61 protein-coding genes (2 of these 61 cut by a window edge) are annotated in these 56,395 nt (G+C 62.5%); 31 read left to right on the forward strand and 30 right to left on the reverse strand.

Annotated features, from left to right (window positions below; genetic code table 11):
• Both GGC64_RS17740 and glgB read left to right on the forward strand, forming a co-directional pair.
• Positions 1-617, forward strand: partial view of an alpha-1,4-glucan--maltose-1-phosphate maltosyltransferase gene (locus GGC64_RS17740; protein WP_192723777.1) — the 3' portion only. Its footprint begins 1,471 nt before the window's first position; the window shows 617 of its 2,088 coding nt (coding positions 1,472-2,088); the start codon falls outside the window, past its left edge; its stop codon occupies positions 615-617.
• Positions 618-620: 3 nt separating this feature from the next.
• A complete protein-coding gene (glgB, locus tag GGC64_RS17745; RefSeq protein WP_192723778.1) occupies positions 621-2,828 on the forward strand; it encodes a 1,4-alpha-glucan branching protein GlgB in 2,208 nt (735 codons plus the stop codon).
• A gap of 10 nt (positions 2,829-2,838) precedes the next feature.
• Here the strand turns inward: glgB and GGC64_RS17750 are convergent, their stop codons facing one another.
• Genes GGC64_RS17750 through GGC64_RS17760 form a run of 3 tightly spaced genes read right to left on the reverse strand, consistent with a single transcriptional unit; the run spans position 2,839 to position 5,328 of the window.
• On the reverse strand, positions 2,839-3,729 hold the full coding sequence (locus GGC64_RS17750) for a tetratricopeptide repeat protein (RefSeq protein WP_192723779.1): 891 nt from the start codon (positions 3,727-3,729) through the stop codon (positions 2,839-2,841).
• Between the two features lie 13 nt (positions 3,730-3,742).
• Entirely contained in the window at positions 3,743-4,126 is a 384-nt protein-coding gene (locus tag GGC64_RS17755) for a DUF3817 domain-containing protein (RefSeq protein WP_192723780.1), read from the reverse strand.
• A gap of 20 nt (positions 4,127-4,146) precedes the next feature.
• A complete protein-coding gene (locus GGC64_RS17760) occupies positions 4,147-5,328 on the reverse strand; it encodes an acetyl-CoA C-acetyltransferase (RefSeq protein ID WP_192723781.1) in 1,182 nt (393 codons plus the stop codon).
• 83 nt (positions 5,329-5,411) lie between these two features.
• Here GGC64_RS17760 and mce point away from each other — a divergent pair, with 83 nt between their 5' ends.
• Complete coding sequence (gene mce / locus GGC64_RS17765; RefSeq protein WP_192723782.1) at positions 5,412-5,882, forward strand: methylmalonyl-CoA epimerase; 471 nt, start codon at positions 5,412-5,414, stop codon at positions 5,880-5,882.
• Here mce and GGC64_RS17770 read toward each other — a convergent pair.
• Both GGC64_RS17770 and nucS read right to left on the reverse strand, forming a co-directional pair.
• Positions 5,879-6,169 carry a hypothetical protein gene (locus GGC64_RS17770; RefSeq protein ID WP_192723783.1) on the reverse strand — a complete coding sequence of 97 codons (291 nt, stop codon included), beginning with the start codon at positions 6,167-6,169 and terminating at the stop codon, positions 5,879-5,881. The two genes, mce and GGC64_RS17770, sit on opposite strands and share 4 nt — an antisense overlap.
• Positions 6,170-6,181: 12 nt before the next feature.
• Positions 6,182-6,853, reverse strand: coding sequence for an endonuclease NucS (nucS, locus tag GGC64_RS17775; RefSeq protein ID WP_192723784.1), 672 nt, complete (start codon positions 6,851-6,853; stop codon positions 6,182-6,184).
• Between the two features lie 45 nt (positions 6,854-6,898).
• On the opposite strand from nucS, the gene GGC64_RS17780 reads away from it, so the two are divergent.
• Positions 6,899-8,488, forward strand: a complete 1,590-nt coding sequence (locus GGC64_RS17780; protein ID WP_192723785.1) for an adenylate/guanylate cyclase domain-containing protein — start codon at positions 6,899-6,901, stop codon at positions 8,486-8,488.
• 123 nt (positions 8,489-8,611) lie between these two features.
• Complete coding sequence (locus tag GGC64_RS17785) at positions 8,612-8,920, forward strand: hypothetical protein (protein WP_192723786.1); 309 nt, start codon at positions 8,612-8,614, stop codon at positions 8,918-8,920.
• A 62-nt stretch (positions 8,921-8,982) separates the two neighbouring features.
• Here GGC64_RS17785 and GGC64_RS17790 read toward each other — a convergent pair whose 3' ends face one another.
• Complete coding sequence (locus tag GGC64_RS17790; RefSeq protein ID WP_192723787.1) at positions 8,983-9,765, reverse strand: extracellular solute-binding protein; 783 nt, start codon at positions 9,763-9,765, stop codon at positions 8,983-8,985.
• A gap of 136 nt (positions 9,766-9,901) precedes the next feature.
• Here GGC64_RS17790 and GGC64_RS17795 point away from each other — a divergent pair, with 136 nt between their 5' ends.
• Positions 9,902-10,414 carry a hypothetical protein gene (locus GGC64_RS17795; protein WP_192723788.1) on the forward strand — a complete coding sequence of 171 codons (513 nt, stop codon included), beginning with the start codon at positions 9,902-9,904 and terminating at the stop codon, positions 10,412-10,414.
• 255 nt (positions 10,415-10,669) lie between these two features.
• Here GGC64_RS17795 and GGC64_RS17800 read toward each other — a convergent pair whose 3' ends face one another.
• Genes GGC64_RS17800 through GGC64_RS17820 form a run of 5 tightly spaced genes read right to left on the reverse strand, consistent with a single transcriptional unit; the run spans position 10,670 to position 15,397 of the window.
• Positions 10,670-11,593, reverse strand: a complete 924-nt coding sequence (locus GGC64_RS17800; RefSeq protein WP_192723789.1) for an SDR family NAD(P)-dependent oxidoreductase — start codon at positions 11,591-11,593, stop codon at positions 10,670-10,672.
• Positions 11,594-11,598: 5 nt separating this feature from the next.
• A complete protein-coding gene (locus GGC64_RS17805) occupies positions 11,599-12,411 on the reverse strand; it encodes a crotonase/enoyl-CoA hydratase family protein (protein WP_370582154.1) in 813 nt (270 codons plus the stop codon).
• Positions 12,398-13,213, reverse strand: coding sequence for an SDR family NAD(P)-dependent oxidoreductase (locus GGC64_RS17810; RefSeq protein ID WP_192723790.1), 816 nt, complete (start codon positions 13,211-13,213; stop codon positions 12,398-12,400). The genes GGC64_RS17805 and GGC64_RS17810 overlap by 14 nt, the downstream gene beginning before the upstream one ends.
• Complete coding sequence (locus GGC64_RS17815; RefSeq protein WP_192723791.1) at positions 13,206-14,753, reverse strand: class I adenylate-forming enzyme family protein; 1,548 nt, start codon at positions 14,751-14,753, stop codon at positions 13,206-13,208. The genes GGC64_RS17810 and GGC64_RS17815 overlap by 8 nt, the downstream gene beginning before the upstream one ends.
• Complete coding sequence (locus GGC64_RS17820; protein ID WP_192723792.1) at positions 14,750-15,397, reverse strand: TetR/AcrR family transcriptional regulator; 648 nt, start codon at positions 15,395-15,397, stop codon at positions 14,750-14,752. The genes GGC64_RS17815 and GGC64_RS17820 overlap by 4 nt, the downstream gene beginning before the upstream one ends.
• Before the next feature lie 52 nt (positions 15,398-15,449).
• Here GGC64_RS17820 and GGC64_RS35320 point away from each other — a divergent pair, with 52 nt between their 5' ends.
• The gene (locus tag GGC64_RS35320) at positions 15,450-15,875 is read left to right on the forward strand and encodes a Zn-ribbon domain-containing OB-fold protein (RefSeq protein WP_370582155.1); all 426 of its coding nucleotides are present in this window, start codon (positions 15,450-15,452) and stop codon (positions 15,873-15,875) included.
• On the forward strand, positions 15,872-17,017 hold the full coding sequence (locus GGC64_RS17830; protein WP_192723793.1) for a thiolase family protein: 1,146 nt from the start codon (positions 15,872-15,874) through the stop codon (positions 17,015-17,017). Before GGC64_RS35320 ends, GGC64_RS17830 begins: the two co-directional genes overlap by 4 nt.
• Before the next feature lie 56 nt (positions 17,018-17,073).
• On the opposite strand, the gene GGC64_RS17835 is transcribed toward GGC64_RS17830, so the two are convergent.
• Complete coding sequence (locus GGC64_RS17835) at positions 17,074-17,235, reverse strand: NAD(P)H-dependent oxidoreductase (protein ID WP_192723794.1); 162 nt, start codon at positions 17,233-17,235, stop codon at positions 17,074-17,076.
• 172 nt (positions 17,236-17,407) lie between these two features.
• On the opposite strand from GGC64_RS17835, the gene GGC64_RS17840 reads away from it, so the two are divergent.
• The 14 genes from GGC64_RS17840 to GGC64_RS17905 all read left to right on the forward strand — a co-directional run bounded on the left by GGC64_RS17840 (position 17,408) and on the right by GGC64_RS17905 (position 29,995).
• Positions 17,408-18,037, forward strand: coding sequence for a TetR/AcrR family transcriptional regulator (locus tag GGC64_RS17840; RefSeq protein WP_192723795.1), 630 nt, complete (start codon positions 17,408-17,410; stop codon positions 18,035-18,037).
• Positions 18,024-18,611, forward strand: a complete 588-nt coding sequence (locus GGC64_RS17845) for a pyridoxamine 5'-phosphate oxidase family protein (protein WP_192723796.1) — start codon at positions 18,024-18,026, stop codon at positions 18,609-18,611. Before GGC64_RS17840 ends, GGC64_RS17845 begins: the two co-directional genes overlap by 14 nt.
• 101 nt (positions 18,612-18,712) lie before the next feature.
• On the forward strand, positions 18,713-19,057 hold the full coding sequence (locus tag GGC64_RS17850; RefSeq protein WP_192723797.1) for a DUF1772 domain-containing protein: 345 nt from the start codon (positions 18,713-18,715) through the stop codon (positions 19,055-19,057).
• A gap of 129 nt (positions 19,058-19,186) precedes the next feature.
• Positions 19,187-20,107, forward strand: a complete 921-nt coding sequence (locus tag GGC64_RS17855; protein ID WP_192723798.1) for an ABC transporter permease — start codon at positions 19,187-19,189, stop codon at positions 20,105-20,107.
• Entirely contained in the window at positions 20,107-20,955 is an 849-nt protein-coding gene (locus tag GGC64_RS17860) for an ABC transporter permease (protein ID WP_192723799.1), read from the forward strand. The genes GGC64_RS17855 and GGC64_RS17860 overlap by 1 nt, the downstream gene beginning before the upstream one ends.
• Before the next feature lie 7 nt (positions 20,956-20,962).
• Positions 20,963-21,985, forward strand: a complete 1,023-nt coding sequence (locus GGC64_RS17865) for a Mammalian cell entry related domain protein (RefSeq protein WP_192723800.1) — start codon at positions 20,963-20,965, stop codon at positions 21,983-21,985.
• Complete coding sequence (locus tag GGC64_RS17870) at positions 21,982-22,983, forward strand: MlaD family protein (RefSeq protein WP_192723801.1); 1,002 nt, start codon at positions 21,982-21,984, stop codon at positions 22,981-22,983. The genes GGC64_RS17865 and GGC64_RS17870 overlap by 4 nt, the downstream gene beginning before the upstream one ends.
• Positions 22,980-23,939 carry an MlaD family protein gene (locus GGC64_RS17875; protein ID WP_192723802.1) on the forward strand — a complete coding sequence of 320 codons (960 nt, stop codon included), beginning with the start codon at positions 22,980-22,982 and terminating at the stop codon, positions 23,937-23,939. The genes GGC64_RS17870 and GGC64_RS17875 overlap by 4 nt, the downstream gene beginning before the upstream one ends.
• Before the next feature lie 14 nt (positions 23,940-23,953).
• Positions 23,954-25,030, forward strand: a complete 1,077-nt coding sequence (locus GGC64_RS17880; RefSeq protein WP_192723803.1) for an MlaD family protein — start codon at positions 23,954-23,956, stop codon at positions 25,028-25,030.
• 41 nt (positions 25,031-25,071) lie between these two features.
• On the forward strand, positions 25,072-26,019 hold the full coding sequence (locus GGC64_RS17885; RefSeq protein ID WP_192723804.1) for an MlaD family protein: 948 nt from the start codon (positions 25,072-25,074) through the stop codon (positions 26,017-26,019).
• Positions 26,016-27,005, forward strand: a complete 990-nt coding sequence (locus GGC64_RS17890) for an MlaD family protein (RefSeq protein ID WP_370582156.1) — start codon at positions 26,016-26,018, stop codon at positions 27,003-27,005. Before GGC64_RS17885 ends, GGC64_RS17890 begins: the two co-directional genes overlap by 4 nt.
• Before the next feature lie 160 nt (positions 27,006-27,165).
• Positions 27,166-27,798 (forward strand): hypothetical protein, encoded by a 633-nt coding sequence (locus tag GGC64_RS17895; RefSeq protein ID WP_192723805.1) that lies wholly within the window; start codon positions 27,166-27,168, stop codon positions 27,796-27,798.
• Between the two features lie 72 nt (positions 27,799-27,870).
• Positions 27,871-28,473 carry a hypothetical protein gene (locus GGC64_RS17900; protein ID WP_370582157.1) on the forward strand — a complete coding sequence of 201 codons (603 nt, stop codon included), beginning with the start codon at positions 27,871-27,873 and terminating at the stop codon, positions 28,471-28,473.
• A 991-nt stretch (positions 28,474-29,464) separates the two neighbouring features.
• On the forward strand, positions 29,465-29,995 hold the full coding sequence (locus GGC64_RS17905; RefSeq protein ID WP_192723806.1) for a hypothetical protein: 531 nt from the start codon (positions 29,465-29,467) through the stop codon (positions 29,993-29,995).
• Positions 29,996-30,234: 239 nt separating this feature from the next.
• Here GGC64_RS17905 and GGC64_RS17910 read toward each other — a convergent pair whose 3' ends face one another.
• From GGC64_RS17910 to GGC64_RS17995, 18 genes are all read right to left on the reverse strand, one after another.
• Positions 30,235-31,152 carry a fumarylacetoacetate hydrolase family protein gene (locus tag GGC64_RS17910; protein WP_225951771.1) on the reverse strand — a complete coding sequence of 306 codons (918 nt, stop codon included), beginning with the start codon at positions 31,150-31,152 and terminating at the stop codon, positions 30,235-30,237.
• Between the two features lie 264 nt (positions 31,153-31,416).
• Complete coding sequence (locus GGC64_RS17915; protein ID WP_192723807.1) at positions 31,417-32,871, reverse strand: MCE family protein; 1,455 nt, start codon at positions 32,869-32,871, stop codon at positions 31,417-31,419.
• Position 32,872: 1 nt separating this feature from the next.
• The gene (locus GGC64_RS17920) at positions 32,873-34,012 is read right to left on the reverse strand and encodes an MCE family protein (protein WP_370582158.1); all 1,140 of its coding nucleotides are present in this window, start codon (positions 34,010-34,012) and stop codon (positions 32,873-32,875) included.
• 2 nt (positions 34,013-34,014) lie between these two features.
• The gene (locus GGC64_RS17925; protein WP_192723808.1) at positions 34,015-35,313 is read right to left on the reverse strand and encodes a virulence factor Mce family protein; all 1,299 of its coding nucleotides are present in this window, start codon (positions 35,311-35,313) and stop codon (positions 34,015-34,017) included.
• The gene (locus GGC64_RS17930; protein WP_192723809.1) at positions 35,310-36,557 is read right to left on the reverse strand and encodes an MCE family protein; all 1,248 of its coding nucleotides are present in this window, start codon (positions 36,555-36,557) and stop codon (positions 35,310-35,312) included. Before GGC64_RS17930 ends, GGC64_RS17925 begins: the two co-directional genes overlap by 4 nt.
• Positions 36,554-37,582 carry a virulence factor Mce family protein gene (locus GGC64_RS17935; protein ID WP_192723810.1) on the reverse strand — a complete coding sequence of 343 codons (1,029 nt, stop codon included), beginning with the start codon at positions 37,580-37,582 and terminating at the stop codon, positions 36,554-36,556. Before GGC64_RS17935 ends, GGC64_RS17930 begins: the two co-directional genes overlap by 4 nt.
• Positions 37,583-37,627: 45 nt before the next feature.
• On the reverse strand, positions 37,628-38,959 hold the full coding sequence (locus tag GGC64_RS17940; RefSeq protein ID WP_192723811.1) for an MCE family protein: 1,332 nt from the start codon (positions 38,957-38,959) through the stop codon (positions 37,628-37,630).
• A 5-nt stretch (positions 38,960-38,964) separates the two neighbouring features.
• Positions 38,965-39,813 (reverse strand): ABC transporter permease, encoded by an 849-nt coding sequence (locus tag GGC64_RS17945; protein ID WP_192723812.1) that lies wholly within the window; start codon positions 39,811-39,813, stop codon positions 38,965-38,967.
• Complete coding sequence (locus GGC64_RS17950) at positions 39,810-40,583, reverse strand: MlaE family ABC transporter permease (protein ID WP_370582159.1); 774 nt, start codon at positions 40,581-40,583, stop codon at positions 39,810-39,812. Before GGC64_RS17950 ends, GGC64_RS17945 begins: the two co-directional genes overlap by 4 nt.
• A 67-nt stretch (positions 40,584-40,650) precedes the next feature.
• Positions 40,651-41,301, reverse strand: a complete 651-nt coding sequence (locus GGC64_RS17955; protein WP_192723814.1) for an MBL fold metallo-hydrolase — start codon at positions 41,299-41,301, stop codon at positions 40,651-40,653.
• Positions 41,302-41,334: 33 nt separating this feature from the next.
• Positions 41,335-42,042 carry a maleylpyruvate isomerase family mycothiol-dependent enzyme gene (locus tag GGC64_RS17960; protein WP_192723815.1) on the reverse strand — a complete coding sequence of 236 codons (708 nt, stop codon included), beginning with the start codon at positions 42,040-42,042 and terminating at the stop codon, positions 41,335-41,337.
• Positions 42,032-42,868, reverse strand: a complete 837-nt coding sequence (locus tag GGC64_RS17965) for a fumarylacetoacetate hydrolase family protein (protein WP_192723816.1) — start codon at positions 42,866-42,868, stop codon at positions 42,032-42,034. The genes GGC64_RS17960 and GGC64_RS17965 overlap by 11 nt, the downstream gene beginning before the upstream one ends.
• Entirely contained in the window at positions 42,865-43,923 is a 1,059-nt protein-coding gene (locus GGC64_RS17970) for a cupin domain-containing protein (protein WP_192723817.1), read from the reverse strand. The genes GGC64_RS17965 and GGC64_RS17970 overlap by 4 nt, the downstream gene beginning before the upstream one ends.
• The gene (locus tag GGC64_RS17975; RefSeq protein WP_370582161.1) at positions 43,920-44,612 is read right to left on the reverse strand and encodes a class II aldolase/adducin family protein; all 693 of its coding nucleotides are present in this window, start codon (positions 44,610-44,612) and stop codon (positions 43,920-43,922) included. The genes GGC64_RS17970 and GGC64_RS17975 overlap by 4 nt, the downstream gene beginning before the upstream one ends.
• 2 nt (positions 44,613-44,614) lie before the next feature.
• Positions 44,615-45,793: an FAD-dependent monooxygenase gene (locus GGC64_RS17980; RefSeq protein ID WP_192723818.1), complete on the reverse strand. Its 1,179-nt coding sequence runs from the start codon at positions 45,791-45,793 to the stop codon at positions 44,615-44,617.
• Positions 45,794-46,132: a ferredoxin family protein gene (locus GGC64_RS17985; protein ID WP_192723819.1), complete on the reverse strand. Its 339-nt coding sequence runs from the start codon at positions 46,130-46,132 to the stop codon at positions 45,794-45,796.
• Positions 46,133-46,144: 12 nt separating this feature from the next.
• Positions 46,145-47,167 carry a TAXI family TRAP transporter solute-binding subunit gene (locus GGC64_RS35325; RefSeq protein ID WP_192723820.1) on the reverse strand — a complete coding sequence of 341 codons (1,023 nt, stop codon included), beginning with the start codon at positions 47,165-47,167 and terminating at the stop codon, positions 46,145-46,147.
• Entirely contained in the window at positions 47,164-47,433 is a 270-nt protein-coding gene (locus tag GGC64_RS17995; RefSeq protein WP_192723821.1) for a nickel-binding protein, read from the reverse strand. Before GGC64_RS17995 ends, GGC64_RS35325 begins: the two co-directional genes overlap by 4 nt.
• 174 nt (positions 47,434-47,607) lie before the next feature.
• Between GGC64_RS17995 and GGC64_RS18000 the strand changes: the two genes are divergently transcribed.
• From GGC64_RS18000 to GGC64_RS18040, 9 genes are all read left to right on the forward strand, one after another.
• Complete coding sequence (locus GGC64_RS18000) at positions 47,608-48,384, forward strand: IclR family transcriptional regulator (RefSeq protein ID WP_192723822.1); 777 nt, start codon at positions 47,608-47,610, stop codon at positions 48,382-48,384.
• 190 nt (positions 48,385-48,574) lie between these two features.
• Positions 48,575-49,312: a hypothetical protein gene (locus GGC64_RS18005; protein WP_192723823.1), complete on the forward strand. Its 738-nt coding sequence runs from the start codon at positions 48,575-48,577 to the stop codon at positions 49,310-49,312.
• Positions 49,309-49,860 carry a hypothetical protein gene (locus GGC64_RS18010; RefSeq protein ID WP_192723824.1) on the forward strand — a complete coding sequence of 184 codons (552 nt, stop codon included), beginning with the start codon at positions 49,309-49,311 and terminating at the stop codon, positions 49,858-49,860. The genes GGC64_RS18005 and GGC64_RS18010 overlap by 4 nt, the downstream gene beginning before the upstream one ends.
• Positions 49,861-50,066: 206 nt before the next feature.
• Positions 50,067-51,674: a bifunctional 3-(3-hydroxy-phenyl)propionate/3-hydroxycinnamic acid hydroxylase gene (locus tag GGC64_RS18015; protein ID WP_192723825.1), complete on the forward strand. Its 1,608-nt coding sequence runs from the start codon at positions 50,067-50,069 to the stop codon at positions 51,672-51,674.
• A gap of 26 nt (positions 51,675-51,700) precedes the next feature.
• A complete protein-coding gene (locus tag GGC64_RS18020) occupies positions 51,701-52,576 on the forward strand; it encodes a fumarylacetoacetate hydrolase family protein (protein ID WP_192723826.1) in 876 nt (291 codons plus the stop codon).
• A gap of 10 nt (positions 52,577-52,586) precedes the next feature.
• Positions 52,587-53,516 carry a VOC family protein gene (locus tag GGC64_RS18025; protein WP_192723827.1) on the forward strand — a complete coding sequence of 310 codons (930 nt, stop codon included), beginning with the start codon at positions 52,587-52,589 and terminating at the stop codon, positions 53,514-53,516.
• Positions 53,517-53,544: 28 nt separating this feature from the next.
• Positions 53,545-53,841, forward strand: a complete 297-nt coding sequence (locus GGC64_RS18030) for a Dabb family protein (RefSeq protein WP_192723828.1) — start codon at positions 53,545-53,547, stop codon at positions 53,839-53,841.
• A gap of 719 nt (positions 53,842-54,560) precedes the next feature.
• Complete coding sequence (locus GGC64_RS18035; RefSeq protein ID WP_192723829.1) at positions 54,561-56,036, forward strand: DNA-3-methyladenine glycosylase 2 family protein; 1,476 nt, start codon at positions 54,561-54,563, stop codon at positions 56,034-56,036.
• Positions 56,036-56,395, forward strand: partial view of a methylated-DNA--[protein]-cysteine S-methyltransferase gene (locus GGC64_RS18040; protein WP_192723830.1) — the 5' portion only. 135 nt of this gene lie beyond the right edge of the window; only the first 360 of its 495 coding nucleotides appear in the window; the start codon lies at positions 56,036-56,038; its stop codon lies off the right edge, out of view. The genes GGC64_RS18035 and GGC64_RS18040 overlap by 1 nt, the downstream gene beginning before the upstream one ends.

The raw sequence follows: 56,395 nt of genomic DNA on the forward strand, positions 1-56,395 counted from the left end.
TGTTCGTCAACACGCCCGACATCCTGCACGAGAGCCTGCAGCACGGCGGTCCCGGCATGTTCGCGATCCGGGCCGTGCTGGCGTCGACGATGAGTTCGGTGTGGGGGGTGTACTCGGGCTACGAACTCTACGAGCACCGACCGGTGCGGGAAGGCAGCGAGGAGTACCTGAACTCCGAGAAGTACGAACTGCGGCCACGTGATTTCGACGCCGCACTGGCCGACGGCGAATCACTGGAGCCATTCCTGACTCGGCTCAACGAGATTCGTCGTGTCCATCCGGCGTTGCACGAGTTGCGCACCATCAAGTTCCACCACCCCGACAACGACGCGGTGCTGGCCTACAGCAAGTTCGACCCGGTGACCGGCGATCAGGTGCTGGTGGTGGTGACGCTCAACCCGTTCGGGCCCGAAGAGGCAACGCTGTGGCTCGATATGGGAGCGCTCGGTATGGAGCCCTATGACCGCTTCTGGGTGCGCGACGAGATCACCGGCGATGAATATCAGTGGGGGCAAGCGAATTACGTCCGTCTCGATCCGGCACGAGCGGTGGCCCACGTGCTGAACATGCCCCAAGTTCCGGCCGACCAACGACTCAAGCTACTGCGCAGGGAGTGACTGATGACGCAGACCAACCAACGCACCAGCCCGCACTTGCGGCCGCACACGGCAGACCTCAACCGGCTGCTGATCGGCGAGCATCACGACCCGCATTCGATTCTGGGCGCCCACGAATACACCGATCACACGGTGATTCGCGCCTATCGACCGCACGCAGTCGAGGTGGCCGCGCTCATCGGCGGTGAACGCTACGTGTTCACCCATATCGAGGCGGGATTGTTCGCCGTCGCAGTGCCGTTCACCGATCTGGTGGATTACCGGCTCGAGGTGACGTATGACTCGGGCGGCGACGAGCCGCATGTTCACACCGTGGCCGATGCGTATCGCTTCCTGCCCACCCTCGGTGAGATCGATCTGCACCTGTTCGCCGAGGGACGGCATGAGCGGCTGTGGGAGATCTTGGGCGCTCACCCGCGACGCTTCACCACCCCCGACGGTGTCGTGGAAGGCGTGTCGTTCGCGGTATGGGCGCCAAATGCCAAGGGTGTCAGCCTGATCGGTGATTTCAACCATTGGGACGGCAACGAGGCCCAGCTGCGCGTGCTTGGCTCGACCGGCGTGTGGGAGTTGTTCTGGCCGGGCTTTGAGATCGGCGGAATGTACAAGTTCCGCGTACACGGCGCCGACGGGGCAGTGACCGAACGGGCCGACCCCATGGCTTTTGCCACGGAGGTGCCGCCGCAGACCGCGTCGAAGGTGACCAAGAGCGAGTACACCTGGGACGACGCCGACTGGATGGCGAACCGGGCGGCGCAAAACCCGGTGTTCGAACCGATGAGCACCTACGAGGTGCACCTGATGTCATGGCGGCCGGGACTGAGTTACCGACAGCTGGCCGACGAGCTGACGGAATATGTGGTGGCCCAGGGCTTCACGCATGTGGAGCTGATGCCCGTCGCCGAGCACCCGTTCGGCGGGTCATGGGGCTATCAGGTCACGTCGTACTACGCGCCGACGTCGCGACTGGGCAGCCCCGACGATTTCCGTTACCTCGTCGACAAGCTGCATCAGGCCGGAATCGGCGTGATCATGGACTGGGTGCCCGCACACTTCCCGAAGGACGCCTGGGCGCTGGGCCGCTTCGACGGCACCGCACTCTACGAGCACTCCGATCCGCGCCGTGGTGAGCAGTTGGATTGGGGCACTTATGTGTTCGACTTCGGCCGAGCCGAGGTGCGCAACTTCCTGGTCGCCAACGCGCTGTACTGGCTGCAGGAGTTCCACATCGACGGGCTGCGTGTCGACGCCGTCGCCTCGATGCTCTATCTCGACTACTCACGCCCAGAGGGCGGCTGGACGCCGAATATCTACGGCGGCCGCGAGAACCTCGAGGCCGTGCAGTTCCTGCAGGAGATGAACGCCACGGTGCACAAGCTCGCGCCAGGCATCGTCACCGTCGCTGAGGAGTCGACGTCGTGGCCTGGCGTCACGCGGGCGACCAACCTTGGCGGCCTTGGCTTCTCGATGAAGTGGAACATGGGCTGGATGAACGACACGCTGGAGTTCATCAAGCGCGACCCGATTCACCGCAGTTTCCACCACCACGAGATCACGTTCTCGATGCTGTATGCGTACAGCGAGAACTTCGTGTTGCCGATCAGCCATGACGAGGTGGTGCACGGCAAGGGCACGCTGTGGGGCCGGATGCCCGGCAATGACCATGTGAAGGCCGCGGGGATGCGTGGGCTGCTGGCCTATCAGTGGGCACACCCCGGCAAGCAGTTGCTGTTCATGGGGCAGGAGTTCGGTCAGCGCGCGGAGTGGTCCGAGGAGCGCGGCGTCGACTGGTACCAGCTCGATGAGAACAGCTTCTCCAACGGTATTCAGCGGCTGATGCAGGACATGAACGGCATCTACCGCGGCCGTCGGGCGCTGTGGTCGCAGGACACCAGGCCAGAGGGCTATTCGTGGATCGACGCGAACGATTCGGCCAACAATGTGTTGAGCTTCATGCGTTTCGGTGACGACGGCTCGATGCTGGCGTGCGTGTTCAACTTCTCGGGCGCCGAACACACGCGCTACCGACTGGGCTTGCCGCACGCGGGCACCTGGCGCGAGGTGCTCAACACCGATGCCGACATCTACAACGGCACCGGCATCGGCAACTTCGGCGCGGTGGAGGCCACCGACGAACCGTGGCACGGACGTCCGGCGTCAGCGGTCATGGTGCTGCCGCCGCTGGCCGCGCTGTGGTTCGAGCCGGCCTGATCTACGGCGGCTAGTACAGCGCGTTGGCCAGGTTGCGCCGGCCCGCGATGACCTCGGGGTCGGCGGGGTCGAACAGCTCGAACAATTCGATCAGCCGGGTGCGCACCTTGGTGCGGTCGTCGCCTGCGGTCCGTTTGATCAATGCGATCAGCCGGTTGAACGCCGACGCGACGTCCTGCTGAAGGATCTCGACATCGGCTGCGGCAAACGCCAACTCGATGTCGTCGGGCTTGGCGTCGGCTGCGACGACGGCACCAGGTGCGCGGGAGGTCGCGCGCTGCAGGAAGCCGATCTGACGCACCGCGCCCTTCGCTTCTTCGTGGTTCGGGTTCGCGGTGAGCAGCCCTTGGTACGCCTGCAGCGCCGCATCGAAATCGCCGGCGTCCAAATGCGCTCGAGCTTGGGCCAGTTGAGGATCGACCTGCTCGGGCTCCTCGCCCTCGCCGTTGCCTGCGAGCTTGCCCGCCGTCGCGTTCAGCACTTGGTCGATGACCCCGCGAAGCTGCTCTGGAGGTGGCGCTCCCTCGAACTTGGTCAACAGCGTTCCGCCGGCAACCACCACGACAGTGGGGATCGCCTGTACCCGCAGCGCCTGTGCGACCTGTGGAGCCGTGTCGACGTTCACCGTCGCCAACGACCACTTACCGCCATCGGCGTCCGCGAGAGCGCTCAGGTCCTGGCCCAGTCGTACGCTGGCTTCGCTGCGAGGCGACCACAGCAGCACGAAAACCGGCGCCTCGTTCGACCGGACCAGCACCTCGGCTTCGAAGTTGGCCTCGGTGATCTCGACGCCGCTCGGCGGGGCCGCGCTTTCGCCCGCAGGTGCCGATCGTTGTTTGAGGGCTGACAGGTCAACCGCACCGGCCATGGAGGCCGCGATGGGAGGACGGGGACGACTCACGCCCCCAAGTCTGTCACGTCGTTTCCGGTGCGCGCCGCCCTGGTTGGGAGGCGGCCGAGACGGTCTCCGCAGGCCCGATACGACCCGTCCTATCGGCCCATATGAGGAAGATCACACTGGCCAGCGGCACAATGCTCGCCAGCAACGCCAGCAACCACGTACGAGCCGCCCAGTGGTACGCGATTCCGACCAGTAGACCGGTCACGACAAAGGCGATGAAAACAAGGCCGTGGGCCATGCCGAACACCTTGACGCCGATTTCGGTGCGCGGCGTGCCCAGGTACTTGAAGTACATGCCGACCAGCAGACCGACCCAGCTGACGGCTTCCGCCAGCGCGATCAGCCGGAACCAGCCGGGGGCGCTACGCAGATCAAACGCGCTAGTCATAGCGCACATACTACAGAGCGTCGTAGTAGCTACCCGGCGCGAAGCATCAGGGCGTCACCCTGGCCGCCCGCACCGCACAGCGCGGCCACGGCGTAGCCGGAACCGCGTCGGGCCAGCTCAAGGGCGGCGTGCAGGGTGATGCGCGCCCCGGACATGCCGATCGGATGACCGATGGCGATGGCACCGCCGTTGACGTTGACCTTCTCCGGGTCGACGCCGAGTTCCTTCGTCGACGCCAGCGCGACCGCCGCGAACGCCTCGTTGATCTCGATGACGTCGAGCTGGTCCACCGAAATGCCTTCGCGGGCAATCGCCTTCTTGATGGCGTTGGCGGGCTGTGACTGCAATGTGGAGTCCGGGCCCGCGACGACGCCGTGGGCGCCGATCTCGCACAGCCACGTCAGGCCGAGCTCCTGCGCCTTGGCCTTTTTCATCACCACGACGGCCGCCGCGCCGTCGGAGATCTGGGAGGCGGACCCGGCGGTGATCGTGCCGTCCTTGCGGAACGCGGGCTTCAGACCTGCCAACGACTCGGCCGTGGTGTTGGCACGGATGCCCTCATCCTCGGTGAACTCGATCGGATCTCCCTTGCGCTGAGGGATCTTGACCGGCACCACCTCGTCGGCAAAGACGCCGTCTTTCCATGCGGCAGCGGCCTTTTGGTGCGAGGCCGCGGCGACCTCGTCCTGCTCGGCGCGGGTGAACCGGTCGACGTCGTTGCGCTGCTCGGTGAGCGCACCCATCGGCTGGTCGGTGAAGACGTCGTGCAGACCGTCGTAAGCCATGTGGTCGAGCACCGTGACGTCGCCGTACTTGTAGCCGGAACGGCTGTCCATCAGCAGGTGCGGCGCCTTGGTCATCGACTCCTGGCCGCCTGCGACGACGACGTCGAACTCGCCTGCACGAATGAGCTGATCGGCGAGAGCGATCGCGTCGATGCCCGACAGGCACATCTTGTTGATGGTCAGCGAAGGCACATCCCAGCCGATTCCGGCGCCGACGGCGGCCTGACGGGCGGGCATTTGGCCCGCGCCGGCGGTCAGTACCTGACCCATGATCACGTACTCGACCAGCGACGCCGGAACTCCTGCCTTCTCCAGCGCGCCCGCAATGGCGATGGCGCCGAGATCGCTGCCGGAGAAGTCCTTCAGCGAACCCATGAGCTTGCCTACGGGAGTGCGGGCTCCAGCAACAATCACCGACGTCGTCATTTGTTCCCTCCAAGGAATGGGTATTCGGAGATGTGGCCCATGACACATTCCGCAAACATCTGTCTCAAGGTTACCGTTACGTTATGAGCACCGAGCACGTAGAGGCACGTCCAGCGCTTGCGAGTGCTCTCGTAACGGCGATCGACCACGTCGGCATCGCTGTCCCCGATCTCGATGCTGCGATCAAGTGGTACCACGACCACCTCGGCATGATCGTGCTGCACGAGGAGATCAACGAAGAGCAGGGTGTCCGCGAGGCCATGCTGTCGGTGCGTGGCGCTCCGAAGGGCAGCGCCGAGATCCAGCTGATGGCACCGCTCGACGAGACGTCGACCATCGCCAAGTTCCTCGACAAGCGCGGCCCCGGCCTGCAGCAGTTGGCCTACCGCACGAGCGACATCGACCTGCTGAGCGAGAGGCTGCGCGCCGAGGGTGTCCGGCTTCTGTACGACGCGCCCCGACGTGGCACGGCGAATTCACGGATCAACTTCATTCATCCCAAGGATGCAGGCGGCGTGCTCATCGAGCTCGTCGAGCCGGCCGAAGAGCATTAAGACCACTTCCGCGTAGGACTGCGCCGCTGCACCCAACACGGCGTGTGCCAATGCCGTCTGTCCTCAGCGGCGTGTTCACCGCCGTCGGCGGGCCATACCACCAAATGCGCTGTGCCCGAGCGGATCTCGTGATCACATCCCGGGCAGCGGTAGACCTTGGTGGCGCGCGCCGCCGTGATGGCCCTCACCTCGTAGTCGTATCCGTCGGGCCCGGTCTCGATGCGCCGACTCTCCGGCAACGGCGCTAGCGGGCGTTGCCTGCGAGGTGGCGTTCGACGCCGCGGCATTTACCCAGTCTGTCAGAACAGCCGGAACTCGTCGCTGTCCATGCCGCGCATTGCGTCGTAGTCCAAAGTCACACAACGGATCCCGCGATCGGTGGCCAGCGTTCGGGCCTGCGGCTTGATCTGCTGGGCGGCGAACACGCCGGCAACCGGGGCGAGCACGGTGTCGCGGTTGAGCAACTCGAGATAGCGGGTCAGCTGCTCGACGCCGTCGATCTCGCCGCGTCGCTTGATCTCGACGGCCACCGACCGACCCTGTTCGTCGCGGCACAGCAGGTCGACCGGTCCGATCGCGGTCATGTACTCCCGTCGCACCAGGGTGTACCCGGCACCGAGCAGCTCCACGTGCTCGGCAAGCAGCGCCTGCAGGTGCGCCTCGACGCCGTCCTTGACCAGGCCGGGGTCGACGCCAAGCTCATGGCTGGAGTCGTGCTCGATGTCCTCCACCGTGATGCGCAACTGCTCGCCGGCCTTGTTCTGCACCACCCAGACGGGCGCAGGCCCTTCGAGCTCCTCGGAGAGCCAGCAGGGCGGGCTCATCCAGTTCAACGGCTTGTAGGCCCGGTCATCGGCATGGACGCTGACCGATCCGTCGGCCTTGAACAGCAGCAGCCTGCGGGCAGAGGGCAGGTGGGCGGTGAGCCGCCCCACGTAGTCGACAGTGCACTGGGCGATCACGAGACGCACCCGAACACCTTATGCGGCGCGACCGCCAAATTAGGCTGAGCCACGATGAGCGTTGCGCAGAGGCTGGGCCGTGTCCTGGAGAAGGTGACCAGGCAGAGCGGTCGGCTGCCCGATACGCCCGATTACGGGTCGTGGCTGCTTGGCAAGTCCACCGAAAGTCAGGCGCGCCGACGGGTCCGTATCCAGGTGATCCTGACCGTGTTCATCTTGGTCGCCAACGTCATCGGCATCGGCGCCGCGCTGCTCCTGGTGACCGTGGCTTTTCCAGTGCCGAGTGTTTTCAGCGACGCGCCGTTCTGGGTGACCTGGGTGGTGTGCCCGGCGTACGTGCTGGTGGCACTGTTGATCGGCACCTTTTGGATCACGCGCCGAACGGTCAACGCACTGCGATGGGCCATCGAGGAGCGCGCGCCGACGCACGAGGACCAGCTCAACGCATTCCTCGCCCCGTGGCGGGTGGCAAGGGCGCACCTGATCCTGTGGGGTATCGGCGCGGCGCTCTTCACCACCCTGTACGGATTGCAGAACACGACGTTCATCCCGCGGTTCCTGTTCACCATCAGCTTCGCCGGTGCGGTGATCGCGACGGCGTGCTACCTGTTGACCGAGTTCGCGTTGCGACCGGTGGCGGCGCAGGCGCTGGAGGCTGGTCCGCCCCCGCGCCGGCTCACCGCGGGGATCATGGGCAGGCTGATGGTCGTGTGGTTTCTCGGATCACTGCCCGTGGTCGGAATCGCGTTGCTCGCGGTGTTCGCGGTGTCGCTGCAGAACCTCACCGAGACGCAATTTGCCGTCGCGGTATGGATTTTGGCGATCGTTGCGTTGCTTGTCGGCTTCATCCTGATGTACATCGTGTCCTGGCTGACCGCGACTCCGGTGCGCGTGGTGCGGGCGGCGCTCAAGCACGTCGAACAGGGCGACTTCGACTGCAACGTGGTGGTTTTCGACGGCACCGAACTCGGCGAGCTGCAGCGCGGATTCAACACGATGGTGGGCGGGCTACGTGAACGCGAACGGGTTCGCGACCTGTTCGGCCGCCACGTTGGGCGCGAGGTTGCGGCCGCCGCCGAACAGCAGCGGCCCAAGCTGGGTGGCGAAGAACGCCACGTCGCAATGATTTTCGTCGACATCATCGGCTCGACACAGCTGGTGACGGGCCGGCCTGCGACCGAAGTGGTCGACCTGCTGAACCGGTTCTTCGCCGTGATCGTCGAGGAAGTCGACCGCCACCACGGCTTTGTGAACAAGTTCGAGGGCGATGCGGCGTTGGCAGTGTTCGGCGCTCCGAATCATCTGGACAATCCCGAAGACGAGGCGCTGGCGGCCAGTCGCGCCATCGCGCGCCGGATCCGCGACGAGGTGCCCGACTTCGAAGCCGGTATCGGAGTTGCCTCGGGCGAGGCCGTCGCCGGAAACGTCGGCGCCAAAGAACGTTTCGAGTACACCGTCATCGGCGAGCCGGTCAACGAAGCAGCCAGGCTCTGCGAACTGTCCAAGGAGACGCCCGGACACTTGCTGGCATCGTCGGACACGGTTCGCAACGCCAGCGAAAGCGAATGTCGTCATTGGACTTTCGGGGACACGGTGACGTTGCGTGGCCACGACGAGCCGACCAGGCTTGCGTTGCCCGTGTAGTTGTCAATCTGTAATCGGTTGCACAGCGGGCGCACATCGTCAGCACAGAGCCAACCAAAGTCGGCCTCATAACGTTTCGTCGGGTGGCAGCGATTGCCGCACGACGAGAAACGGAGTGAGGAAATGTCTTTCAAACGTGCGTTGTCCGCATCGGCGCTCGCAGCTGGAATCGGAGTTGCCGGGCTGTTCGGTGTCGGTCTTGGAACGGCAAGCGCAGATCCGTGGGGTTGCGACCGCCCGGGCCAACCAGTGTGTGGAGACCACCACGACGACCGCGGCCCCGGCCCCGTCGACTGGCACGGTCGCGGCATCGACCAGGCCCGCGGTGACCATCAGCCGTTCAACTGGATGGGTCAGCAGGTGAACCCCGTTCCCGCCGGTGACGGAAACGGCTGGGGCTTCTGGTTCCTCGGTCAGTGGATTCCGCTGTAGCGAGTCGAGTTCGAGGCGGGTCGCCACAATCCGGCGGCCCGCTTCGTCGCGCTCGCGCTCTGCTAGCTGTCGAACTTTTCGTTCGGTTCGGCAAAGCCGGCGTCGGCGAAGACCTTTCGGCTGGCGACGTCGGTGACATCCTCCACGAACTTCTTCGCGAGTTGGGCTTGATCAGAGTCCTTCAACGGTGCGATCCACGAGGTGACCGTCGCGTCGGCGGCCTCAGGAAAGGCGAACCACGAAACGTTGTCGCCGGCGTTCAGCACATCGGTCTTGAACACCAGACCCGCGTCGACTTTCCCCGTGCCTACGTCTCGGAGAACGTCCGTTTCGGTCATGTCGATGTTCACCGGGTTCAGCCGGATCCCCGAGCGGTCTTCGAGTTGGCGGACCACAGACCCGCAGGTGCCCGGCCCACCGCACACCGCCGCACGCACTCCGGGTCGGGCCAGGTCTGCCAGCGAGGCCAGATGAGCAGGGTTGCCCGACGCCGTGGCGATGACCAGGCTGTTTGCCGCGATCGGTACCGGAGTCGAATCGATGAGACCGGCTTTTTCGACTGCTGCCATGTTCTCGTGGTCACCGGATACGAAGACGTCCGCACCGTTACCGTCCGCCAACTCTTCCGAAAGGCCCGACGAGCCCGCAAAGATGAATTCGACTGAAGTCCCGGGGTTTTCGGCCTCGAATCGCTTGCCGATCGCAGTGAGGCTCTTGATCATCGCCGACGATGCGTACACCGTGATCGACGTCGTCGGTACCGGGTGTGACTGCGCGCTGCAGCCACTCGCCGTGACCACCAAGAGAATCCCGGCTGCCATTGTTCGCTCGAATCGGCCGCGCATCGGTCATGACCATACCGATTCAGCTCCAGCGAATGAAACTCACACCGGTATGTCATGTTGTGGACTTGCGTCACGTCACCTGCGAATTGGCTTGCGTTCATCCCATAAAGGATCACCAGGGGGCAGGCTTGAGCACGTGGGAAAGGTTGGAGGCGTCGTCCGCCACACGACGATGGTCAGCGAGCCTCGGGTGCGGCTCGCCGATGGCGACACGACGCGGCCCGCAGAAGACGACCGTCTGAGCTCCCGTGCGGGACAAGGGTTGTTGATGGTCGAGGGACTCGTGATCGGCGTGCTCGGCGGTGTAGCGCTGGCCTGGTCGATGGGATACACCCGCTTCGGCGCGGACGGTATCCCGATGCTCGGCCTGAAAGTAACCCCGCCACACGCCGGCCTTCTGCTGGTCGTCGGCACGCTGGCGCTGCTCTCCTGCTTGGGACCCCGAGCAGCGCTCGTTTTCAGCGCTCTCACAGCTTTGGGGTGGGCGACATTGACTTTCGTCTGTGCGAGCAACGTCGCACACCATGCGCCCGGCGTCCTCGGCTTCGATCCGCGCGACAGCTTCGTCTACGGCGTACTGAGTGCCTACAACCTCGTGACGTGCGTGCTGCTGGCCCTGGCGCTTTTCAAATACCGTCGCGAGGTCTAGTGCACGCAAGCTCCGCGGGTAGGTTCGCGATGGCATGAATGTGTTCTATCGCGAGCCTGGCCCACCCGATGCGCGCCCGCGGTATTGCCGCTGCACGGCTTCCCGTCCTCATCGAGGATGTGGCAGACGCTGATCAATCGGCTCTCGGAATGCAATTTTCGGCGGCGACAAGCTGACCGTCGCACTCGAGGCAACTCGATGCCTATCACCTGTCCCCAACTGTATTCGCGTTTCCACGCGGGCCGCGCTGCTAAATCAGCTCATTCCTCCCGGTGCTCCGCCGTTGACGGCGATCATTTGGCCGGTCACATAGTCCGATAGAGGTGAGCACAGCCAGAAGACAGCGTCGGCGGCTTCGCGGATGCTGCCGGTGCGCCCGAGGACAATGCCGGGAAATGTTTTGGGCGAGTAGATTTCGGTGTCGGTAGGAGGATGGTCAGGGTCGAGCACCACACCCATCCGCTGGGCTTGTTTGGCCGGCATGCCCACCGAGATGGTTCGGCCTCCGGTGTGAATGACTTCGCGCTCGGACTGCGGCAGGCCGAAGCGGGTTTGGATGATGCCGAAGCCCACAGCGTTGACATTGACGTTGATCGACCCCCATTCGCGGGCCAGCGAGCGCATCAGCCCCAGCATCCCCGCTTTCGCGGAGGCGTAGTTTGCCGCGCCGTCCAGGCCCCACTCGCCGGCCATCGAGGACACCATGACCGTTTTGCGGTGCCGCGGGCTCTTTTGTGCCGCATCGGCTTTGGCAGCCTCACGGAATACTGGTGCACAAGCCCGGGCGAGGCGGAACGGCACGATCAAGTGAATGTCGAGCATCGCTTGGAACTGCTCGTCGCTCATCGCGTACACCTTGGAGTCCCAGGCGTAGCCGGCGTTGTTGACCACGATGTCCAGACCACCGAACGTGGCCACGGTGTGGGCGACTAGTTCGTCGCAGGCATCAGGAGCCACCAGGTCGACGATGTGTGCCGAGGCGGCATCGATACCGAATTCCGCGGTGAGGGTAGCGACGGCTTCATCGGCTTTGTCTTTGTCCACCTCGGCGATTACGACATGTGCTCCGTTGGCCGCGAGCATGGTGGCAGTGGCACCACCGATGCCGCGGGCCCCACCGGTAACGATGGCGACCTGGCCGGCCAACAGGTTTGATCGCAGGGTTGGTTCGATGATCATGAGGTCTACTTTCCTTGCCAGTGCGGTGGACGTTTCTCAGCGAAGGCATGCAGCCCTTCCTGCAGGTCGGCCGAGGACAGCAGGGGTTTCACGTATTCCATTTGGTTCTGCCAGCCTTGGGCGTCGGTCCAGTCGTAGGAATGACTGACGATTTGTTTGGTCGCCTTGACGGCGATTGGTCCGGCGGCCGCAACGTCGCGTGCAAGTTCCAGAGCGCCAGCGACGGCGTGCCCGGGTTCGGTGAGTTTGTTGACCAGACCGAGGTCGGCAAATCGTGTTGCCGGCCAACTCTTTCCCGTGATGGCCAGTTCCATGGCCAGGTGGTAAGGGATGCGTTTGGGCAGGCGGAAGCACCCGCCACCGATCGCGACTAGGGAGCGCGCGGCCTCGGGGATGCCCATGCTGGCGGTGCGCGAGGAGACGATCAGGTCACACGCCAAGCACAACTCGAGTCCGCCGGCCAGCGCGTGTCCCTCGACTGCGGCGATGACCGGCTTGACCGGCGGGAGTGCCATGATGCCGAATCCGCCTCGGCGCTCGGTGGTGGCCATGTCGCCGGATGCCGCGGCGATGAGGTCTTGTCCCGCCGAGAACACGACATCCGAGCCGGTGATGATGGCACAGCGCATGGCGTCGTCGGCCTCGTAGTCGTCGATGACTGCTTCCATGGCTGCAGCAGTGGCGCCGTCGAAGGCGTTGCGACGGTGCGGGCGGTTCATCTTGATGAGCAGAATGTGATCGCCGATGCGTTCGGTGACGATGAGATCGGCTGCGTCCGACTCCGTTGTCGGGGTGGGCGTGCTGTTACTGGTTGACACTGAATCCTCCGTTGACGGAATAGGTTTGGCCGGTGATCCAACTTCCCGTGGCCGAGGCCAGATAGGTCACCATGGCGGCGACATCGCTGGGTTGGCCGGGACGGCGGACGAGATAGCGGCTCATTACCCGATTGGTCAGCACAGTGTCGGCCAGCACCGTGTTCATCGCGGGGGTGTCGGTGATCCCGATCGAGATGCTGTTGGCGGTGATGTGGAAACGGGCCAGGCTGCGGGCCAAGGCGCGCATCAGTCCTGCGGCGCCGGCCTTGGCCGCCGAGTACGCCTCCATACCGGCTTCCCCGACGCGGCCGGCTTCGCTGATCACGGTGATCAGGCGTCCGTGACCGGCCTCGATCATGGCGGGAACTACAGCGCGGCAGCTGTAGAGCACGGCATCGAGATTCACCGACAGATACGGCTCCCAAGACTCAGGATCACTGTCCCAGAAGGGATTTCGATTGCCAGCGCTCGTGGCGCCGGCGTTGCCGGCGTTGTTGACCAGGATGGTCACTGGACCCAGGTGGTGTCTGGCCGAGGCGACGACCGAGGTGATCGACCGGTAATCGGTGACGTCACCGGAGACGCTGACCGCCGTGCCGCCCTCGGCCTGGATTGCTGCCACGACCCCCGCCGCGCGTTCGGGATGGTAGTCATTGACCGCGACGGCAGCGCCTTGGGCAGCCAGGAAATGGGCGGTCGTTTCCCCGATCCCGCGGCCAGCTCCTGTCACCAACGCCACTTCCCCGCGCAGGCACAACATGTCACCAATGCGCTGCGGCGCAACCGCGGCAGCATCAGACATTGCGGTCATGTTCGCGCCAGAATGGCTCGCGCAGTTCGGTTTTGAGAATTTTTCCGGAGGGGTTGAGGGGAAGCTCGTCGACAAAGGTGAAACGGCGAGGCTTCTTGTAGGACGCCAATCGGCCGTCGAGGAAGCTCAGCAGGTCGTCCGGGCTGGGCCGGCTGTCGGGAGCGGCGACGATGAACGCCATGGGTTGCTCCCCGAAGTCGTCGTGGGGTATTCCGATCACTGCTGCATCGATCACTCGCGGGTGGGCCACCAACGCCTTCTCGATCTCGGCGGGATAGATGTTCACTCCACCGGCGACGATCATGTCTTTCACACGGTCGGTGATGTAGAGGTAGCCGCCCTCGTCGAGATGGCCGATATCGCCCGTGCGGTAGAAGCCGTCGTGGATCACCTCTGCGCCGAGATCCTTGCCGCCGAGGTACCGGCGGAAGCCCATCGGCGTGTTCACCGCGATCTCCCCGGTCTGACCGACCGGCAACCGGTTCCAGTCCTCATCGACGATCGCGATCTCGACACCGTCGTAGGGCAGGCCGCTCGTACCGGGCTTGGTCAGTTGCGCCTCCGGCGACAGGTAGGTGATCATCCCAACTTCGCTGGCGCCGTACGCCTCCCAAAGCACGTCGTCGCCGAGGCGATGGGTGATCCATTCCTTCAGTGATTGGGGCACCGGCGCGGCACCGGTACTCAGCACACGCAACGAGGACAGGTCGTATTTTTCCAGCACCGCTTCCGGAAGCGCCTGGATGCGCAGCAACATAGTGGGCACCGCAGTCCATACCTGAACGGCATGCCGTTCGATCAGCTGCAACGCAGTTTCGGCGTCGAAAGGGTCCAGCAGCACGACGGTGCCGCCATTGGCGCACGCTGACGTGGCCGCGGCCGGCCCAGCGCCGTGATGGATCGGCAAGGCAAGCAACACCACCGCGCCGGCCGCGGTGGGCGGCACCGCTGACACAGAGGCCGCATACCGCATCAAACGGTCGACGTCGGTGATCTGCGCCATGTCCAGGGGTGGTACGCCGCGCGGACGGCCGGTGGTGCCGGAGGTGTAAAGCACCAAAGACGGACGAAGCGGGCCGAACCGCGGCTCAGCAGGCCGGGTTTCGAGCAGGTCCTCATAGCGCAGACCGGGTGTACCCGCAGGTTGTCCGACGGTGATCAGTAGACCGGTGTCGTGCCCGTACCAGCTGTCGGCAGCGGAATCGTTGCAGGCCAATCCTTTTGCTTGGCTGTCGCGCAGGATGTAGATCGCCTCATCAGGAGTCAGACGCCAGTTGACCGCGACGTGGGCCACCTCCAGCTTCTGCAGGGCCCGCTGAATGACGAACCATTCGATGCCGAGGCGGAAACGCATGCCCAATCGGTCGCCAGCGCCGAGACCGTGCTGCGCGAGCCCTTCGGCGACCCGGTCGGCCATGTCGTTCCACTGCCCATAGGTCAGCTCGTCGTCGCCATCGATGACCGCGACTGCGGTGGGTCGAGTCTTGGCCCAGTGCTCTGGAGTGCCGGGCTCGGGACTTGTCAAAGTCATTGTAGCCCTTCATGTGTGCTCGTCGAGACGCCCGTCAACGCCTGCACGAAGAAGATGCACGCATTCTCGGCCGCCGACAGGTCGATGTCGTCGGATGAGATGAGGTATTGCGCGCTGATCCCGCGCAGCAGGCCCACCAGCGCGGTCGCGGCACCGCCGGCATCGACGTCGGCAGACACCGTGCCGTGGCGCTGCCCGGATCGGATGAGCGCTTCAATACCCATCCGGAACTGGCCGTCGTGACCGACGAAGATGGGCCGCAATGGCGCCTCCAGGGGCAAGGCCGCACCCCACATGACGTAGAACGCGCGCGTGGCCTCCGAACTGTGATCGATACCGGTCAGATACGAACGGCATAGAGCGATCAGTGCGGTGACCTCGTCGCCGTCGAAATCGGGCAGCTGCGCGACGAAGTCGCTCTGGCTGCGCCGCGCGAGCCGTTCCACCAGGTCGGCTTTCGATCCGAAGTGCTGGGTGGGCAGCCCACGGCTGTAACCGGCGCCCTCGCCGATCTCGGCTGTCGTGGTCTGGTCGACGCCGCGGCGAGCGAACAATCGCGCCGCCGCATCGAGCATCGCGGCTTCGGCTTGTGCCCGGCGGTCCTGCTGGCGCCGCCGCTCGGGGCTTTTGGAATCCGATCGCATGGTGCTAACGTACATATTTGTTAACTGATTAGCAAGTAACTTAGGAGGCGGAGTGCGCTCCCCTGCTCATCCCGGGCTCTACCGAGCCGATTCCGAGACCCCAGCCCTTAGCGGAACACGATGCGCCAGATGCTCGTTCGTGATGTTCCCGCCGACAGTCATCGGTTGTGAGCGATGCGGCGCCTGGGGCGAGCAACTCCAACCTGAGACGCTGTCCACCGCGGGGACCGTGCACTCGTTCGCCGTGGTGCATGTGCACTTCGGTAAACCCGATCCACCATTCACCGTGGCCGAGGTGCTCTTGGACGACGGTCCGCTCATCCACGCCATGGTGGCGCCCGAGGCGACCGTGGCGATCGGCGATGCGGTCAGCGCGCACTGGTTGGTGAGCGCGACCAACGCCGACGGTGCCGAGATCGTCGAACCGGTCTTCGCACCGACCGATCCGCACCCCGCCGCACAGGAGGTGACCTCGTGAAATCGGCACTGGCACAACTGCGACCCGTTCGCGTGGTCGGCATCGGACTGCATCCTTACCAAAAGCCCGACGACACCCCTTACACGCAGCTGGGTGTGCACGCCATCCGCGGCGCACTAGCTGATGCCAAGCTGCAGTGGACGGACATCGACAGCGCCTACACCGGCACTGCCACCACCTCGATGGCGTTGTCACGCTTGATGTATCGACACCTTGGCGTCACCGGTATCCCGATGACCCAGGTCGAAAACGCCTCCGCGTCAGGATCCACGGCGTTTCGGCAAGCCTGCATCGACGTGGCTTGCGGCTTGGCCGACGTCGCGATCGCCGTCGGCGTGGACAAGCCCGTACAGGTGAGCATGCCGCAGAAGGCCGCTGGCATCACCGAACTCGTGGGCAATCGTATGTCGCCGGTGACTCACTTCGCGCTGTTGGCGCAGCGCTACATGTTCGACAGCGGGGCGTCCGCTGAGCAGATCGCCGCCGTCGCCGTCAAGAACAGCGCCAACTCGGTACTGAACGCCAACGCCCAGCGACCCAAAGCCCGAACCCTTGAGGAGATCTTGGCCCCGCCCTTGATCAGCGGCATCTTTACCAGGCTGCAATGCTGCCCGATCGGACAGGGCGCGGCCGCGGCTATCGTGGCCAGTGATGACGCGATCGAACGCCTGGGCATCGACGAACAACGAACGGTGACTGTAGCCGCCTCAGCGGCGCGGTCCGAGATGATCTATGGAACAACCAATTTCGATGCAGCGCTCACGCGCGAAACAACCAGGCAAGCGTTGGCCGAAGCGAACATGACGCCTGAGGACCTCGATCTGGTCGAGCTTCACGACGCTTTCACCGTCGAAGAACTGCTCTACGCCGAAGCGATCGGACTGTGCAAGGACGGCCAGGCCGCAGCCGCGCTAGCCGCCGGTGAATTCGACCGTGGCGGCCGCGTCGCGATCAACACCTCCGGCGGCCTGCTGTCGATGGGCCACCCGATCGGCCCTACCGGAGTCGGCCAGATCGCCGAACTCACCACACAACTGCGCGGTGAAGCCGGCCCACGCCAACACCAGGGCGCCCGAACGGGTTTGGCCCACATGGTCGGTCTTGGCGCAGTGTGCGTCGTGCATGTCCTCACCCAACGCTGACCCGCCTGCGCGCGTCGGCCGATCAAGACTCCGACTGGTTCGTGGTCTGAAACCATTCAATTGCGGGCTCTAGTTAGAAAACGGGTGTCGATCCAGGCCTTCAACGGGTAGGGCAGCGACCAGTTCCAGATCGGTGACGAGACCACGATGCGGTCGAACTCACGCACCCTTTCGACCTCTGTGGTGATGCGTTGCCATTTGGTCGCTGTCCGCGTCACGTCTAATCGGGCCTGGCGCCTCTAGTTCCCACCATCGGCCCGCGGCGCTTAGCCCCACTACACGCCGCCGGGCCAGCGCGCGTCGTGTCGATACGAATGTGTACTGATAGGCCAGACCACTTTGGCCGAACAGCTTGCATTTCTTCTACAGATCGATACGCTGTCGTACGATATGATCTGGAACACACACCCGCCCTCAGTCCCGCACGGCCGTGGCGCCAGCCGCGCCGCCGCGATTTTGGACGCGACTATGCAGCTGCTTGGCGAGAGCGGATACGACCAACTCACAATCGACGCGGTCGCCGCGCGCGCAGGCTCCAGCAAGACGACGATCTATCGACGATGGCCCGATAAGTCGGCACTTGTGTGCGCGGCGCTGATCTCGGCGTCGGAGCATCATCCGGAGTTGCCCGCAGGCGCTACAAGTCTGCGCGAAGATCTCATTGCGCTGATCGCGCTGTTGGCAAAGGTGGCGATCACTGAGGACGCTGGCGCATTTGCGAGCCTCCTGGCTGCTGCGCAGAAAGATTCGGCCATCGCGATGGCCGTACGTGCGACTGCGGTCGAACCGCGCCGGCGTGATTGTCGCGATGTCATCCAGCGCGCCATCGGCAGGGGCGAATTGCACAATCCCCGCTTGGCGACCGTCCTTTACGAGATCGCGATCGGGCAGATGATGGTGCGCTTCCTGCTTCAGTCAGACGGGTTCGACGAGGGACAGCAGGTCGAATTCGTCGACAACACAGTCATTCCCGTACTCAACGCCCACGACGAGGAGCCCCGCCGCGATGTCAACCAGTGAACCCACCCTCGCGCAAATCGAGAGTGATATCGCCGAGCTGCTACGCACCGAGGAGATTGGCTCGCTAGCAGTCATGGGCCCAAAGGGGGGTCCAGCAGTATCGATGATGCATTTTGCGTCCGATGGCCTCGTCGTCTACCTGCACACGTTTACCTACTCCCGTAAGCACGAAGCAATCGCCCGCGACAATCGCGTCAGCTACACCATCGCGGCTATCCCGCCGGACGGTTTCTACGGACGAGGAAATCTGCGGGCTATCCAGGTCGAAGGTATCGCTTCCTTCGTCACCGACCCCGCGGAAATTCAGAGGGCGATCGAAGTCAGCCGCGAGCAGTTCGCGTGGATGAAAGACATGTCGTTGTACGACACCTTCGACAAAGGCACAGCCCACCACCAAACGTTCATCCGTATCGCGCCGGTCGAGGCACTCTGGAACGACAACCGAGTGCGGCTGTTGTGGCGAAAGATCGTCACGTTTAGCCCTGATGGAAAACACGTCGCAGCCGTATCACAGTACGAGAATAAGCTGCATACACCGGTGACTGCCGACGGCGACGGGCGTGCGACATCGTGACACTCATTCACACGAGTGCTTGGCTCGCAATCTTTTTCGGTGGTCTGTTCAGTGGCGCGATCCTGATCGTCGCGGTGGAGCGGGTTAATTTGTGGTCACGCATGCCTGTGGACCAGTACGTCGTCGACTTTCGCCGCGCTCTCTACCGGCTGGATCCCTTGATACCGATCATGGGCGTAATCAGCGGTATGAGCGCGGTGGTATTCGCATTGAACAGCGACGGGCGCTCAGCTGTGCTGGCATGGGTCGGTGTGGGGCTGATTGTGGTGATCATGGTCGCATCCATATCCCTTGCTGAGCCGATGAATTCGAAGTTTCGGAAGCTCCCAGAAGGGCAGGCGCCGGAGGGCGCCGACCAGCTACGGCTTACCTGGCGTCGCTTCCATTGGTGTCGCACCGTTGTGGCACTCGCCGCTCTAGCCAGTCTGGCCGCGGCGGTTACCTAGCCAGATGCAACTCTTCGGTCAGAACGACAACGTAGTCGCTGGACCTGCCACAAGCCGGACTGAAAAATCCCGTGTGGCAGATGAGTTCGATCCAGGCCGCGACCGACTGCCTGGAGTTTGCAGACCATCATGACGACCGGCCTCAGCGATACGTCCACCCAGGGCGAGTCCGCCGCCCTTGCCGTCACAAGGGCTGCCCCCACACGGCGCGCGAAGAAACCTCGAGCGGCTACCTCCGGCGAGCGTGGAAATGCCGCATCACTGATCCTCTCGATTCCTGTCCGATCGATCGCCACGATCGGGCGCGGCGCGGCGCTCGGCGCCGCGGTGCTGCGCTACTCAATTATCGACACTCTGACGTTGCGACTGCCCATTGGCGAGTTCTTGGTACAGGCGTGGCTGTTGCTGACAGTAACCGCGATTCCCGCTGTTCTGATGGCTGTCCCGTTCGGCGGAATGGTCTCCATCGTTTCCTCGGGCTTGGTAAATCAGATGGGGGCAAGCTCACTTCTAGGTGCGGCAAGCGGTACCGGGGTTGTCCGCCAAGGAGCGCCAATCACCGCTGGGCTCTTAATGGGCGGCGCTGCGGCGTCGGCGATTGCATCCGACTTCGGCGCCAGAGCGATACGCGAAGAACTGGACGCTCTGCGGGTTATGGGTGTGGATCCCGTCCGCCGACTCGTGGTGCCACGGTTTCTCGCATTGGTTGCGATCGCGCCGATCCTGATCACAGTGATCCTGGTCTCGGGTACGACGGCGTCCTACATCCTGGCCATCACACTGAGCGACGTGACTCCAGGCAGTTTCTGGCAGTCGTTCGGCCTGTTCGCCCAGCAGACAGATGTCTGGTTCGCGATCATCAAAACCCTTGTGTTCGCGGCGCTCGTCGCGATCATCTCCTCGCTGCGAGGTATAGAAGCTACTCGTGGCCCTCGTGGGGTTGCCGACGCGGTGAGTTCGTCAGTCGTAGTCAACGTCATCTTCATCGTGATCGCTAACCTCGCGATCACCCAGCTCGAGGTCATGTTCTTTCCGACGGTGGTGGCGTGATGGGTACTCCATCGGCACTCCCCAGCATCCGCTGGCTGTCGCTGCGGCCGATCCGGCGCCAGCTGATGGTTGCCGGCCAGTGGGCTCTTTTCATCTGCCAGACGTTCTGGTACGTGCCTTTGACCGTACGTCGCTATTACCGGCAGACATTGCAGGCGATGAATAGTCTGGCCTGGGGGCGGGGCTCACTCATCGTGGACGGCGGCACAATCAGTGTGTTGCTTCTGCTCGGCATTGCCGTCGGCGCCTCCGTGGCCATCGAGGGATTCGCGATACTGAACCTCATCGGTTTTGGTGCACTCTCAGGCATCATCGGCGGGGTTGGCACCGTCCGCGAGATCGGCCCTCTGGTGGCCGGTATTGCTTTCACCTCGCAGGCGGGCTGCCGCATGACGGCCGAAATTGGTGCGATGCGCATTTCGGACGAGATCGATGCGGTTGAAGCGCTTGGCCTTCGGCCCATCCCGTTTGTGGTCGGGACGCGACTCATCGGTGGCCTATTGGTCGTGATACCCGGATACCTACTTACACTCGTCGGCGCGTTCGTCGTGCAGCGCATCTTCATCACGGTTCTGTACAACCAGCCGGGCGGCACGTACAGCCACTACCTCAGCATGTTCCTCACTCCAACAGATCTCGCCTACTCAACGATAAAAGCAAGTGTGTTCTGCGTCGCGGTGACGCTGATTCATTGCTATTACGGATATTTCACCTCGGGTGGACCAGCCGGTGTCGGGCAAGCGTCCGGCCGCGCAGTGCGCGCCAGCCTCGTTATGGTCATGGTCCTCGATTTCATGACCACCGTGGCGCTTTGGGGAATCCAACCACAATTCGTTTTTCGAGGTTAGCCACATCATGCTGCTCAGAGGATCGCAGGAATCCCAGGAACGAAGACTGACGCTTGCCGGCGCCGTGGTGGTGGCTTGTGCCATCGCGACAGGCTTCGCCGTCACGTCACATCCATTCGCCCGCCCAACAACTGACCAAATTTCCGTCGCCATCGACACACCTTTCGTCGGCCAGGGTGTGCGCGCGGGCACGGCCATCGTCATGCATGGCGTCCAGGTAGGCGTCGTCACATCGATCTCCAGCTTGCCCGGTGGTGGTGTCAGAATGATCAGCGCCCTCAAGAAGGTCCCGACGGCCGGTCTGACGGACTCCATGAAGATCGAATTCAGGCCAGTCAATTACTTTGGGGTGACGGGAGTTAACGTTGTCGCCGCACAGGGTGGCCGAGACCTCCGCGACGGCATGCAGATCCATACCGTGCCGCAGGCCAATGCCACGCTGCAGGCCGTCTTGGCCCGTCTCGGCCAGGTTTCCGTCAGCGCGCTCACCCCCCAACTGATATCGGTCCTAGATCGCACCGTGCAGTACACCGACGGCCTCACTCCTCTGATCGAGACGGTCCTGATCACCACTCAGGCGGTCGCCGCCGTCCAAACCGTCCCGACAGCAAGGCTATTAACCAATACCACCGGGATTGCTGTCGCGTTTCCCTCCTTCACCGACGCGTTGTTGGGCTCCGGCGAAGGCTTCACCGCGGTGCCACGTCGGTACAACGCGCAGGATTGGGTCAACGGCATTCAAGAGGTCATGCGTGTGGGCTCAACTGAGTTGTTCGGAGGCTTCGGGCGAGTCGAATCCAACTACGTGGACGATCTGCTGCCCGCGATCGAGGGCGTCAAGGCTCTCACCGACCCAATCCCTGCTCTATTCAGACCAGACGACTTCTCGAACACTCTGGTGCAGATGCGTACCCGGTTACAGAAGCTGCTCGGCGGTAACGGTGAGCAACGCGCACTCCAGGTCAAAATCGTTCTGGACAGCTTGCCGGGCGTAGCCGCTCCCCTGGCCGCGATGGGAGACACGCCGTGAAACCCAGAGCCGCATTGTGGCGACTGCTGATAAGCGCGGCCGCCGCCGTCATTCTGCTCGTCCTTCTCTTGAGCGGGATCTCGCAGCCAGTGAAGGCCAAAACGCGCAGTTACACAGCCACTTTCACCGACATATCGGGGTTACATGAGGGGGCTGACGTACGTGTCCGCGGCGTTCTGGCAGGCCGGGTCACCGCAACAAAGCTGCAACGCCAACAGGGCGCAAGCGTGGCGGCCGTGGAATTCACGCTCAACGAGAAGTACGGCGTGGTTTCCGGTACCCAACTTGCCGTCAAGTATCAGACCCTCACCGGGTCGCGTTACGTCGACGTCCTTGGTCCGTCTGAGGACTACTCGGCAGCCAGTCTGGTGACGTCGGTCCCCACCACCATGACTCACCCATCGTTTGATGTGACCAGACTTTTCAACGGCTTACAACCCGTACTGGCGACGCTAAATCCCGAAGAACTGAACGCATTCGCCGCCAACGTCGCCAACTTCTTGGCCGGCGACGGAACCGGACTTGCCCCCGTACTCGACAGCATCCGCAAGCTCACGGAGTTCCTATCCAACCGCCAACAGGTCATCGCGACCCTGATGCGCAACTTGTCCGATGTGTCAGAGGTCATGCAAGGCCACGGAAAGGACCTCATCCAGATGATCAACGGAATGAACACCCCGATCGACAGCGCTTTGTCGGTGTTGGATGAATTCCGCAAATCGCAGCTCTATGGTCCCGATTTCGTTGAGCCACTGCAACGTCTCCTCACCAACATCGGGTTCTCCCCCAATGCGGACATCGATACCGCGATGGACACCGCCTTCAACAATGTCGACCGTACCCTCGATGCGTTCAAACTCATTCCGGTGATGTGGGAGAACATCCCCACCCCAGCCGAGACAGGCCAGCCCCAACCGTGCGCTCGAGGTCGGGCGCAACTGCCGACGACAATGGACGTGTTACTCAATGGCCAGCGGGTGGTGCTGTGCAACCGATGAACCTGCTTCGGAACCCGATGACGTGGGGGGCGATAGCGCTCGCCCTACTGACAGCGGTAGCAGTCACCGCGGGAATGCTATACGTCAGCCCGCCCGGGCAGAAAACGATCACGTTCTACACCGATGACGCGGCGGCCGTGCGGCCGGGAGACCAGGTACGCGTTGCCGGCATTCCGGTTGGCGAGGTCAAGGACGTGTCGCTAAGAACCGATGACGTCCAAATCCAGGCCCGCATCGACGACGAGGTGTTTATCGGAGACAAGACCACCATCGAAGTCCGGATGCTCACCGTCGTGGGTGGCTATTACGTCGACCTCATTCCCCTGGGCGATGCTCCCCTGGGCGCCAGATCCATTCCGCGCGAGCGCGTAACCATGCCGTACAGCCTGATCCGAACTCTGAGCGATGTCACCAAGATCACGGATACCATCGCCGCCAAGCCGATCAGCGAATCGCTCAACGAAATACAGAACGGGCTGCGCGGCGACAACGTGGATGCCCTGAATGCCATTGTCACAGCCGGCAATACGATGATGTCGGCCATCGACAAGCAGCGCGGCCAGATCACTGCCATCTTGAACCTCAGTGACGAGTACATCAATCAGCTCAGCGAGTACCGCGAAGAATTCAAGGCACTGATTCAAAAAATCGCGATCATCCAGTCCATCCTTGAGATTTACAGCAAGGGATTCGGGGGGGCTCTCAACGGTCTCGGTGTCGCGATCGAGGCGCTGAAGCCGATCGGCAATTTCTACGCCAACCATCGTTCAGAGTTCATCGAAAAGGTGCGCAACCTCCTGACCAAGGGCCGGCTGTGGGTGGATCGCAACGGTGTGATCATCAGAGGCCTGCAAGACGTCCAGCGACACATTGAACGCATCCTTGACGTACAACAGGCGCCGCCAGAGCTGCTGGCGACCGACCTGTGCATACCCATGCCGGACGCGCCGTGCTAACGGTGAGGTCACGGATGCGCAATGTAGGCCGCAGCGCGGCGCTGCTCATCGCCGCGGTCGCCGTCGTCCTGGTTGTCAGTTCGTGGACGCCATTTCGGCAGCAGCAGTACATCGACTACTGCGCGACCATGCCTGACGCGGTTGGGCTCTTCACCGGCAACCCGGTCACTCAGATGGGCTATCAGATCGGTGAAGTACGTGCGATCACGCCATCGCTGAGTGCGGTCCGCGTCGACTTCAAAGTCGTAAGCGATCGCCCGCTACCCGCCGATGTCAGGGCCGTCACCCGGTCCCCCTCGATACTCGCCGACCGAGCACTCGAACTCGTCGGGAACTACAGTTCTGGACCCCAGCTTCGCAGCGGAGAGTGCATACCCGCGGCGCGCTCGGCGACTCCGAAAAGCTTGTCCGAAATCATCGGTTCGGCGACGAGCTTCCTGAATCAGATCAATCCCAACGATTCGACCAATGTCGGCGACGTTGTCAACGGTCTCGACCGAGCGCTACACAACAACGGACCGGCGATCAATCAACTACTGACCACCTCGTCGTCGGTGCTGGACTCCCCCGACCAAGCGGTGAGCGATATGCGCTCCATCATCACCAATCTCGTGACCCTGACCTCGACGCTGCGAGAGATCAGCGGGCCACTCAAGGCCACCATGCTCGCAACTTTGAAGACCACGCCGGACGTGGAGAAGGCGCTGGCAACTCCGGTATTCGAGGGGGTGATCCCGTTGGTCACTCTGGCCTCAGATATGGAGGTTGAACTCGGCGATCAAATCCAAACAGTGCTCAACGACCTGGAGTATGCGGTCCGCAAGGCCAGCGCGCACTCCACCATCATCGCCGATCTACTCAAACCGTTCCCGGTCATCATCAACAAGTTGGAGAACTGGGTCAACCGCAAGCAATTCAACATCCGGTATCGGCCACCGCTGTATCGCATCAGTACGCCCGTCGACGGGCTCATCACGTGCGGTGCGATGAACGCCGCCAGTCCAGGCAGTTGCACCGACGTGGGCGGGAAGCCCTACGCGGTGGATGTCGCTCTGCTGCAGTATGTCCTAACGCTGGCGGCACGCCGATGACCCACCACAATCGGCTCGCTGCGATTGCACTCGCAGCAGTGATGACGCTGTCCGCGTGTGCGTCCGTGGACGTCAACGCCCTTCCTGCGCCCGGGAATTCATTCTCGAACGGCTACCCGCTGGTCATGGAGTTCGACAATGTGCTCAATCTGCCTGCCCGCGCGAAAGTGACCCTAGACGGCATTACTGTCGGAATCGTCACTGGCGTCGCCGTGGCCCGTAACCACGTCGATGTCAACACGCGGATGGACCGCGCCGTGTCCGTTCCCGCAAACATCCAAGCGAGCCTGCAGCAGGCCACCGTACTGGGCGACATCTACGTCGCCCTCGATCGACCTGTTGCGGGCGGCGCTGCGCCGGCGTTGGTGTCCGGCGCGCGGATTCCCCTCGCACAGACCACGTCTCCACCGCAACTCGAAGACACGATCGCCCATCTGGCCGATTTCACCGGAAGCGGTTCCATCCAACGCATCCAGTCCACAATCATCGGCATCAACCGGATCACACCGCCCCAGAACGATATTCGTAGGATGTCGTCGCAGTTCGCCGTCGACATGGCGGATCTGTCGAACAATATCGATAACGTCGACCTGATGCTGAACGGAGTGGGGGAAACCGCACAGGTCCTACACAACCGGGGGCCCATGTTGGAGACGTGGTTCTCGCCCGAAGGCCTACAGGGTTGGGCCAACGCGTACGGCTTGTATCAATACGCAGGCACGGCGTATCCGAGCGTCGGCACCATCTACTCAGGTGGATTCTGGATGGTACCCCTGCTGAACTCGCTGGCCAATGCCGCCGGGGCAGTGCAGAGATCCAAGTGGGCGTTCGAAAGCGAGGGTCCACAATGGCGGAAGCTCTTCACCGACTACTACCTGCCGCAGGATAAATATCCCGCAATCAACATCACCTCGATCGTGGGGCCCGATGGCCGCGAACTGTCGGGCAACGTCCAAGACGTCCTCAGAATCCTTGGAGCGATGCCGTGATCATCAGAGGTGCAATATCATTCATCGCTTTCGGCGCCATGATAGTTTTCGCACTCGGTTCCTTCCGATCCATGGGCGTGACACTCAATCCGCCGCCCAATCGCACCCACTTGTCCATGCAGGTGAAGGACATCAGCGGTCTGGTCGTCGGTTCGAGCGTGCAAATGCGGGGAGTGCCGATCGGCGAAATCAACAGAATTTCCACAACGATCGCGAGTGCCACCGTCGACCTCGCCGTCGATAGCCAATACAAGATTCCCGTCGACAGCGATATCCGCCTGGAGACGCTGTCAGCCCTCGGCGAGGCCTACGTCGAAGTGATCCCGCGAAGCGAAGGCGGACCCGTGCTCCAGGACGGCCAATTGCTGGCAGCCGAGGTGATCACACAGCCGTTGACCATTTCGGAGCTGGCAACGACCGTGGTACGGGTCCTCAACCAGTTCGATCCGGCCACACTGGAACGCATCGTTAACGAACTCGATGCTGCCCTGCCGAATCCTGCCGAGACCCTGCCCAACCTTGCCAATACCGCTGTCCTACTGAGAAACGCCGCAACGAGCATGCGCGGGAAGGGCCGTGATCTGCTTGACAACTTCCAGGCGCTGCTGCAGAACGCACAATTCGTTGGCCCAGTGCTCACTTTCAACGCACCGTGGCTGGTCCAAATGGGCTACGACCTCGCGAGGATGAACGACGCCTCCGTTGTTCTGCACGATCGAGGTGCACCTCAAACACTGCACAACCTCTCGCACCTGGTGGGAAGAATCGAGCACTTCCTGGATCACTCCGGAGGCGATGTCAAAGTCCTGATGCAATCGATGCTGCCCTATCTCAATGACACTTCCGGCGCGCTGATGAACCTCGATACCGCACAGATATTCGGCAACATGCTGGCTGCGGTACCCGAAGATGGCGCGGTGACCCTCCACGTCACCATTCCTGACAGCTCCGCCCCCCGGCCGTCACCGACAGCTGGGGGACGCTAATGACGGCTGACGCAACGCCGGGCTCGGCGCGAATAGCACGGAAGGTAACAGCGTGATCAATCATAAGAACAATGATGTTCAACTGAAATCAGCTGACTCACCGGAAGAATCGGCTCATGCGTCGCATGCTGACTCTCCGCCTCTCGATGACCGAGGGCGCGTGGCACTCGACGCAGCGCGAGCGGAATCCGAGGACAACGCCACGGCCGACGACGACCAAGCCGAGCCGGCCGAGCAGAAGCCAACCGGCCCGGCTCGCGCACAGCGGCGGGTGTCGTTCTCGGTAAGCGCACGTGGCATGGCGCTGGCTCTGTTGATCGTTGTTCTTGCCGGGGCGCTATCCGTATTCGCGTGGTTCTTCTTCGACGCTCGTGGTCAACTCGACGCCTTGGCCCGCAGAGCGGACAACAACGCCCGCGCCGAAAAGCTCGCACTGGACTATGCAGTCAATGCCGCAGCCATGAACTACCAGGATCTCGCTACCTGGAAGACGAAGCTCGTTGCCGGCACCACGCCGGAATTGACCGACAAGCTGACGAAGGCAGCGGATTCCATGCAGCAGATCCTGGTCCCGCTGCAATGGACTTCCAGCGCAAAACCTCTCGTCGCGAAGGTACGGTCCAGCACCGACGGCATCTACGTCGTCGACTGTTTCGTGAGTGTCCAGACGAAGACGGTCCAGGCTCCAGATCCGCTACAGTCCACGGCGACCTACAGCCTCACTCTGGACAGCACCAAGAACTGGCAGATCAACGACGTCGGCGGCATCGGCGCCGTGACCGGTCAACGGTAGATGCACGCCTTCTTCCGCGGATCGTGCAGCCCTGAAAGTCTCGGGCGGCCCCGCCGTAACCGCTGGCGCGACGTGACATTCGCTGCCATCCTCATCGGCCTACTAGGGGCATCCGGCTTGGCGGCACCTAGGGCCAACGCCGATCCTTCATTACCGCCCACCGATGACGAGCTGATCCAGCCGCTACCCGTTGTAGTCCCACAGCCCACAAACTGGGTGCCGAAGTTCCCATTCCCCTATGACCAGACTCGCGATCAGATCACCACCGAGGACATCAGAGTCGAGAGCGAGATGTGCCAGTGGTACACCGCTCAGTACAAGATCCTCAACGACCAGATCGGCCGTCTTCAATTCAACCGGATCAGCCCCAACGGGCCTGATTGGGACTACAGCGTGAACGGCGTTCAGAGGCAGGTCGATATCGTGACAACCAATATCGACCAGGCTCTCGACTTCCTGGCTCCTCGCGCCCAAGCGCTCACCCAACGTCAGGACTTCGCTGGGGACAACTACTTTCCGCTCTATCAAGGCCAAGCTTTCTACGGCCTCTGGCAACAGCTTTCGAATGTCAACAACGGCATCAAGGCTCACCAGGCTGACTGGTTCACTGGGCCTTCCTATTTACGTATGAAGCGTTTCGCCAGTGAAATCAACCGCTCACACGTGTGCGATTAGGGGGATCTGACATGCGCCAAAATCATAAGTTCCCGGCGTTCGGGTCTTCATCAGAGATCTCGCGATCGACGCGCCATACACGTGCGGGCATCCGACGGCGCCGTGCCCTGTCCCTCATAACGGTAGTCGCCACCGCCCTGCTCGTCGGCTGCTGGCATGCGCCACTGGCATCCGCCGATTTCGCCGCCAATCTCAGAAGCGCGGTGACACAGGCTCGAGGCGGTTCCTCGTGCGCACCACTGCGGCCCGAGCCACTCGCCGACCAGGCCGCTGCCGTCGTCGCGCATTCCACCGCTTCCTACCTCGATCACAACGCTCGCGCCGTGCCGATCGCAGACCCGCTTCCAGTACTCAAAGATGTCGGTCTCAATGTGGGTCGGGCCAAGCTGCTTCAAGGCGCGGGGCAGACCGAATCCGACGCCATCAAAGTTGTACTGATAACCGGGTTTCGAGACCTTCCAGACTGCTCCTACACTGTTGTTGGGATCAGCTCCCTTCCAAACAACAACTCCGGCAACTGGTTTCTGAGTGTGGCGATCTTGGGGGGTCTCTAGGTGACCGCGCCCGCTAGTCGGTGCGGCCGCACCATGATCAGACTCTGCGTCCTGGTGATCTGGCTGTGCGTCAGTATCGCCCTCGCAGTTTCTACTCCGGTGGCGCAAGCTGAGGACAGCGTCACGTACGAGGTCATTTCGACTCAGGGCAATGTGCCGAACGCAAACTTGGAATACAACGAGAGGTCAGAACGCAAAGCAGTACAACAGGTTCCGCTCCCCTGGCGAAAGACCGTCGTGGTGCCAGACGCAGTGAGCCCAACAAGAGCTGGTGCCGAGATTCGCGCCGACTGGCGGCCATTCCGGTGGCCGTATAAGTACGTAACCGTCCGCATATATCGCGGCAGCGAGCTGTTGTGCGAGAGCACCCTCGACGTTGGCGATGCTGCCTGCTATGGCAGCACGCCACACCGGAACTTCCCTCAAACCGGCGGGGCATGAGCGTGATTCGATTGAAATCCAGTAGGCGTGGATATCGCCGGATCGCGGACGCTTTGGCGACTGCGCTGACGCTGGCAATTCTTTGCGATCCCGTCTCACAAGCAGATCCGCTTGATACACCGATAGCGCCCAACCCGTATCCCAAGGACAGTCTCATCCTGACGACCTATACGCGCCTCGACCCCGCCGACTACTTTCTGCCTGGCCTTTACGGCGTCTACTTCCTCTCGCCGAGTGGACTCAATTGCGGAATCTGGCTGCGGGGAAGCTTCGGCTGCGCCGGACCACTTCCCGGCGCATCGGGGGCAGCTCACATCGGCTGGTTCAACGGCGACACCCGGGTGCACTACGACCCCTTTATCGCCATCGGATTCCCCGATGCGCAGGCCCAGCGCGTCCTTCCTCCCCGGAGCTATCTGAACTGGAACGAGACGACCTGCGTGACCATGGCAGACACCAGCACCTACTGCCACCGCGGAATGTTTCGCTTCCTCATCACCCCGAGCGCCACATTCCTCAACGGTTAAGGGTTGGTCGAGGCGTCGCTGCCGGCGTCAACGCTCGACGGCGCGGTAGGCCCACTCGCCGGACGACATGATCGGCACACTTCGCCAAGTCCGTCGTGAGCGAGTTTCTTTGTATACCAACGCCCGCAACGGTCGCAAAGCCTACGCCGCGTCATGACACTCCCTCCGATGCACAGCCGGGGCTGTTGTCCAACACCGGAAATCCATCGGACGCCATCAACTTCGGCGACGGAGAACTGTCAGTCACGGCGACGTACCGGTGTCACCCCGCTGGGCGGCTTGGGCCCGCGTTGCGCACCGCGAGTCGGACATGCCACAGCGCCCGTAGCACTGACCGACACCGACAGCGTGCCGAGTCGATCGATGTCGACACTGATCACATCACCATCAGCAATCTGACCAATGCCTGCTGGCGTGCCGGTGGTGACGATGTCACCCGGGTACAAGGTCATCACCGAAGAGGCGTAACTCACCAATCGGGGCACGTCCCAGACGAGGTCCGCGATATCGGTGTCCTGCCGCAGCGTTCCGTTCACGGTTGTCCGAAGCTGCAGCTCGGCCAAATCTCCCACTTCATCGGGAGTAACGACGTAGGGACCGACCGGCGTGAAAGTGTCGAACGACTTACGGGTGGACCGATCTTCACCGCCCCGCATGGTCATGTCGAGACAGCACGTGTAGCCCGCCACAACCTCGAGCGCGTCGGCAACGGGTACCGAACGCGCAGTGCGGCCAATCACAGCCGCGAGTTCGCCTTCTTGATCGAAACGCCGATCTGTATAGGGCAATTGAACCACCCCGCCGTGGCCTAGCACCGATGACGGTGCCTTCAGAAATACACCGAGGGCCTCGATTCCATAGTCTTCCGCCATCTCCTCTTGGTGATCGCGGTAATTGACCGGGGCCGCGACAATCTTCGTCGGGTCAGGGACAACTGGCTCGAGTACGGCATCATCGATACGGACGCGGCGAAGGCGGTCAAGCTCGGCCGCACTGAAATCCGGCCGGCCTGCGGTCACCTTCAGTAGTTGGCGCATCGCGCTGACGCTCGAGTTGAGGCCGGGGATCAGAGGACTCAGATCGACGAGTTCGGTCTCTGAGATTCGCGCGCCGACAAAGGAACCCATACCGAGTTGGCGAAAACTGGCCAAAATCATGTCATGACTCCTGAGTGAAAGTTGCGCCGAATCCGGCGAGCCCGTTGTGGTCGGCGATGGGATTCATTCCCAAGAATTCGCCGCCCGTACTGTCCGGCCGGTTGCCGTGTCGTTTGATGTTAGTACGCATACGAACGAATACATTGGGGGACTCTCTGACTAGGTCATCAACGACGTTGCACCACAACATATTTCAACTCATTCCAATCGAACGGCGACGGCTCAAGCGCGGTTGAGACCGGCGTGGGCGTCGGCGGAAATCGGCTAGGCCGGAGGTAGAAGCAACGACTGCCATGTCTTGCCTTCCGAAGCGTCGTCCGAAAGGTCCGACTGGGTGTAGAGCTTGCCGTCCGGACCAATGTAGCGTCCGGTCGCGGGATCGTATTCGGCCGCAGCAAGTCCCGGCGTCGGCGAAGTTCCCTCCGGCGCAGCTGGCGGCGATGATGGAGGCAACTGGGGTACGGCCTGCCCCGACATGGTGGCGTTGGGGTCGCCCTTCCAGTTGTAGCCATCGTTGAGCGGCACGTATTGTTGGTCGCTTTCGCACATTTTTACCGTCGGCGCCCGCTTACCAGTGACGGTCTGACAGGGATAGTTGCGCGCGCCGCGCACGTTGAATGGAGAGGCTTGCGGCACACGGCAATAGAGATCACCGTCTGGGCGTGCCGGGTAATCCACATCGCTAGGCGTCCGTTGCTGCTGTGGCGGCAGAAATCCGGTGTTGCATGCTGGCGGCAGACCAAAGTTGAGGTTGAAGTCCAAGTACAGGCCCTTATAAGGCGATTTGATGTTGTGGTTGGCAACCATCGAGCCCTGCTCCGCGGCAACCGCTTGCGGAGCCAGGACCAAGAGCTGTTCGATGGCAGGCTGGTAGGTCACCGCTACCTGGCCGAGGCTGACGAGGTTGGCGAGCAACAGCGGCAGCGTGGGTTGAAGCCGCTCGAACAGCTGCCGGCCCTGGTCGGCAGCAGCACCGCCGTTTTGCAGAATGCCGGTAACCGCGCTGTCGTGAACTGCCAGCTGATTCGATATTGAAGCCACGTGCCCAGCCCACGCATTTATCGCCTGCGCGCTGTCAACCTGCGCATCCAATACGGGCTTTGACTCGTCGATGAGAGTGAGCAGCGAATCCAGGTTCTTGTCTGAATCAATTGCGAGCTCAGAGCCACCCTTCACCAGGCGAGTCATCTCAGGCCCTAAGCCACTCACCGCGGTATGACTCTCATCGATCACGGTCTTGAGGTTGTCTTGAGGGATCGCCGATAAGCCACGGCTGGCTGCGTCGAGTAGTGCGTCAATATCAGGCGGGACCGTGGTGTCGCGCGCTGCGATCACATCACCGTTTCTCAGGGGCGGGGCGAGGCTTCCAACGTCGGGCACCAGGTCGACATACTGCTCCCCGATGGCGGACTGACTGTGCACCTGGGCTTGCAACTGCGACGGTATCCGGTATTTCGAGTCCAGCGTCAGGACCGCCTGAACACCGTTGTCGGTCAAGGCGACATCCTTGACATGACCGACGACGGTGCCGCGGTAGGAGACATTCGCCTGCGGGTACAACCCGGCGGCGCGGTCTAAATCGACTGTGACCTCATAGCGACCGACACCGAAAAGCATTGCCGGCAAATCGATGTAGCGGAACGCTATGATCCCCGCCGCAGTCAGAGCGATGGCGGCGAACACTGTGAGCCGGATCTTCATGCTCCTGGGAAGGTTCATTTCACGGTCCCTGGTCGGCATGGTAGGGCGCGACCAACGGGTTGCCCGCGGTCACGGGGCTCGGAAGCTGCCCGATGGTTCGCCCCCACTGCATTTCCAACTCGGTGAGATTCCCTTCCCACCGGGTGCCGGTAAAGAAGGACGAGTCGAGTCGGCTCAACGTCAGGTCGACGACCATCGTGATATTGGTTGCATCACCCCGGAAGTACTTTGTCATGGTCTCTTTCGGCCATGGGTACGTCGCCAACAGACTCAGCGAGCGAGTCAAGGCCGGACCCGCATCCGCCAGCGCGCCCAATGTCGGGCCGAACTCTTGGAATTCCTTCACCAGCGCGGCTTTCGTCTTGTCCGCGGAGTCCGCCGCCAAGGCGCTGAACTTCCCCACCTGATCGAACGTCTCGACAAGTTTGTCTCGGTTGTCACTGAGCACCGCCAACGCATCAGGGATGGTACGTAAGGCGTTGTCCACCACAGGCTTTTGCTGGGCGAACTGACCGACGACGTTGTTGAAGCTCTCGTTGGCAGCAATGATGTCGCCGGTCTGTTCCTGAACATGACCGCTGAATTCGTCGATCCGCTGAATGAGCGATCTCAAGTCGCCTTCGCGACCAGCGAACGCAGTGTTGAACGCTTGGGTGATGTCCTGAGCCTTCGCCAAGCCGCCTCCGTTGAGAAAGACCGCGGCGGCCGACAGTGTCTGCTCGGTGGTGGGGTAGGCGCCCGCATGGCTCAACGGGATCAGCGATCCCTCGTGCAGGTGCCCTTCGGGGAGCGCGTTGAGGGGCGGGGCGAGTTCGATATGCATGGTGCCCAACAGACTCGTCTGCCCCACTTTGGCCGTGGCGTTTGCGGGCAGAGTGATATCACCGTTGAGCCGCATCGTGACGAGGGCATGCCAGTCTTGGAGTTCGACCTTCGTTACCGTGCCGACGTTGACATCGTTGACCCTCACCCGAGAGTTGGGCTGGATGTTTACAACGCTCGGCAGTTGGGCCTGCACGACGTAGGACCCAGGGTCCCGCCCCTGAGTACCCGGAAGTGGAAGCGAATTCAGGCCGCGCCATCCGCAACCGGCAACAGTTGCGGTGACAACTGTCACCGCCAACAGGAGCCGCAGCAATCGAAGTCGAAGCGAGGTCACTGTCAGCCTCCGCCAGGCAGCATCATGCCGGCAAGTCCGGCTGCGGGATCGGTTGGGGTGGGTACTTCAGCTGCCATTGGTGTGCTTTCCGGGCTGGGCGGCGTAGTGGGCGCCTCCGGTGGCGGGTTCGGACGATAGTCCGGGCGCATCCAATCTTCGCTGTAAGTGACCTCGTTGGGCCGGGCTTGGGCGTTCACCAGAGGATTCATCCCGATTGGCAAGTTGTTGTACTGACGGTTCTTGACGATCGGTGCGAGGTACTGGACGCACAGCTTGGCCGAGGCCTCGTTGTTGAGCCGGGAGGCGGCTTGAATTGCGCCACACAAGAACGAGATTGGGTTGGCGAAGTTGTTCACCGACAGAATTCCGGTGATGGCGCCGTGAGCGGGCTCGTAGATATTGGTGACGTTTTGTACGACATTAGGCAACACATGTAGCGTCTGCTTAACGTCGTCTAAGCTCCGTACCAACGCCTGGGTGATCGATCCCAACTTGTCGGTCGTGGTGCCCAAGGCTTCGCGGTTATCAGCCACGAACCCCGTGACATCCTTGATCGCTACGTTGAAATCATCAACGGCGTGCGCGATTTCGTCGGGGGCGTTCGTCATCAACGTTGTGACCGAGGCCAAATTGTTGTTGAGTTGGCGCATCAGGTCGGCACTGTCATGCAACGCTGCGACCAGTGTCGAGAGGTTCTTCACGGTCGCGAAGATGTCCGCGCTGTGGTCTCCCAACGCCGAGATAGCCTGTGACAGGCTGATGATGGTGTCCCGGATGTGGGCTCCCTGGCCACGCAGATTGTCTGCTGCCGTGTTGATGAATTGCCCCATCGGGCTGACCCCACCGGGCTGCGTCGGCTGCAGGCTGTCTGTCAGCTTCTGCAGTTGCCGGCGAAAATCATCGAATTCGACCGGTACCGCAGTCCGATCTCTTGGTATCACCGCGCCGTCAGTAAGGACGGCGCCACCTGTGTATGCGGGCGTGAGTTGGATTGCGCGAGAGGTGATCAGCTTCGGGGACAGAATCACCGCCCGCACTTCAGCGGGAACCTTGTACTTCTTGTCGACCCAGAAGTTCACCTTGGCGCCGTCCCGCTGCGGTTCGATCTTCTCGATCGTCCCGACCTTGACGCCCAGCACGATGACGTTGTCACCCACAAATAGACCGTTGGTGTTGTCGAAGTAAGCGACCATGTTGGTCCTACCGGCGTGTTGCGGAGACCATTGCATCACCCCAACGCCGGCAAGAACCGTCAATCCAAGGACGACCGCTGTCATAATCCAGGTTTTGAGGGCTTTCATTGCTGGGCTCCATCAGCTTTGGGCGGCATGACCGCGGGCGGCCCAGGCGGTGGCCCTCCCGGCGGCGGCGCGGGAAGCGGTTGGCGGTAGGGATAACGCGGGTCGTCGGGATTGCCGGTGATCGCGTCGGGGAGCGTCTGATTCGGGTCACCGCCTTGGCCGGTGCGCGGGTACGGCACCGGCAGCGCCGGCGTGCCAGGTTGGCCGATCTGCGGATCCACCCGTTCTGATGGCAGCAGGACACTTTGGTCGAGGCCAAGATCGGAGAACGCTGCGTCGATGTAGGGCTGGACAAACTGGCCCGGCAACAGGTTCGCAACGTAGGCCTTGAAGAACGGCCCAGAAGATACCGACTCACCCAATGACATTGCGTAGGCGTTGAGCAACTTGAGCGACTGCTGGACGCGCTCCTTGCGCCCGTCCACGATCGCCAACACACCGTTGAGCTTGTCCAGAGCACCACGCAGCTGAGTGCGGTTGTCGGCGACAAACCCCGACAGTTGCCTTGATAGTGCCGAGATATTGCCCGAAATCTGGTCCAGCGCACTGCTTTGGGTCTGCAGCTGTGCCAGTAGCGCGTTGGTGTTGACGATCATTGCCACCACTTGGTCGCTACGCTGCGCCAGTACCGAAGTGGACTTGTTGGCGTTGGCGAGCAAGTCACGCAGTTGAGTATCGCGGTCATTGAGCACCTGAGAGAACCGTGCGACGCCCGCCACGGCATCCTTGAACTGGGATGGGGTGTCCTTGAAGGTCTGCGCCAGAGTGCTCAGCGATTCATTGAGCTTGTCGGTGTTCAGTGAGTCGACAGTCTGAGCGAGATCACCAAGGGCGTCGGGCAATTCGTAGGCTGGTGTCGTGCGATCCAGGGGGATCGGCGCATCGAGCTGTCCGCTGCCACGCGGAGTGAGCTCAATGATTTTGGCACCCAAGAGGCTCTTGGCCTTGATGGCGGCTTCAGTGCGGTCCCCCAGCCGGATCGATTTGTCCATATTGAATGTGATGCGTACGCGATCGCCATCCAGCTCGACGCTGGTGACCGCACCCACTTGGAATCCCGAAACCTGCACTGGTGCACCGGCATCGATACCATTCGAATCGGCGAAGTACGCCGAGTGGACGGCCTTTGCGGCGGTGAAGAACGGGAGCCTGTCATATCCCAGCGATCCGGCTACTGTTGCCGCGACGACGATTACGCCGATCAGGCCGATGATCGCCAATCGGCGCGGAGAATAAGATGTCATCGTGGTGAGCACCTTCCCGTGCTCTGGCCTGCGACTTTGACGTACACCGGTTGGCCACCTTTTCCGTTGACTTTGAGCACCGCGTCACACAGGTAGAAAGTGAAGAAGTCGCCGTACATCCCCTGTCGGGCGAGCACCTGATAAGCCTCAGGCAATGTGTTGAGGAAATCGTCAAAATAATCGTGATCGGCGACCACAATGCTGCTGACCCGATCCGACTGCGCCACAGTATCTGTGAACGGTTTTCTGGCCTTCGACAGCAAGTCGGCAATCGACTCCGCCGCGGCGTTGCCGTAAGCGAGGGAATCAGCGAGGTCGTCCTTGTGCTCGGCGAACCGACTCATGAGAGCCGAGAAAGACGTGATCGCCTTGTCGAACTGCTGGCTTTGGTCACCAAGCGAGCCGAGCACCGTGTTGAGATTGTCGATGACCGCTTTGATCAGGTCATCGCGGTCTGCCAGGGTGTTGGTCACGATGGCTGCCTGCTCCAGGAATGCGCCGATCGCAGGGCCTTGATCCTGGAACGCGGTGATCAATTGTACGGAAAGAGCATTGACCTGAACTGGGTCCAAGGCGCGGAATAGCGGGCGAAAGCCACCGATGAGTGCGTCGAGATCGAGTGCCGGTTCGGTGCGGTCAATCGGGATGGTCGCTCCGGCGCTGACCCGGGGCTGTCCCGAGGCGCCCTGCTGGAGTTCCAGATAGCGATGCCCGACAACATCTTCGTAACGGATCGCGGCGCGGGTCCCCTGCGTGAGCGCCACATCTTTGTCTGCTGTGAACTCTGCCACGACTACCGTGTTCGGACGCATCGAGATGTGTTTGACCTTGCCGACTTCGACGCCGGCGATACGGACGAAATCACCGACCTTCAACCCACTGATGTTGGTGAATTCCGCTGAGTACCGATTCTGAGGCTCGTAGCGGATCCGGTCGAACACCATGAACAAGGCGTAGGTCGCCAATGTGCACACTGCAGCGAAGACGGCGAAGCGCCAGATCGCGCCTACGAGATGGTCTTTCACTGTGATGGTCCTTTGTCGGTGCTCATGGCGGATGAGTTACGGGGACTACGGTGCCGGTTGGCCGGGGGGCGAGGGGAATAGCGGAGTGCCATCCGGCCCGTACAGAGGTGCACCGTAGGGTGGCGCACCCGGATAGGGCACCGGCCCGATAGCGGGGGCATGGATACCGCGAATGCTGGGCGGTTGCGGTATTCCACGGGTCACCGGTAACAGATCCAGCCACCAGGGTTCACCGATGCCCGGGTTCGGCCGGATGTCGAGGCCGGTACCCCAGCCAGTGTTGGTCACGAGCTGACGGACCGGGTAGTTCTTGCTCGCGTCGGGCAGAGATCCACAGCCCGGCTTTCCACCGGGCCCGCCCCTCGCCCCAACGATCGGTAAATTCTCCGGGTAACGGTAGGGATCATCGCCGAAGAGGAACGCGTCATCGAGAATTAGTGAGCGACCGTCGCCGCCGAAGACCTGATAGCCGTCCTCGTCGAGAAACTTCTTGGCACCCATTAGGGTGCACGCGTATTCCGGACTGTACTTGAGCAGCAGATTGGTCGTTGGTTCAAGCACATTCACCGCGCCGACCAGATTCGACTCATTGGGTGCCAGCAGATCAATGCCGGCCTTTGAGACACCAATCGTGCTGAGCAGTAACGCATCCAGGTCTCTGGCATGGGTGGTTATGGTTGCACTTGTTGTACTGAACGCCTTAGCGGAAGCCAGCAGGTCCGTCGCAGCGGAATCGTATACGTCGGCGGCCCCTTTGGCCGAGCGCAAATCTTCCAATACTGTGCCCATTCGGGGGTTGATCTCACCGAGGACACCGTTGCTGGCAGATGTCGCTTGACCAATCTGCTCTCCCCGGCCACGCACCGAATCGGAGATCGCGGTCAGAATTGCGTTAAGTTTTGGTGCGTCGATCTTGTCCAGGACGTCGACGAGGTTTTGAAATACGGTATTGACTTCTGTGCTGACATTGCGCGACAGAAGGACTGCTCCGGCCGAGATATGTTGCGGGCTGGGCTTATCGGGGTAGACCAGATCGACGTACTTGGCGCCGAAAATCGTGGTGGAGCGGATCTGCGCTTCGACGTTCGCCGGAATGTGGCTGACCTCATCCGGGAAGAGGTCCAGTTTCAATCGCACCGGGTCCGTGCCCGGCTCGATGCCGGCGACGCGACCAACCGGTACGCCGCGCAGCTTGACTTTGGCGCCGGATTCCATGACCAGACCTGATCGGTCGGCGGCCAGAGTGACTGGGACCGTTGAGGTTAGCGCGCCAGCGAACATCGCGCTACACAGCCAAAGGAAGGTAGCGATCACCGTGACGAGCGCGGCGGCCCACCACGCCGGATGAATACGGGAGAGAACGGTCGAGGTGGCCACGGCGCTCAGCCCGACAGGTTGAAGCTGCCCGACTGTCCGTAGACGGCCAGGGAAACGAACACAGTGAGGACGCCCGCCGACACCAGAGAACTGCGGACGGCGCGGCCCACAGCTTCGCCGACGCCGGCCGGTCCGCCGGTAGCAGTGAACCCGTAATAGGTATGGACCAACATGATCACGATGGCCATCGATACCGCTAGCAGGAATGACCAGATGAGGCTCACCGGGTACAGGAATGTGTTGAAGTAGTGGTCGTAGACTCCGCTGGACTGCCCGTAGATCACGACGGTGCATAGTCGGGCGGAGCCGAAGGCAGCAAGTACTGCAACGCAATACAGCGGGAGGACCACGACCACCCCGGCAACCAGACGAGTTGCCGCGAGGTACGAAATCGCGCGGATCCCCATGACTTCCAGCGCGTCGATCTCTTCGTTTATGCGCATCGCACCCAACTGCGCGGTGGCTCCGGCTCCGATGGTGGCCGCCAATGCAATACCCGAGGTGAGGGGGGCGGCCAGGCGGACGTTGAAATACGCTGAGGCGAAACCGGTGAGCGCTTCGACGCCGATGTCAGCGAACTGGTTGTAGCCGATCACCGCGGCGAGAGCGCCGGTCGTCACGGTAAGAAATGCGACGATCACCACCGTTCCGCCGACCACGGCGAGTGCGCCGGTACCCAAGCCCATCTGCGCGATGAGGCGTAGCAACTCGGTGCGGTAGTACAGCACGGCATCCGGAGTTGATACGACGGTCTTGGCATAGAACTGCGCTTGCTCGCCTAGCCGATTCCACCCGGCAACCCAGTCGCCGGCCTTTCTGGTCAGCCGCGGCAAGCGCGGTGCGGCGACAGTCATCCCAGTGTCACCTTCACACCGACAGCTGTGGCGATGATGTTGATCGCAAACAGTGCGACGAAGGTGTAGACCACCGTCTCGTTGACGGCATCACCGACCCCGGCGGGCCCGCCTTTGACCGAAACTCCCTTGTAGCATGCGATCAACCCGGCAGCGAGCCCGAACAAGGCTGCCTTGACGATGGCGATGAGCAAGTCCGGCACGCCAGTGAGCACAGTCATTCCCGCGACATAGGCGCCCGGGGTCACATGTTGGATGTACACGGAGAAGAAAAACCCGCCGACCAGTCCGACGGTGATCACCCACGACGACAGCAGCACCGCGACCAGAGTTGCCGCGAGCACGCGCGGGACCACCAGTGCCTGCGTGGGATTCACACCCATCACCCGCAGCGCATCGAGCTCTTCGCGGATGGTGCGGGCCCCGAGATCAGCACACATGGCGGTCGCTCCGGCGCCCGCCACCACCAACACAGTCACGATGGGACCGACCTGGGTGACTGTCGCGAAAGCGGCAGTGGTACCGCAGAAGTCAGCGGCGCCGAACTCCAACAGAAGGATGTTGAACGTAAACACGACCAGCACGGTGTACGGCATCGCGAGCATCAAAGTCGGTAATAGCGAGACTCTGGCGACGAACCAGGCCTGAACGAAGAACTCGCGCACCGCAAAGGGGCGCCGAGGAAGCGCCAGCAGAACGTCCCACGCCAGGGCAAAGAAGCCACCGAGCGCAATCGCGATCCGCAGGCGCTCGTCCTGATTCGCGAACACGACACCACCGGGCCTGCGACCGCCGCGGACTGAATGCGTAGCGCTAAGCACACGCGACGGTGACCGGTCAGATGGTGACCGGGACGCCATGCTCGAGAACCTCCATCTCGCACTTCGCCGGTCCCAGATTGCGCAGCAGCCCATAATGCAGGTCCTGGTGAGCCTTCGCTAGCCCAGCCTGGTGGATCGGAATTATGACCCGAGGCTTCACCCGGCGGACATAGTCGACAGCATCGCCGATCTTCATCCAGGGTCCACCGACGGGTAGCAGCAGGATCTCGACCGCGTCGGGAGCATCGAGGAAAGCGTCACCGGGGTGCAGCGTGTGCCCGTCGATCAGATACCCGTTGTTTGTGATGTTGGGAAGATCGCAGTGGATGACCGCGTGCTCCCCGGCAAGCACGTCGATGCCAACACCGCCCGCTGCGACCGTATCGCCCTGCCCGCGCACGTGGTGGTCGACCGCATGCTCGGCCAATGCTGCCGCGCTCGCGTGGTCGGCGACAACCGTGATGCCCGGGTTGGCTTCAACTAGTGCCGGCACTCGGTTCATGTCGATGTGGTCGGGATGGGAGTGGGTGAAGAGCAGCGCATCGAGGTCACGCAGGGTCTCGAATCCTGTTGAGTACGTTCCTGGGTCGATCAGGATCCGCGTCGTTGCCTGCGAAGCATTGAACTCCAGCAGGACACAAGCGTGTCCGAAGTGCGTGATCTTCACGTGGTGACCTCCGATGGGTTGGGTGACTGCTGGTCAGAGCCAGGCAGGTAAGGCAGGCAACGCGTCCGACGAGCTGATCAGTTCGCCACCCGCAGTTCGTCCCGTCAGCCAGCCGAGCACGTGCGCATGTGTGCCTTTGACGTCGACGGCGGGTCCTGAGCCGATCTCGGCCACCGTGCCGGTATCGGTTGCTTCGATGTGCAGCGATGGCCAATTGGGCTTGGTCCGAGTCGAGTTGACAACATCGTCGAGCAATGCCACGGCCAGATCCGGCGGCAGATCGTCGAACGAGCCACCCAGATCGACGTGATGGATAGTGACCTCACGCAGCCGAAGCCACGGCACGTTCGCCGCGGGCATCCTTCGGCCTTGGGCGGTGACGATCTCCTGGTCCCAGTCCGCTGTCGTGAGCTGTTCGGCCGCATTCTGTAGCCGCGCCGCGCTGTCGACCACGTCGGCGAGAATCACCCCGGCGGGCCGCAGCGCACCAATGTTGATGTCGTCGGCGCGTTGGTGTTTGGACTGATACATCGGCGTTTCGATGCCGGTGCGCGCCCAGTAGAGCAGGTTTCCCAAGGCGTCTGCGTTGCGGGCAAGATGGGTCAGCAGATGCGCCAATGACCAATCCGGCAACGAGCTGTCAGCAGTCAGATCGCAGTCCGAGAAGGTGCCCACTCTCGCCAGCAGCCGTCGGGTCTCGGTCTGCAGCCACTGCTCCACGGCCCCGCGTTCAGGCGACATCGGCGTGCTCCGGTCGGCACACGTTGCGGCATTGGCCCAGTCCGGTGATAGTCGTGGTGACGATGGCCCCCGAGGTGAGGTAGCGACGCGGGTCGCGCGCATGACCCACTCCCCCTGGCGTTCCAGTGGCGATGACATCGCCTGGCCGCAGGGTGATGATCGTCGACAGGTACGACACCAAGTCGACCGGAGTGAACACCAGGTCGCTGAGTGCAGCCGACTGGACGACCTCCTCTCCGACGCGACCTTCGATAGTCGCCGAGGAGATATCGAATTCGTCCGCAGTGAGCAGGTGGGGCCCCAGCGGAGTGGTCGACTCGAAGTTCTTGCCCTGCAACCACTCCACGGTGCGGTACTGCCAGTCGCGAGCGGTGATGTCGTTGAGCACGCAATATCCAGCGATCGCCGCCTCTGCAGTGGCCTGGTCAGCATGGCGGGTCGTGGCACCGATCACGACGGCAAGCTCGGCCTCCCAGTCCAGTGCCTGCGATGCACGCGGAATGACGATGTCGTCGTTGGCGCCGATCAACGTGTCAGTGAATTTGGCGAACAGCGTCGGGTACTCGGGCAGATCGCGGCCCATCTCCAGGATGTGGGAGCGATAGTTCAGGCCCACGCAGACGATCTTGTCGGGCTGGGGTATCAACGGCGCGAAGTCCAGGTCGTGCACGTCATGCCTGAGACCGCGGGCCTCGCGGGCGATCGAATACCACTGCGGGTCGGACAGCAGCACACCGACATCTCGGTGCCCGGTTTGGATCGCGCCGTCGCCGTCTAGACGGACCGCAGCGGTACCAGCGGCGGTGCGGATGGTGGCCAGCTTCAACGGGCAATCCTTTTGTTGAGGTGGAGACGTTCGAAAATCGGCTGATCGCTCATCCGGAACAAGGTCAACTCGGTGGTCGCGCTGAGGGTGTGCTCACACCACGACGGCACCGCAACGACGTCACCGAGAACGACTTCGCGCTGCTCACCGTTGAGGGTCACCGAGCCGGCGCCGTCGAACACCTGCCAGACGCTGGAGCCGGCTTCGCGTACGGTCTGCGTCGACGAGCCGGCGGCGATCCGGTGCATTTCGGTGCGAATCGTTGGCAGGGCGTCACTTCCGGTGCCGGGGTGACTGAACCGAATCGCGGCGTGGCCGCGTGACACAACCCCGGGGTGGCCCTCGGCCTCAAGCTCCAGTTGAGCGCGCAACGCCGCGTCGGTGTCTTCCCACCGGTAGGCCGCCAGCGGCGAGTAGGGCGGCTGCTCGTGAACCGTCGAGACAGGCACCAGGCCCGGTTGGCCCCAGAGGCGCTCGGACCGCGAGAAACGCGGGGTCACCTGTTCGCCGACATCGTCACTGCCGAACTCGAAGAATTGTGCATCGATGTGAGCGCAGAACGGGACGTCGAGACCGTCGAGCCACGCCATCGGGGCATCGTTGGGGTTGTAGTGCCCGTGGAACTGCCAGCCCGCGGTGATCAGCAGATCACCCCGACGCATCGCCACAGGGTCACCGTCCACGACCGTCCAGACCCCTTCACCCTCCAGGACGAAGCGAAATGCGTTCTGGCTGTGCCGGTGTGGGGGCGCAACCTCACCCGGCCCCAGGTACTGAATCGCCGTCCACAAAGTCGGAGTGGCGTAGGGCATCGGGCTCAGGCCCGGATTCGCAACCGCGATTGCGCGTCGTTCACCGCCGCGCCCCACCGGAATGAGTTCGCCCGCGCGTTGGGCAAGCGGATACAGGTCGGTCCAATGCCAGACATACGGCACCGCAACGGGTGTGGGCGACGCCGGCATCAGCCCTTCCCGGATGGTCCACAACGGGATCAGTCCTAGGGCGTCGAAGTCGCGATAGAGTTGCGCTTCCTCGTCTGTGTCAATCGCTGTCATCGTTGCTCTCCTCTGCTCATCCGTACGAGGTACTGCCAGCCGGCGTTGAGCTGACCGGGGTTCCAGATCTGCTCGCGCTTGAATGCGGCTTCGGCCGGATCCGACCACCGCACAGGCCCTCCGGCGGCCATGGCCAACAACTGGGTGCGGCAGGCACGCTCCAACAACACCGCGTACATCACCGCCGTTGCCGGATCCGGCCCCACCGTCACCGCACCGTGTTGCGGCATCAAGATCGCCGGCGCCTCTCCCAATTCGCTTGCCAGTACCCGCCCCAAATCGCGATCGGCTATCAGGGCACCAGTGACGCCGAAACGGGGAAGGCCCTCCTCAAAGACCACGGCGTCATGAGAGATCGGGCGGAGCTCGACGTCTAGTGAGGCGAACGCGCTCAGAGCCGGAGCATGGGTATGCACCACCGAATTGACGTCCGAGCGGGCCGCCATGATCTCAGTGTGGATCGGATATTCCAGATGCCGCGGACCGGCACCAGCGGCGACCTCGCCATCGGGGGTGACCAGGGCGACTCGCTCGGCGGTTATCTCCTCGAATCCCCAGCCGGCGGCCTTCATCCATACGCCCCGCCCTTCGGTATCGCGGATCGATGCGTGACCCCACACCATGTCCGACAGTCCCGCAGCAGCCAGCGCGCCACTGGCATCAACAACCTGTGCGATCGGATCGTCCACCGTTACACCAGCTCCGACTGGTAAAGCCAGTCAAGGTCGACGTAGTGCTCAGCCGAACTGCGCGCGAAAACGCGGTTACGAAGCGCGGGCACGATTGGGTCGGTGGCATGCCAGATTTCACCCCAAGCCCGCGCCACCCGTTGGATCTGGGCGGTCCGCGGCAGTCGGTCCTGTTGATACCGCGCAAAGGCTTCCGTGGCATCACCGTCGAATTTGGCCATGTAACTCGCGAGAGTGCCGGCATCCTCGATCGCCTGGCAGGCGCCCTGAGCGAGGTACTGCAGCATCGGGTGGGCCGCATCGCCGAGTAACGTGACATGACCCGTTGTCCAATTGTCAATGGGGACACGGTCATACATCGGCCAACGCCGCTCGCGCTTGAACAACGTTACCGACGAACGTACCTGCTCGCAGGCGGTCCCGAAATGGTGATCCAGCTCGTCCGGCGTGCCCCAGTCACCGTCTCGATCCGCGCCGGGGCGATACCGCTCGCTGCGGAACACCGCGACCTGGTTGTAGAGCTCACCGCCGCGGATTGGATATTGCACCAGGTGCTTATTCGGTCCGATCCAGATGAACTCGGCGTCTTGGTCGACAGGCAACGGCAGGTCGCCCAGCGCAACCGCTCCGCGGTAAGCAACATAGGCCGAACAAATTGGTTGATCATCGGAGACGAGTCGACGCACTCTCGACCACAGTCCGTCGGCGCCGACGACGGCATCGCAGTCGTATGAGGTGCCATCGGCGAATTCGACACGGGCACAGTCTTTTTTGTCGCTCACATCGGTGACGGTCTTGTTCGACTCCAGGGTGATCCGATCGTCCGCCCTGCAGGCAGCCACCAAGACGTCCAGCAGATCGCCCCGGTGCAGCACGGTGTATGGATAGCCGTAACGGTTGATGAACGGGTCGGCAAGATCCACGGCGGCTAGTTGATCAGCAGTGTCGATGTCCAAGAAGACCAGCGATCTTGGGCGGACGGACACTTTGTCGATCTCAGGCAGCAGACCCAATTTGTCGAGAATGCGAATGGCATTGGGGGCCAATTGGATTCCAGCGCCGATTTCGGTGAATTCCGATGACTGTTCCACAACGCGCACCGGGAAACCGGCACGAGCCAGGGCAACGGCAGCGGTCATGCCGCCGATACCGCCGCCGACAATGAGGATAGGGATGTTCATTCACTTAGCCTTCGTATGAGCAGTGACCGTGGGAGTGTCAATGCCGACCGGCCCCAATACGGCGGCGCCGCCGGGGTCGCCGAGTGGATTTTCACGTCCAGGCAGAGGCTCGTCGAAGAACCGGGCGTTGTCGTCAAACGACGCCGGGTCCTCGCCGGCCTGGTCGGGCTCCACAATCGCGTCGACCGGACATACCGGAAAACACGCACCACACTCGACACATTCGCGGGGGTTGATATAGCGCTTGGTCAGGCCCTGGTAGATGCAGTCGACCGGACATACTTCGACGCAGGACCCGTCGAGCTCGTCGATGCAGGCATTGTTGATCACATATGTCACGAGCTTCCCTCCTCAGCTCCACATCGCCGAGGCGGCGCTCGCCGACGAGCCGACGTCGCGGTATGCGCGCTCGGCGGCCGGGTGTAGCGGTATCGGAGTCTTCGCCATTTCGACGGGATCGATCGGAATCGCCAGGGGCGAACGCTCTTTGGGCAACATCGCGTATTGCGCCTCGAGCGCCTGGCGGGTGCGGATCATGCACCAGGTGATCAGATATGCCAAATCGTCGTCCAAGTCGTCACGGCAGAGCAACACGAAGTCTGCGAAATCCAGAGTCCGAAGGTCCCGCTCGAGGCCAGGCAGGTATCCAGCGTCGACAGTGGCCTCGCCCCAACCGTGTTCGGCGAAACCTTTGAACACGTCATCACCCCAGTCCAGGTAACGCACGGGGCGGTTGGCGGCGATACGCTGCCAACCCGGCGTCATGATCGCCTCCTGGACAAGGACATTGGCACTGCCCTCAGCGAAGTGCTGCAGCCCCGGGAACGGGCGTTCGTCGTAGTCGAACCGGGTGCCCGCGGCAGCAAGAGCATCTGGGTCCGCACCGCCCAATCGCAAGGCCGCATGCGCCGCGAAGCCGACCATGTTGACGCCGTCATCCGGGCAGGTCGCGATGATTAGCCGGTCGGCAACTTCGACGAGATCGGCAACGCTGTGCACGGGCAAGGCGGCGTCGACGGCGATGACAAGCCGGTCCCGATGCGGGAGGCGGCCAAGCGCGCGAAGAAACGGTTGTGGTTCGGCGTTGGCGAGCATCCGCCCCGAGCGGATCAGCGCCGTCGAGGCGGCCGGGGTAACTGCTGCCACATCGGCTTCCCGCGCCGCCAGTGCAACGGCGGCGTCGGTACTGCCCCGGCCCGACCAGATCGCGAACCGTGAACCGGTTGCCACCCGGTCGCCGACTTCTTGGGCGAGCCAGCCGCAGATGCGGGTCAGGTTGGCCTGACCCCAGTCGCCCCTGAAGGCCAGGGTGATGACCCGATCCAGCCGGATCTCACCATCAGCGCCTTGGGAAAGGCCGGAACCTGCGGTCACCGGCTGGCCATTGCGGCGACTGCCGCGGCATCGACCGCAGCGTCGATCTCATGGATCGCGTCGTACGGGAAGCCCACCCGCTCGAACTCTTCTCGCACGGCGTCGGCGCTTCCGGCCTCGTAGAGCGTGAAGATCGCGCCGCTGGTGGTGTTCGCGAACAGATTCTTGAACGTCGCATGCACATTCTTGGCCACCTCCGGCGCGTAGGACCCGATCTCCTGTTCGGAGAGGCCAGGGGCTTGGTGCGTACTGAGGAATAGAGCCATGGTGAGCCTTTCGGTGTCGCTCTGCGGAACACTGTCCCGTAGAATGGTGACATGAGCGCGGTCGCATTGCAACCCTCATAGGGTCTGATTGCACCGTGGGATACCGTGCACGCGTGGACTTTCCGCTCGGCAAGCGCCGATCGCATGCAGGTCGCGTGCGGCGGGGTCGCAATCATGCCTGAGGAGCACGGGGCGGACCGTCCCTCGAGTTTGATCGGCGCGGTCGACAACGTTTTGCGTTTGCTTGCCCTCTTCGAGACCAACAAGGTGATCCGCGTCAATGAGGTGAGTCGCGACATGGGGTTGTCGCGCTCCACGGTGCACCGCATGCTGTCGACGCTGCACTACCACCGATTCGTGGAACAGGATGACCTATCGCGCGCGTACCGTCCGGGACCGGCGCTCGTCGACATCGGCTTAGCAGTTGTGCGCAACATGGACATTCGCGCCATGGCCCACGCTGTCCTCGTCGACTTGGCCGAGGACACCGGCGAAACCGTGCATCTGGGTCAACTGCGCGGCACGGACGTGATTTTCCTCGATAGCGTCGAAAGTTCGCAGATGGTGCGGGCCGGCAACCGCGTCGGCTGGTCTTTGCCGGCGCACGCGACGGCCAGCGGAAAAGCTCTTCTTGCTGCGTTGCCTGAATCAGAGCTGGCGACGCTATATCCAGACGAGGTCCTGGAAACGCCGACGCCAACGGCGGCCCGGTCCAAAAGCGAGCTGCTCAAGCAGCTCGCGGACACCCGAGCGCGTGGATACGCGATCAACCACGCCGAAAGCGAGGGTGATATCGGGGCCGTTGGCGCGGCCGTGAGCGACGGCAACGGCCGAGTGCGCGGTGCGCTCGCAGTCACCGCGCCCATCTCGCGAGTGGATGACGCCTGGATCGAAAGATGCGGGGCCGCCGTGGCGCGCAGCGCGGAAACGCTCGGCAAACGCTTCGGCTGACGGTTTGCCTTCATACCCCCTTCGAGCAGCCACGTTGTGAAATGTCAAGCAGCCGATTCGGTTGCGCGAGTGATCCGACCGTTGGTACCGTACGAGTCGTGATGGCGATCACTGTTCCGCACAGTGCGACATTGGAGTGTAGGCGCCGGTTTCAACGGCAGCCTCGCAGCGCACATAGAAAGGTGTCACGATGACCGATGTTGTCGAGGTAGCGCCGCTTCCGACCATGGAACCGACCCGCCGCATTCCCGCGCCCAACGGTAAGCGCGAACCCCTCAAGGCCAACATCTACGAGCGCATGGCGAAAGCCGCGGCCAACCTCATCCCGATCTTTCCGTACGACGAGGCGGGGACCATGGTGCCGTGCGGAACGGTGATGTTCGGCGGGGAGGGACGCGACCACGGCCACTTCTTCCACGCCAACAGCATCTCCGAGGTCCTGGTGACCTTCGGATCTCATGAGGCCATGTTGGCCTCGGGCGCCATCATGGCGACGCAGAAAGTCCACGGAGTCAACTCTTTCCTACGCGACCAGAACAATCCCGATGCATTCCTCGTCGCGACGATCACTCAGCGTCAATCCGAGGAAGCCGGTCAGCATGAGGCCCTCACCGCCAACTGCAAGAACTGCAAGAAGGAAATCGTGCGCCTCGAATACGGTGCCGGGCCGGCAGGAACACCCGATTTCGACCCGTCCCGGTTCGGGAAGGCCGACGATCAGTTCCCCCAATTCGCCACTCTGGCAGCGTCCAGCGAATTCGTCGATGCCCGCAACTCTGACGAAGGAAGAACTTGCGCCAATTGTGGTCATGTCAATGACCTGTTCCCCGAAGATCCGTGGGGCTGGCGCCGCATGGTGGATCAGACGCGCGTCGTCAACGCCGCCTACCACGAGCTGCAGGCGAGGGCCAAGGAAGTGCAAGCATGACTCGACGCCGGATGCTCGACGCATACAAGGTCGGCGCACAGATCGGCAATTACGCCGATCTCGCGGTGCTGCCTCTCGATGTCGATCCGCAGATCACGTTGTCCCGCAACTGGATTGATCAGCCGTTCTACCACATCTTCGCCGAAGACACAGTGCTGGCTGCGATGTCGGGCGACAGCGTGGTCAGGATGCGGATGAGTTCGGTGAACTGGATCCGTCTGCAGATCGGCGACCACGCTTATATCCCTGCTGGCACTCCACACCGGATCGAGCCGCGGGAAGAGGGCATTCTGCTGCGCTATGTCGCCGGCGATGCTGGCCTGGAGGCGGCAGCGTGGTTCTGCGAGACCTGCGGTGACGAGTTGTATCGCCTGGAGTGGCAACATGATAACGACGCAGAACCGCCACGGGTGTATGCAGCAGCGTGTGCCCGGTTCAACGCCGAAACCGAGGCAAGGATGTGCCGGCGCTGCAAAACCGTTGCGCCGGAGGTTGACCTCGAAGCACTGGGCTGGCGCGATTACGTCGCCGACGCGCCAACCTCGTAACCAGCGCTCTACGACTTCTCGTCCGATACATAGGTGAGGATCCAGCGAGACTTCTCCTAGAAAATCAGCATGATGAATTTCGCGAACCCGGTCCAGCCGGTCTCACTCGACAACAGCAGATCACCGGACCGAACTCGAAAAGCCAACGTAGTTAAGGGACTAACCATGAAGCAGGCGCCCATGGCTCTACTGGTGGTCAGGCCCGCATGAGCTACAACCATTTTCACGACGTCGTCGTCGTGGGCGCCGGTCCCGTGGGACTGGCATTGGGCAGAATGCTTGGCTTGCAGGGACATGACGTGCTCATCCTCGAACGCTGGCCGCAGCCCTATCCACTGCCGCGCGCGGTCCATTTCGATGACGAGATCGGCCGAGTGTTCCAGGCTATGGGACTCAGCGCTGAAATCAAGGCCATCTCCGATCCCGTTCCCGATTTCTACGAGTGGCGCAACGCCGCTGGCGATGCCCTCGTACGCATAGACTGGTCGGGTACCGGCCCCTGCGGTTGGCCCACCGCCAGCTTCTTCTCCCAACCAGAATTGGAAAGAACGCTCGCCAGCGCCGTCGAGCGCATGCCGAATGTCACGCTGCACCGCGGTGCGACGGTCGTCGACGTCGATGACCGCGGCACCGACGTCAAAGTGACCTTCCAAGCGAACGAGCGCCAAACCGTAGATGTCTACTCGCGATTCGTTATCGGGTGCGATGGCGCGAATAGCTTTGTACGCGACCGAATGGGTGCGACATCGCACGATCTCGGCTTCTTCTTTGACTGGTTGATCGTCGACACGATTCCGCTCGATCAGCAGGAATGGTCCCCGATGAACTGGCAACTGTGCGACCCCGCCAGACCGACGACAGTGGTCTCGGGCGGCCCGGGACGCCGGCGATGGGAGTTCATGAGGCTGCCTGGCGAGGATCTCGAGGTGCTCAACACCACCGACCGTGCCTGGGAGTTGTTGCGGCCCTGGGGTCGCACACCCGAAAACACTCGACTGGAGAGGCACGCTGTGTACAGCTTCGCGGCGCGCTGGGCCGATCGGTGGAATTCTGGGAGGCTTGCCATCGCCGGAGATGCCGCGCACCTGATGCCGCCGTTCGCGGGTCAGGGCATGTGTTCGGGCTTGCGTGATGCGGCCAATATTTCGTGGAAGCTCGACCGCGTGCTGCGCGGGAAATCCGCACGCGCGCTCCTTGATTCGTACACATCTGAACGCAGCATCCACTTGCAGCACGCGATCACGATGTCAGTCGAACTGGGCAAGGTCATCTGCGTGCTCGATGACGCGCAGGCGACCGAACGCGACCAGCGGATGATCGCTGCAGGTGCCGACCCGAGGCGTGTGCTGCCAGTAACGGCGCTGCCCGTCCTCGGTCCGGGCGTCACCGCGGACGGGATCGACCACGCGCCGTTGCGCGGCACACTGCTGCCTCAATTCCCCGTCGCGCATCAGGGCCGCGTCGATCTTCTCGACAACGCCACAGGCCCGAGTGCGCTGTTACTGATCCACGGGGACGACGCATCCGTTGCAGGCTTGTCCATGGATCTGCTTCAGGGATCCGGTGTGCAAGTCATGACAATCGCCGAGACGGGTAGCCCCGACCTCGTCGACCAGAACCATTGCTGGACAGAGTGGTTCAACCACAACGAAGTGGAATGCGTGCTGGTCCGCCCCGACCGGTATATCTTCGGCGCACTCGCCTCAGCCGCTGATCTCGCGCAACTCGCCGTCCAGTACCACAGGAAACTGCACGCATGCGACGAGACCGCTGCCGCAAGCGAAACCCAAACCGCCGCCTCCGTACAACTCTAAGAACCCAAACATTAAGGAGAATCTGAATGCGACTGGCAAACTATGCCGAGCGCGCCAATATCGTCGTCGGTGATGCCGGCGCCGAGCAGGTCATCGACATCGCCTCCGCATCAGGTGGACGCTTCGGTCCCGACATCTCAGCGATATACGAAGACTGGGATCACTTCGTCGATTGGTACGCAACGCTTTCGACGGCGGACATCGGTCGCGGGCATCCAGTAGACCGGAGACAGTTGGGCGCGCCATCTCCGGCTCCTCGGCAGGTGTTCGCCATCGGTCTGAATTACGACGCGCATGCCGCCGAGTCGGGTTTCGAATCGCCCACCGACCTACCGCCCGTATTCGTCAAGTATGTGTCCAGTTTCTCAGGTCCCGACACCACAGTTGTCATTCCCACCGGGGGCAATGTCGACTGGGAAGTGGAACTCGTCGCCGTCATCGGACGACAAGCCACCAGAGTTGATGTGGCACAAGCTTGGTCCCACGTTGCGGGTCTCACTGTGGGGCAGGACATCTCCGAACGTATCTCTCAGCTGCGGGGGCCGGCTGCGCAATTTGGACTGGGCAAGAGCTTCCCCGGCTTCTCCCCGCAGGGTCCCTGGCTGGTCACGCTCGACGAATTCAGAGACGTCGACGACATCGAACTCGGCTGCTCTCTCGACGGCGAAGAGGTGCAGAAAGGGCGTACCAGAGAGTTGATCTTCTCGGTGCCCAAGTTGATCGCCAGCTTGTCTCACAACGTGACTCTCTACCCCGGGGACGTGCTGTTCACCGGAACGCCCGCAGGCGTTGGGGTTGGCCGTCAGCCCCAACGCTTCATCCAACCGGGCCAGCGCCTGGACAGCTGGATCGAAGGCATCGGTGAACTGCACCAGGTCTTCCGAGCAGAATCCACCTCCTAAAGGACACATCATGGCACTGCATGGCTTGGGCAAGGTGACAATCGGCGTGCCAAACGTCGCCGAGACTATTGACTACTACTGTGATTTCGGTCTGATCCACCGCGGCAGTGGCATATTCGCAACTCAGAACGGTGGTGAGCAACTCGAGATCGTGGATGCACCCCGTCGCCGCCTCGTTGAGCTGGCCGTCGCCGCGGATGACGAGGATGATATTGCCCGTATCAGAAGTCGGCTCACCAGCTTCGGGGCCGATTTCAACAGAACGGCAACCTCTTTGACGGTCGCTGAGCCAGCGTCCGGCACGCGAGTAAAAGTTGCGATTCGCCCGCGCGTAGTCGTCGACCCCGCAGTGGCGCCGACCCCATATAACGGCCCCGGAAGGATCGATCGCTGGGGCAGAGCTCCGTTCAGCAAGCGGACCGGACCGGTTCAGCCCAGGAAGCTCGGCCACGCGGTGATCGGCACCGTAGACCTGTCGGCCACCACAAGGCTGTTCACCGAGGGGCTGGGCTTCAAGGTGAGCGACTATATGGAGGATAAGGCGGCATTCCTACGCTGTTCATCAGACCACCACAACGTCTTGGTCCTGGCTGCTCCAGTGAATTTCCTCCACCACACAAGCTGGCAGGTCGACGACATAGACGAGATCGGCCGCGGAGCCCAGTCAATGCTCGAAGGTCATCCAGAGCGCCACATTTGGGGCCTTGGCCGTCACTACGCCGGTTCCAACTTCTTCTGGTACCTCAAAGATCCCGCGGGCAACTTTTCCGAGTACTACTCGGACATGGACACCATCCCGGAAGACGAGCTATGGAGTCCTGAAGTAATGCACGGTCTGCAGGGCCTGTATGCATGGGGACCTCCGCCGCCTCCGTCGTTCCTCGAACCCGACGACCTTGCAGCGCTGATGACCGGCGCCCACGCCCCCTCAGCCCGCTAACCCGGTCTGGCTCAAGAAAGCATCTGAAATGCCTGTCGGACATGTTGTTACCTTTACGTTCAGGGCTGGCACACCACCCGCATCGGTCGCTGCGCTGGGTGCAGCTCTAGACGAACTCGCTTCGGAGACAACCACTCTGAGCTACCACCACGGCCCTGACATGAAACTCCGCCCAGGGAATGCCGACTACTCAGTCACGGCGATCTTCGAAGACGAAGCGGCATTTTCTGAATACATCATGTCGCCAAAACACCTGCGAATCGTGAGCGAGCTGCTGCAGCCGCATCTGCAAGCTCGTTCCGCCGTTCAATTCTTTATCGGGTAGAGAACTTTCAGCGCCCGGAGGCCGCCACACTGCGGAACAGGATGCTAATAGCTCACTGCGCTGTTATAGCCGCTACACGCACGCGATTCCCGTCACGACGTCACAGCACGGTTGGGCGACGATGGCACCCGTTGTCGAGAAGTAACGTCGGCCAAGCGCAGTGCGGGACCACACTTTCGGTCCCGGCCATATCGCTTGCAGGGCCACAAGCCACGCCACTCGCGATGCAAACTCATTGTGTCCGGGACAGGATTACCGTCGCGCACTGCTTGACGCCGGCCTGGCGCCACCGAACTCGCCGTCACCAGCCTCATCCGAACCCATCTCACCGCCCCCCGGCCACGCCAACGTTGAGAAGGAGCTGCGTACCATTCGATGCTCGCTCGCCTGTGCGGCTACTGGATCCGTGAGTGCGACGGAACCCTCTCTCCGGATTACCAGGCGCGGCTCATTGACCGGCGAAACGCCGCCACGCACGCGGCTGCGCGTGTTCGGAAAGCCGACGTGCGACTTTCGCTACAGCAATGGCGCGTGCGTGTCGCTTCAACAGCGCACCCTTGCGTCGTCTCAAATTCGTGTCATACATGCCATCGAGCTGACACGGCCGACGAGAATATGACATCGAGTTTGAGAACCTCCAGACCCCCCCCGTTTGGCGCTGGCACGACGATGTCGTTTTTCCGCCAGTGATGTCGGTGGGCTCGTGTAATTGTCGATGCATGCACGAAGATTTCGACCGCTGTTACCGGGCCGTGCAGTCCAAGGACGCCCGGTTCGACGGCTGGTTCGTCACCGCCGTGCTGACCACGAAGATTTACTGCCGACCGAGCTGCCCGGTACGGCCCCCGTTCGCCCGTAACATGCGGTTTTATCCCACCGCAGCCGCCGCGCAGCGAGCCGGCTTCCGGGCTTGCAAGCGTTGCCGTCCGGACGCCTCGCCGGGCTCACCGGAGTGGAATGTGCGCGGCGACGTGGTGGCCAGGACGATGCGACTCATCGCCGACGGCACTGTTGACCGCGAAGGTGTCACAGGACTGGCAGCACGCGTCGGCTACACCACCCGCCAGCTCGAGCGGCTGCTGCAGGCCGAGGTCGGTGCCAATCCGCTGGCGCTGGCCCGGGCGCAGCGCAGCCAGACCGCCCGGGTACTGATCGAGACGACGGAACTGCCGTTCGGGGACGTCGCGTTCGCTGCCGGCTTCTCGAGCATCCGCCAGTTCAACGACACCGTCCGGGCGGTCTGCGACCTCACACCGACGGCTCTGCGTCAACGGGCCCGAACCCGATTCGGGCGAGGCAACGGTGCGTTGTCGCTACGGTTGCCGGTACGGACTCCGTTCGCCTATGAGGGACTGTTCGGTCATCTCGCGGCAAGCGCGGTGCCCGGCGTCGAGGAGGTGCGCGAGGGCGCCTACCGGCGCACTCTGCGATTGCCTAACGGTAACGGAATCGTAAGTCTCACACCGCAACCCGACCATGTGCAGTGCCAGCTGGTACTGGATGACTTCCGTGATCTGTCCACCGCGATCGCCCGGTGTCGGCGGCTGCTCGACCTTGACGCGGATCCCGAGGCCGTCATCGACGCACTGAGCGCAGATCCCGACCTGACCGCGCTGGTGGCCAAGGCACCCGGGCAACGGATACCGCGCACAGTCGACGAGCAGGAGCTGGCAATCCGAGTAGTGCTCGGCCAGCAGGTGTCGTTGAAAGCCGCACGCACCCACGCCGGGCGCCTCGTGACCGCATACGGCCAACCGGTCGCCGATTTCAATGGCGGTCTCACACATGTGTTTCCAGCGGTCGAGCATCTCGCAGAAATCGATCCCGCGCATTTGGCGTTCCCGAAGTCCAGGCAGCGATCCCTGGTCACGCTCATCAGAGCGATGGCGGACGGCGAGGTCGTCCTCGACGCCGGCTGCGACTGGAACCGCGCCCGCGAACAGCTGTTGGCCCTGCCGGGGATCGGGCCCTGGACCGCCGAGGTGATCGCGATGCGCGGTCTGGGTGACCCCGACGCGTTCCCGGCCACCGACTTGGGTGTGCGACTTGCGGCTATACAGCTGGGGCTGCCCGGCGATGCCCGCCCGCTGACCGAGCACAGCATGCGATGGCGGCCATGGCGGTCGTATGCGACCCAGCACCTGTGGACGGCCCTCGATCATGCGGTCAACGAATGGCCGCCGAAGGAGAAGTGATGCAACACGTGCTATTTCGGTCGATGGAGAGTCCGGTCGGGAAGTTGACCCTCGCGGGCACCGATGGGCGGCTGACGCATCTGCGGATGGTCGACCAGACATACGAGCCGAGCCACGATGGCTGGGAACCCGATGACGACGCGTTCCCCGAAGCAGTCGAACAACTCGAGGCGTATTTCGCAGGCGACCGGATCGACTTCGACCTCGACCTGAATCTGGTCGGCACTGCATTTCAGCGGCGAGTGTGGGAGGCCCTGCTGACAATCCCGTACGGAGAGACACGGTCGTACGGGGAGATCGCGCGACAGATCGGATCGCCCGGGGCGTTTCGCGCTGTTGGTCTGGCCAACGGCCACAAC

It is taken from the genome of Mycobacterium sp. OAS707, assembly GCF_014873705.1.
In the GTDB taxonomy this organism is placed as follows: domain Bacteria; phylum Actinomycetota; class Actinomycetes; order Mycobacteriales; family Mycobacteriaceae; genus Mycobacterium.

Coding starts and splice junctions, on each gene's coding strand:
- GGC64_RS17880 (WP_192723803.1), top strand. CDS start 23,954: ATGCGCAATGTAGGCCGCAGCGCGGCGCTGCTCATCGCCGCGGTCGCC.
- GGC64_RS18030 (WP_192723828.1), top strand. CDS start 53,545: ATGCCTGTCGGACATGTTGTTACCTTTACGTTCAGGGCTGGCACACCA.
- GGC64_RS17865 (WP_192723800.1), top strand. CDS start 20,963: ATGCTGCTCAGAGGATCGCAGGAATCCCAGGAACGAAGACTGACGCTT.
- GGC64_RS17875 (WP_192723802.1), top strand. CDS start 22,980: ATGAACCTGCTTCGGAACCCGATGACGTGGGGGGCGATAGCGCTCGCC.
- GGC64_RS17915 (WP_192723807.1), bottom strand. CDS start 32,871: ATGAACCTTCCCAGGAGCATGAAGATCCGGCTCACAGTGTTCGCCGCC.
- GGC64_RS18010 (WP_192723824.1), top strand. CDS start 49,309: ATGACTCGACGCCGGATGCTCGACGCATACAAGGTCGGCGCACAGATC.
- mce (WP_192723782.1), top strand. CDS start 5,412: ATGAGCACCGAGCACGTAGAGGCACGTCCAGCGCTTGCGAGTGCTCTC.
- GGC64_RS17980 (WP_192723818.1), bottom strand. CDS start 45,793: ATGAACATCCCTATCCTCATTGTCGGCGGCGGTATCGGCGGCATGACC.
- GGC64_RS17755 (WP_192723780.1), bottom strand. CDS start 4,126: ATGTGCGCTATGACTAGCGCGTTTGATCTGCGTAGCGCCCCCGGCTGG.
- GGC64_RS18020 (WP_192723826.1), top strand. CDS start 51,701: ATGCGACTGGCAAACTATGCCGAGCGCGCCAATATCGTCGTCGGTGAT.
- GGC64_RS17810 (WP_192723790.1), bottom strand. CDS start 13,213: ATGTCTGATGCTGCCGCGGTTGCGCCGCAGCGCATTGGTGACATGTTG.
- GGC64_RS18015 (WP_192723825.1), top strand. CDS start 50,067: ATGAGCTACAACCATTTTCACGACGTCGTCGTCGTGGGCGCCGGTCCC.
- GGC64_RS17780 (WP_192723785.1), top strand. CDS start 6,899: ATGAGCGTTGCGCAGAGGCTGGGCCGTGTCCTGGAGAAGGTGACCAGG.
- GGC64_RS17995 (WP_192723821.1), bottom strand. CDS start 47,433: ATGGCTCTATTCCTCAGTACGCACCAAGCCCCTGGCCTCTCCGAACAG.
- GGC64_RS18035 (WP_192723829.1), top strand. CDS start 54,561: ATGCACGAAGATTTCGACCGCTGTTACCGGGCCGTGCAGTCCAAGGAC.
- GGC64_RS17840 (WP_192723795.1), top strand. CDS start 17,408: ATGATCTGGAACACACACCCGCCCTCAGTCCCGCACGGCCGTGGCGCC.
- GGC64_RS17910 (WP_225951771.1), bottom strand. CDS start 31,152: ATGATTTTGGCCAGTTTTCGCCAACTCGGTATGGGTTCCTTTGTCGGC.
- GGC64_RS17845 (WP_192723796.1), top strand. CDS start 18,024: ATGTCAACCAGTGAACCCACCCTCGCGCAAATCGAGAGTGATATCGCC.
- GGC64_RS17785 (WP_192723786.1), top strand. CDS start 8,612: ATGTCTTTCAAACGTGCGTTGTCCGCATCGGCGCTCGCAGCTGGAATC.
- GGC64_RS17855 (WP_192723798.1), top strand. CDS start 19,187: ATGACGACCGGCCTCAGCGATACGTCCACCCAGGGCGAGTCCGCCGCC.
- GGC64_RS17945 (WP_192723812.1), bottom strand. CDS start 39,813: ATGACTGTCGCCGCACCGCGCTTGCCGCGGCTGACCAGAAAGGCCGGC.
- GGC64_RS17960 (WP_192723815.1), bottom strand. CDS start 42,042: ATGTCGCCTGAACGCGGGGCCGTGGAGCAGTGGCTGCAGACCGAGACC.
- GGC64_RS17800 (WP_192723789.1), bottom strand. CDS start 11,593: ATGATCATCGAACCAACCCTGCGATCAAACCTGTTGGCCGGCCAGGTC.
- GGC64_RS17925 (WP_192723808.1), bottom strand. CDS start 35,313: ATGAAAGCCCTCAAAACCTGGATTATGACAGCGGTCGTCCTTGGATTG.
- GGC64_RS17820 (WP_192723792.1), bottom strand. CDS start 15,397: ATGCGATCGGATTCCAAAAGCCCCGAGCGGCGGCGCCAGCAGGACCGC.
- GGC64_RS18000 (WP_192723822.1), top strand. CDS start 47,608: ATGCCTGAGGAGCACGGGGCGGACCGTCCCTCGAGTTTGATCGGCGCG.
- GGC64_RS17970 (WP_192723817.1), bottom strand. CDS start 43,923: ATGACAGCGATTGACACAGACGAGGAAGCGCAACTCTATCGCGACTTC.
- glgB (WP_192723778.1), top strand. CDS start 621: ATGACGCAGACCAACCAACGCACCAGCCCGCACTTGCGGCCGCACACG.
- GGC64_RS18025 (WP_192723827.1), top strand. CDS start 52,587: ATGGCACTGCATGGCTTGGGCAAGGTGACAATCGGCGTGCCAAACGTC.
- GGC64_RS17815 (WP_192723791.1), bottom strand. CDS start 14,753: ATGACTTTGACAAGTCCCGAGCCCGGCACTCCAGAGCACTGGGCCAAG.
- GGC64_RS17770 (WP_192723783.1), bottom strand. CDS start 6,169: ATGCCGCGGCGTCGAACGCCACCTCGCAGGCAACGCCCGCTAGCGCCG.
- GGC64_RS17790 (WP_192723787.1), bottom strand. CDS start 9,765: ATGCGCGGCCGATTCGAGCGAACAATGGCAGCCGGGATTCTCTTGGTG.
- GGC64_RS17885 (WP_192723804.1), top strand. CDS start 25,072: ATGACGCTGTCCGCGTGTGCGTCCGTGGACGTCAACGCCCTTCCTGCG.
- GGC64_RS17905 (WP_192723806.1), top strand. CDS start 29,465: ATGAGCGTGATTCGATTGAAATCCAGTAGGCGTGGATATCGCCGGATC.
- GGC64_RS17850 (WP_192723797.1), top strand. CDS start 18,713: ATGCCTGTGGACCAGTACGTCGTCGACTTTCGCCGCGCTCTCTACCGG.
- GGC64_RS18005 (WP_192723823.1), top strand. CDS start 48,575: ATGACCGATGTTGTCGAGGTAGCGCCGCTTCCGACCATGGAACCGACC.
- GGC64_RS17760 (WP_192723781.1), bottom strand. CDS start 5,328: ATGACGACGTCGGTGATTGTTGCTGGAGCCCGCACTCCCGTAGGCAAG.
- GGC64_RS17930 (WP_192723809.1), bottom strand. CDS start 36,557: ATGACATCTTATTCTCCGCGCCGATTGGCGATCATCGGCCTGATCGGC.
- GGC64_RS17860 (WP_192723799.1), top strand. CDS start 20,107: ATGGGTACTCCATCGGCACTCCCCAGCATCCGCTGGCTGTCGCTGCGG.